The organism is Geobacillus uzenensis (genome assembly GCF_002217665.1).
Lineage (GTDB): Bacteria > Bacillota > Bacilli > Bacillales > Anoxybacillaceae > Geobacillus > Geobacillus subterraneus.
Genome location: NZ_NEWL01000010.1, coordinates 286,452 through 336,393, shown reverse-complemented (window position 1 = coordinate 336,393; position 49,942 = coordinate 286,452). Strand labels below are relative to the sequence as shown.

The 49,942-nt window shown below is 50.7% G+C and carries 36 protein-coding genes and 7 pseudogenes; 11 read left to right on the top strand and 32 right to left on the bottom strand.

Annotation, left to right across the window (positions count from 1 at the left end):
* On the top strand, positions 1–1,469 hold a 1,469-nt coding region (locus tag B9L21_RS17140; protein ID WP_143424866.1), incomplete at its 5' end, for a type I restriction enzyme endonuclease domain-containing protein.
* A gap of 882 nt (positions 1,470–2,351) precedes the next feature.
* On the opposite strand, the gene B9L21_RS17135 is transcribed toward B9L21_RS17140, so the two are convergent.
* A complete protein-coding gene (locus tag B9L21_RS17135) occupies positions 2,352–2,540 on the bottom strand; it encodes a hypothetical protein (RefSeq protein ID WP_047818379.1) in 189 nt (62 codons plus the stop codon).
* Between the two features lie 1,527 nt (positions 2,541–4,067).
* Here B9L21_RS17135 and B9L21_RS17130 point away from each other — a divergent pair.
* Positions 4,068–4,307 (top strand): annotated as a pseudogene (locus B9L21_RS17130) (IS701 family transposase); the annotation flags it as partial.
* Between the two features lie 207 nt (positions 4,308–4,514).
* Here the strand turns inward: B9L21_RS17130 and B9L21_RS17120 are convergent.
* From B9L21_RS17120 to B9L21_RS17110, 3 genes are all read right to left on the bottom strand, one after another.
* The gene (locus tag B9L21_RS17120) at positions 4,515–5,315 is read right to left on the bottom strand and encodes an ExeA family protein (protein WP_063165537.1); all 801 of its coding nucleotides are present in this window, start codon (positions 5,313–5,315) and stop codon (positions 4,515–4,517) included.
* Positions 5,308–6,558: an IS481 family transposase gene (locus tag B9L21_RS17115; protein ID WP_063165536.1), complete on the bottom strand. Its 1,251-nt coding sequence runs from the start codon at positions 6,556–6,558 to the stop codon at positions 5,308–5,310. The genes B9L21_RS17120 and B9L21_RS17115 overlap by 8 nt, the downstream gene beginning before the upstream one ends.
* Before the next feature lie 153 nt (positions 6,559–6,711).
* On the bottom strand, positions 6,712–7,263 hold the full coding sequence (locus B9L21_RS17110; protein WP_063165897.1) for a DUF6431 domain-containing protein: 552 nt from the start codon (positions 7,261–7,263) through the stop codon (positions 6,712–6,714).
* Positions 7,264–7,412: 149 nt separating this feature from the next.
* Here B9L21_RS17110 and B9L21_RS17105 point away from each other — a divergent pair.
* Positions 7,413–7,853 (top strand): annotated as a pseudogene (locus B9L21_RS17105) (IS701 family transposase); the annotation flags it as partial.
* 348 nt (positions 7,854–8,201) lie between these two features.
* On the opposite strand, the gene B9L21_RS18005 reads toward B9L21_RS17105, so the two are convergent.
* The 11 genes and pseudogenes from B9L21_RS18005 to B9L21_RS18170 all read right to left on the bottom strand — a co-directional run.
* Positions 8,202–8,318: a DUF3789 domain-containing protein gene (locus B9L21_RS18005; protein ID WP_011232702.1), complete on the bottom strand. Its 117-nt coding sequence runs from the start codon at positions 8,316–8,318 to the stop codon at positions 8,202–8,204.
* Positions 8,319–8,405: 87 nt separating this feature from the next.
* Positions 8,406–8,858: a VanZ family protein gene (locus B9L21_RS17100; protein ID WP_063164651.1), complete on the bottom strand. Its 453-nt coding sequence runs from the start codon at positions 8,856–8,858 to the stop codon at positions 8,406–8,408.
* Positions 8,859–9,491: 633 nt separating this feature from the next.
* On the bottom strand, positions 9,492–11,042 hold the full coding sequence (locus B9L21_RS17090) for an AbgT family transporter (protein ID WP_082816502.1): 1,551 nt from the start codon (positions 11,040–11,042) through the stop codon (positions 9,492–9,494).
* Between the two features lie 752 nt (positions 11,043–11,794).
* A complete protein-coding gene (locus B9L21_RS17085; RefSeq protein ID WP_063164649.1) occupies positions 11,795–12,973 on the bottom strand; it encodes a M20 family metallopeptidase in 1,179 nt (392 codons plus the stop codon).
* A gap of 33 nt (positions 12,974–13,006) precedes the next feature.
* Positions 13,007–14,236 (bottom strand): hydantoinase/carbamoylase family amidase, encoded by a 1,230-nt coding sequence (locus B9L21_RS17080; protein WP_063164648.1) that lies wholly within the window; start codon positions 14,234–14,236, stop codon positions 13,007–13,009.
* A 156-nt stretch (positions 14,237–14,392) separates the two neighbouring features.
* Positions 14,393–15,811, bottom strand: a complete 1,419-nt coding sequence (locus tag B9L21_RS17075; RefSeq protein WP_225995684.1) for an ArsR family transcriptional regulator — start codon at positions 15,809–15,811, stop codon at positions 14,393–14,395.
* Between the two features lie 170 nt (positions 15,812–15,981).
* A complete protein-coding gene (locus tag B9L21_RS17070; RefSeq protein ID WP_063164646.1) occupies positions 15,982–17,355 on the bottom strand; it encodes a UDP-glucose dehydrogenase family protein in 1,374 nt (457 codons plus the stop codon).
* Between the two features lie 240 nt (positions 17,356–17,595).
* Positions 17,596–18,906 carry a branched-chain amino acid transport system II carrier protein gene (brnQ, locus tag B9L21_RS17065; protein ID WP_063167254.1) on the bottom strand — a complete coding sequence of 437 codons (1,311 nt, stop codon included), beginning with the start codon at positions 18,904–18,906 and terminating at the stop codon, positions 17,596–17,598.
* Positions 18,907–19,331: 425 nt separating this feature from the next.
* Entirely contained in the window at positions 19,332–20,702 is a 1,371-nt protein-coding gene (locus tag B9L21_RS17060; protein ID WP_063167253.1) for an N-acetylmuramoyl-L-alanine amidase, read from the bottom strand.
* 412 nt (positions 20,703–21,114) lie between these two features.
* Positions 21,115–21,291, bottom strand: a complete 177-nt coding sequence (locus B9L21_RS18000) for a hypothetical protein (RefSeq protein WP_014195142.1) — start codon at positions 21,289–21,291, stop codon at positions 21,115–21,117.
* Positions 21,292–21,309: 18 nt separating this feature from the next.
* Positions 21,310–21,354 (bottom strand): annotated as a pseudogene (locus B9L21_RS18170) (SEC-C metal-binding domain-containing protein); the annotation flags it as partial.
* Positions 21,355–21,474: 120 nt separating this feature from the next.
* Between B9L21_RS18170 and B9L21_RS17050 the strand changes: the two are divergent.
* Entirely contained in the window at positions 21,475–22,185 is a 711-nt protein-coding gene (locus tag B9L21_RS17050; RefSeq protein ID WP_011232727.1) for a plasmid pRiA4b ORF-3 family protein, read from the top strand.
* A gap of 86 nt (positions 22,186–22,271) precedes the next feature.
* Here the strand turns inward: B9L21_RS17050 and B9L21_RS17045 are convergent, their stop codons facing one another.
* From B9L21_RS17045 to B9L21_RS17020, 4 genes are all read right to left on the bottom strand, one after another.
* Positions 22,272–23,606 (bottom strand): SEC-C domain-containing protein, encoded by a 1,335-nt coding sequence (locus tag B9L21_RS17045; RefSeq protein WP_015865238.1) that lies wholly within the window; start codon positions 23,604–23,606, stop codon positions 22,272–22,274.
* 903 nt (positions 23,607–24,509) lie between these two features.
* Positions 24,510–26,705: a YecA family protein gene (locus tag B9L21_RS17035; protein WP_063167252.1), complete on the bottom strand. Its 2,196-nt coding sequence runs from the start codon at positions 26,703–26,705 to the stop codon at positions 24,510–24,512.
* Between the two features lie 230 nt (positions 26,706–26,935).
* Positions 26,936–28,114: an RNA-guided endonuclease InsQ/TnpB family protein gene (locus B9L21_RS17030; protein WP_011231306.1), complete on the bottom strand. Its 1,179-nt coding sequence runs from the start codon at positions 28,112–28,114 to the stop codon at positions 26,936–26,938.
* A gap of 368 nt (positions 28,115–28,482) precedes the next feature.
* On the bottom strand, positions 28,483–29,799 hold the full coding sequence (locus tag B9L21_RS17020; protein ID WP_011232730.1) for an SEC-C domain-containing protein: 1,317 nt from the start codon (positions 29,797–29,799) through the stop codon (positions 28,483–28,485).
* Positions 29,800–30,015: 216 nt separating this feature from the next.
* On the opposite strand from B9L21_RS17020, the gene B9L21_RS17015 reads away from it, so the two are divergent.
* Positions 30,016–31,662, top strand: a complete 1,647-nt coding sequence (locus tag B9L21_RS17015; protein ID WP_063167446.1) for an SWIM zinc finger family protein — start codon at positions 30,016–30,018, stop codon at positions 31,660–31,662.
* Positions 31,659–34,430 (top strand): DEAD/DEAH box helicase, encoded by a 2,772-nt coding sequence (locus B9L21_RS17010; protein WP_063167251.1) that lies wholly within the window; start codon positions 31,659–31,661, stop codon positions 34,428–34,430. The genes B9L21_RS17015 and B9L21_RS17010 overlap by 4 nt, the downstream gene beginning before the upstream one ends.
* Positions 34,431–34,866: 436 nt before the next feature.
* Here the strand turns inward: B9L21_RS17010 and B9L21_RS18165 are convergent, their stop codons facing one another.
* The 8 genes from B9L21_RS18165 to B9L21_RS16970 all read right to left on the bottom strand — a co-directional run bounded on the left by B9L21_RS18165 (position 34,867) and on the right by B9L21_RS16970 (position 43,231).
* Positions 34,867–34,992, bottom strand: coding sequence for a hypothetical protein (locus B9L21_RS18165; protein ID WP_257722313.1), 126 nt, complete (start codon positions 34,990–34,992; stop codon positions 34,867–34,869).
* 126 nt (positions 34,993–35,118) lie between these two features.
* The gene (locus tag B9L21_RS17000; protein ID WP_063167249.1) at positions 35,119–36,090 is read right to left on the bottom strand and encodes an MTP-1 family protein; all 972 of its coding nucleotides are present in this window, start codon (positions 36,088–36,090) and stop codon (positions 35,119–35,121) included.
* A gap of 275 nt (positions 36,091–36,365) precedes the next feature.
* Positions 36,366–36,854 (bottom strand): macro domain-containing protein, encoded by a 489-nt coding sequence (locus B9L21_RS16995; protein ID WP_020755180.1) that lies wholly within the window; start codon positions 36,852–36,854, stop codon positions 36,366–36,368.
* Positions 36,855–36,876: 22 nt separating this feature from the next.
* The gene (locus B9L21_RS16990; protein WP_033009135.1) at positions 36,877–38,190 is read right to left on the bottom strand and encodes an AAA family ATPase; all 1,314 of its coding nucleotides are present in this window, start codon (positions 38,188–38,190) and stop codon (positions 36,877–36,879) included.
* Positions 38,191–38,729: 539 nt separating this feature from the next.
* Complete coding sequence (galU, locus tag B9L21_RS16985; RefSeq protein WP_063167248.1) at positions 38,730–39,605, bottom strand: UTP--glucose-1-phosphate uridylyltransferase GalU; 876 nt, start codon at positions 39,603–39,605, stop codon at positions 38,730–38,732.
* Between the two features lie 17 nt (positions 39,606–39,622).
* A complete protein-coding gene (locus B9L21_RS16980) occupies positions 39,623–40,975 on the bottom strand; it encodes a TrkH family potassium uptake protein (protein ID WP_063167445.1) in 1,353 nt (450 codons plus the stop codon).
* A 247-nt stretch (positions 40,976–41,222) separates the two neighbouring features.
* A complete protein-coding gene (locus tag B9L21_RS16975) occupies positions 41,223–42,281 on the bottom strand; it encodes a glycoside hydrolase family 130 protein (protein WP_063167247.1) in 1,059 nt (352 codons plus the stop codon).
* 2 nt (positions 42,282–42,283) lie between these two features.
* Positions 42,284–43,231 (bottom strand): MTP-1 family protein, encoded by a 948-nt coding sequence (locus B9L21_RS16970; protein ID WP_063167246.1) that lies wholly within the window; start codon positions 43,229–43,231, stop codon positions 42,284–42,286.
* 144 nt (positions 43,232–43,375) lie between these two features.
* On the opposite strand from B9L21_RS16970, the pseudogene B9L21_RS16965 reads away from it, so the two are divergent.
* The 3 genes and pseudogenes from B9L21_RS16965 to B9L21_RS16960 all read left to right on the top strand — a co-directional run bounded on the left by B9L21_RS16965 (position 43,376) and on the right by B9L21_RS16960 (position 45,434).
* A pseudogene (locus B9L21_RS16965) lies at positions 43,376–44,257 on the top strand (IS4 family transposase).
* A gap of 31 nt (positions 44,258–44,288) precedes the next feature.
* Positions 44,289–44,561, top strand: a complete 273-nt coding sequence (locus B9L21_RS17475; RefSeq protein WP_143424865.1) for a hypothetical protein — start codon at positions 44,289–44,291, stop codon at positions 44,559–44,561.
* 75 nt (positions 44,562–44,636) lie between these two features.
* A complete protein-coding gene (locus B9L21_RS16960) occupies positions 44,637–45,434 on the top strand; it encodes an aminoglycoside adenylyltransferase domain-containing protein (protein ID WP_023634271.1) in 798 nt (265 codons plus the stop codon).
* Between the two features lie 131 nt (positions 45,435–45,565).
* Here the strand turns inward: B9L21_RS16960 and B9L21_RS16955 are convergent.
* A pseudogene (locus B9L21_RS16955) lies at positions 45,566–45,877 on the bottom strand (carbohydrate ABC transporter permease); the annotation flags it as partial.
* A pseudogene (locus B9L21_RS16950) lies at positions 45,864–46,322 on the bottom strand (carbohydrate ABC transporter permease); the annotation flags it as partial. The pseudogenes B9L21_RS16950 and B9L21_RS16955, both read right to left, overlap by 14 nt.
* Here B9L21_RS16950 and B9L21_RS16945 point away from each other — a divergent pair.
* A pseudogene (locus tag B9L21_RS16945) lies at positions 46,311–46,862 on the top strand (substrate-binding domain-containing protein); the annotation flags it as partial. The pseudogenes B9L21_RS16950 and B9L21_RS16945 overlap by 12 nt on opposite strands.
* Positions 46,863–46,901: 39 nt before the next feature.
* Here B9L21_RS16945 and B9L21_RS16940 read toward each other — a convergent pair.
* Together B9L21_RS16940 and B9L21_RS16935 are read right to left on the bottom strand one after the other, a co-directional pair.
* Positions 46,902–47,795, bottom strand: a complete 894-nt coding sequence (locus B9L21_RS16940; protein WP_063167244.1) for an Rpn family recombination-promoting nuclease/putative transposase — start codon at positions 47,793–47,795, stop codon at positions 46,902–46,904.
* Between the two features lie 198 nt (positions 47,796–47,993).
* Complete coding sequence (locus tag B9L21_RS16935) at positions 47,994–48,929, bottom strand: DMT family transporter (protein ID WP_063167243.1); 936 nt, start codon at positions 48,927–48,929, stop codon at positions 47,994–47,996.
* A 268-nt stretch (positions 48,930–49,197) separates the two neighbouring features.
* Here B9L21_RS16935 and B9L21_RS16930 point away from each other — a divergent pair, with 268 nt between their 5' ends.
* Entirely contained in the window at positions 49,198–49,671 is a 474-nt protein-coding gene (locus tag B9L21_RS16930) for a hypothetical protein (protein ID WP_011232748.1), read from the top strand.
* A 43-nt stretch (positions 49,672–49,714) separates the two neighbouring features.
* Here the strand turns inward: B9L21_RS16930 and B9L21_RS16925 are convergent, their stop codons facing one another.
* A complete protein-coding gene (locus tag B9L21_RS16925) occupies positions 49,715–49,915 on the bottom strand; it encodes a hypothetical protein (protein ID WP_063167242.1) in 201 nt (66 codons plus the stop codon).
* Positions 49,916–49,942 lie beyond the last annotated feature (27 nt).

The window sequence follows — 49,942 nt, the reverse complement described above, 5'->3', positions numbered from 1 at the left end:
TTAACCAAGTCGCCAATCCGTTTCAAAAAGCAATGATTGTCTGCATGAGCCGGCGCATTGCGGTGGATTTGTATAATTATCTGAGAGAGATTCCAGAATGCCCTCCTGTTGAAGTGATTATGACAGGAGATGTATCAAAGGATCCTAAAGAGTGGCGAGAGGTTCAGCCGGGAAGCAAATATGCGCATATTAAATCGAAAAAAGAGCAAGAAGAAGTGAAAGCCAAACTTCGTGATCCAGAAGACCCTTTGAAATTTGTCATTGTCGTCGATATGTGGCTGACAGGAATGGACGCTAAACCGCTTTCCTATCTTTATGTCGATAAGCCAATGAGGGGTCACAATCTTATGCAAGCTATTGCCCGTGTAAACCGTGTGTTTCCGGGAAAAGAAGGCGGAGTAGTCGTTGATTATATTGGAATCGCCACTTCCCTGAAAGAAGCAACTCATAAATATACGCAAAGTGGCGGCACGGGAAGTCCTACTTATGATATTTCAGAGGCCGTTAATATCTTCATGGATTATCTGAAGGCAGTAAGAGGATTTATTCCAAGTGAGATTGATGTGCAAAACTGGCGCGCAAAACCAAAGATAGAGCGCGAAGACTTCATTGCAGATCTTGTTAACATTCTTTTAAACCGAGATCCCGAGGAATATATCCAAGCAGCTGCCAAACTGGAAAAATCGTATCAGCTGGTGAAACATCAGCCGGAAGTACTTGAACTTGCAGATGAGGTCATGCTTTATTTCATGATGAAAGCGCAGCTTCGCAAACATTTACGCCCGTCAACAGGGGGATCTAAGGAAAACAAAACGTTAGAAGAGCGACTATCAGAACTGATTGACAATAGTCTATTGGCCAAAGAAACTGTTGACATTTTCCAAATAGCAGGGATTGAACGCCCAGATATCAGCATATTGGATGATGCATTCTTAGCAGATTTAACGAAAAAAGAGCATGTAGACTTGCGCTTAAAGTTGCTGAAAAAACTTTTAGAGGACCAAATCAAAGTGACATTTAGCCAAGGAAGCCCACAGTCAAAGGCGTTAAGCGAACTTCTAGAGAAAACGTTAAGGGATTACCATAATCGTGTCATTCAGGCTGCCGATGTGGTCAGGGTTATGATTAACATGCGCAAAGAAATGGAAGAAGAAATACGCAAGCGACACGATTTGGGATTGTCAGAGGAAGAAATTGAATTTTACAAAGCGATTACTGCTATGGAGCAGGAAGCGTTCTCAAACGAGTTTCTTGCTAGTTTAATCCATAAGGTGGTCAAAGCCTTAAAGAAACAATTAGCTGTAGATTGGACAAGTCCACACCGTCGGGACGTCTATGCGAAGGTTAAATTGGCTGTCAAGCAAGTACTCATCAAAGAAAAAATTACCGGCCAACAATTGCAATTTTTAACAAACAAATTCATGGAACAAGCCGAGCAGCAATACAAAGACTGGCCGATGAATGCATGACAACGAGAATAGGATCGCGCTTTTTTTGTCACGTAAATGTTTGATAGGATGAGTGTCGGACATTGCCAGCATCCTTTTTATCACTCCACTGTTTTATTCTTCACAATCGTAACAGTGGCGGAGGGGATTTTAGGGGCTGGCAAGTCTTTTTTATATAATGAAAAGCTCTGCACTTTTCGGTTGCAGAACTCTGTACTTTCATTTTGCACTAAACAACCACTCACTTAATTAAAATGGAAAAAGTTCAGATGGATTTTTATTATTCACCGTGTACTACAAAGACCGTTTATCTAACGGATATGCTGCGCTGATGGAGTTGAGGTGTTGGAGGACACTTCAACTCCTTTCTTGTCCTCTTCATAAAAAACTTTTTTATTTAACGGACACCTCATCACACGTTTTTTATTTATATCAGAGGTAATATATATTGTTTCTATTTTTTTATTGTAAAATTTTGTAATATTGAGAACGGTGCTTGCCACCGTTCGAGTGTATGTTCAATTTGTTGAAGGATACTGCAGGCATGTGTGGACCGTAAAGAAAAAAAGCAGCGTTTTGTAAAAAGTGTAGAGAATGTCCGTTTGACATGAAGCCGCTGCGGGCGTAGTAAAGCGCCGTATCAAGGGCTGCTTTACCTAAGAAGCAATCACCCCAACACTTCCGCGTTCAAGTGATATAGGAAAATTCCTATCCGCTCTCTGTCCATTTATTTTGCCGTAAACAAAAAGCCAACGGTAAGTGGATGGAGCTAGCTGGTGCAGCCACGACCAAACGAAACGGTAGAGGGAATGGAAAATCGGAATCTACAACACGTTGTTTGAATCTGCTTTGCACTGGACCTCATACTGTCAGGATTGAAAGTAAAAAAAGAAAAAAGGGGATTCACTCCCGCTCCCATTCCTTTCCGCAATCCGGACATTGCCATTTGATGACACGATCTTCTTCCCGACTGTAAATACCGATTTTTCTGGATCCATGAGTAGCGCCGTAATGATGCTGGATTTCTTTCGGGATCGGTGGTCCTTGCAAATCAGCCCCGCAAAACGGACAATATTCTTTGCTATCATCCATGCTTTGGTTGCTCCTTTCGATTGGGGTTTGGATTTATTTTAGCCGCCTTGATGTTGCCTTTGTGATAAGGATACCATAACTCTTGGGGAATCGATAAGCGGTTTTCTGGAGAAAGCCAATCAAGCCCTGTATTGGGCGAAGAAAACAGAAAGAAATATGGCCTCTTTCATATCATAGGACATGGCATGTAAAACCGATATACAAAGCCTCCAAATCTCTTTTCAAGTGATGATGTTCAACTATATCCTGAAAAAGGAAGACGGTCATGACTGAGAGTGGATGAGGCTGGCCAATGGGCAAGCCTATGTTTATGGATATTTTATGTCAGACAAAAAATAAAAGTGAGAGGGAATAGGGATAAGTCCAAATCATCGATGACGGAGGGATGGAACGGGTGACGCGGCCGCTGTTTATTATAGGGGAAATCTTCACCATAACGGATAAAATCCGCTCAACAGATCAAAAAAGTGGAGTGGATTGGTTATTTTGCAGGAAGAAGTTCGAAGTGAAGGGTTAAAAAGGGGGCAATCGAGCTGACGCTTATCGTGATTCTGACAGACGTCATTTTTTATTTCTAATCATCGTGACGAGCAATAGGTACCTATACATGATCCATTTTCAACGAATTCCTTTGCGTCTATGAATGAAAGGAGTGGGAGTTTGATGATTGTTCTGATACAGAAATAGTGACCAGCCATTGAAACACTCCGTAAAAATTTCATCCATTTGTCGATGAGTATCTTCATAAGTTTACAATGGAAACACTCTTGATAAAACGTCGGGGGCATTCAAAAATCAGGAGCGGATTTGGAGATGTGAGATCCTAATTCTCTTCTTGGAAAGGGGGATTTTGTTTATAAAAAACCGTGATTTGACGCGGTTGTGGAAAGAAAAGGGGAATGAAGTTGTTCATAGGGTTAACTGGGTAAGTTATTGTATACCCAGTTAACCTTATGAAACGATAGGTTCCATCAACACCATTTTGTCTGAATCCGCAAATACATCCCCCTGCCCCTTTGTGACCTACGGATCCATTTTTCCGTAAGCCCGACCATTGGTAAACAAGGAATCGTATTTCATCCCACATATTCTTTTCTGCAGATCAGCAGGCCCTATTCTCCCTCTTGTGTTCAACATTTGGAAATACCTTATCATTATTCGGCACGATGATTCGTCTCTTTTGTTGGTCCCAATTAGGGACCAACAAGCAGCCATGGTGCTAAACCATTCTGTTCTGAAGTGATCGACGTGGTAACGCATATAGGAAACAAAAAGGAAAAATGAGTAAAAACACAGGAGGATCAGGACAAGGAAAACCGAATGGCTACGATGAATCGATACGCACTTTCGTTACCGTTTGTTTTTTACAAGAAAAAAGTATAGAACATTGCGGTATATAAATTCCATACTGTAGATGAGCAAATTTGCTAACATAAATTTACAAACTAAACAAAAAAGGAGACATGAACCCGATTCCTTGGTTAGAATAGATGTGCTACCAACTACCCACAAGGAGGTTCATGTCTCATGAATAGATTAGCACATCATCAAGGAATCCACAAGTTTTTCATGACGCTGGGATTGGCGCTTTATTTCTCGAAGCCGGTCATCAAGCATCTCGTTCATCTTGTCGACGCCTTGACGACCAAGGGATGTTCGGGGACATTGACGGATGTCCGGTACTGGAGTTTTCATCCGAATCATCGAACCACGCTCAGCCACTTTTTCACGAAAAGCCCTTGGAACGAGGAAAAACTGCTTGAGAAGTGTAAATTAGCACATTATTTCAGAATCCCTTTTTCAAATTATTTCAGGCGGATTCCGAAATAATGTGCAAAATTTTTGCGGATTGTTCCGGATTTTGCACATTCTTTCGGAACGTTTGCACGCTCTTTCAGATGAAGATTTCCAGCGCGCCTGGTGGACCGATGGAAAAGAGAAAGCACAAAAGAGGCCGATTCGGCCCCTTTCGTGCTAATACCCCATTTCCTCTGTGGCCATGCGTACCACTTCTTCGTCAATGACGTCCTTTTTCAGCTGATGCCCGTACAGCAGGCATGTCGTAGCCAACGTGTTGATCACCCGAGGCCATCCCCGCGACTGCAGGGCAATCGCCTCTAACGCCGATGGAGTGAAGATCGGATGCTTCGCCCCGGCCTGTTTCATCCGATGCTCGATGTAGCCCGCCACCTCCTCCTTCTCGAGCGGCCCCATCCGGCATCGCATGATGATCCGCTGATCGAGAGGGCGGTGCTGATTGAGCCGCAGCTTCCCCTGTAAATGGGGCAGCCCAGCTAACATCAAGACAAAGGGGTTGGTTGAATCCATCTCAAAGTTGAACAAGATGGCGATGTCCTGTAAAAAGGCATCCTTCGCTAAATGCATCTCGTCCAATATCAACACCGGTGTGATCCGCCGTTCATGATACAACCGCTCAATGGCCTGCTGGATTTGGCGGAAGAGATCCACCTTGCGGTATTTCGGTTCTTCCCCCAACCCAAGGGCCAGCCCGCGGTAAAAATCCATCACGCCTCCGGTCGATAACGGGAAGTAGACTACGTGATACAAAGAAGGGGACAACGATTCTTTCCACGCCCGAAGGGCGAATGTCTTGCCCGCCCCCGGTTCTCCGGTCAACAGCCCGATTCCCCGGGTTCGTTTCACGTACTCCAGCGCCCGCAGCGCTTCTTGAAACGCTGCCCCTTGATACGCCTCGGACGGGGCGGTTTCTTTCGCAAACGGCTCCCGCGAAAGAGAGTAGAACGATTTATACACCGTGTTCTCCCTCCTTCGCTGGAACTGCCGCAAACGGCGACCGGTGACGCTTCACATGGGCGTTATCCTCCAAACGCACCCGAATGGCTTCCGCTACTCGTTTGCCGTCTTCGTACACATAGACGCCTCGTTCGTCATAGCGGAGCTCAATCGATTGCCCAATGAACCGAGGCGGCACTTCGTATAGCTGTTTATTCAGGGTGATCGTGCCATCGGCTTTCACCTTGCGGTGCTCCCGTTTCAGAAAAATCGCATCCAGCCAGTCGATGTCTTCGATCCACACCACTCGTTCCACTTGGGACTGAAACACCTCATGCGGCGTTTTTCCGTCCAGTGAGGCGTGTGGTTTTCGGTGATACTCTTCTTCAAGCCACTTCCCAAACCGCTCGTTCAACTCGTCAAGCGACTTTGGCGGATTCAGCTCCAACAGCGGATAAAACCGCGTCTGTACGGTGCGGAAGAACCGTTCGATTTTCCCTTTGCTTTGCGGGTCATACGGCTGGGTGTGGATGAGCGTAATCCCCATCTCGGCGCACGCATACTGCAGCACCTCGGATCGATAAATTTTCCCGTTGTCCGAGTAAATGCGTTTCGGCTTCCCGCAACGAATCACCGCTTCCTTTGTGACGACCCGCAGCCCGTCAAACTTCTCCGAAGGGAAAAACTGCGCGTACGGCACCAACCGCGAGCAGTCATCGATATAAGCGATCAGAAACGTTTTCTGGGCTTTCCCATGGACGCGAATCGTGGGTCCATGGGATAAGTCTCCTTGCCATAGCTCATTGATCTGGTCATACGCAAAACGCTTTCTCTCCGGCATCGGCAAGATTTCTTTTCCCACTAGGTTGTGTTTTTTCAACAGTCGATATATAGTAAAATATGAGAGGGTGGTAGGAATGTCCCCCTGCTTGGTGAGTTGTTCATAGAAAACGGTAACGGGCATGGTGGGATGTTCCTTCCTCAATGCTAGAATATGATCCTCATCATCGGGCGACAGACGTCTGGAGCGGCCGCGGTCCGAACGGCGCTTCGGCTTCAAGGCGTCGAAGCCCCCTTTTTTGTATCGAGCACACCAATCCAGAATCGTCTTCGTCGCAATGAGTTTGTCCCCTTGATGAGGAATCGAGTGCACTCGCCCGCCCACCTCATTCAAATACGCTTTGGGTTCCACCTGCCCATTCACCAACGGAGCGATCAGCCCGTACCGAAACAGGGCGATATCGTGTCTCATCGATTCATCCATCCGGATCTCCTCCTTGCCTCTCTGTGATTTTGGACCGTCCCGGTCCCTCTGCCCCCTATCTTACGAAACGGCTCGAGATTCGTCGAGAGGAAGGGTTTGTGGAAACATCAACAGTCCCCTTTTTTGGTTTTTAATGTAAAATTGGGAAACGGTTTAATCTGCAAACAGATGCCATCTCTCGTTGGCCCACAGGTCTTGGATGATCGAGCCCACCCCCCGTCCCTCCAAGATCTGCATCCACCAGACCGCCCGTTCGGTTCTTGCGTTCCCCACAGGGCCGATGATCCCCCATCTCCTCGCCGCCACGTGATGCAAGCGGGGGAGATTCCGGAAAAATCGTCGGACATAAAACAAAATGACCCCCTTGGTGGGAAAACCAACCTGTTTGGTCTTCGCTCCTCGTCTTGGCGTTTCGAGCCATGCTTTGACCGCTTGCCAGATGACGGATGGGGTATATTGAACATACGGGAGGAGGAACGAAGGCAGCACACTCACGGTTTTGCGGCATTCTTGGCAGCGGTACCGCGCGATCCAAAGGCGATACTCCCCCTCTGCCGTCAACGCATAGCGTTGGTAATATCCGTGACGGTGCAAGGGGCGGCGGGATAGACAGTGGGGACATTGGTTTACATCAGGAAAATCGTTCTCTTTCCCACGATCCGTATACGTTTGAATGTCAATGCCAAAGTCGTGAAACTGGATCACACTTCCTCCCCCCCTTGAAACGAATGGCAATCTTCGTCCGAAACAATTCACAAAAAAATTAGCACATTCCTTCAGAAAAGGGGAGAGGGCTTTCTGAAGAAATGTGCAAAAAAATGCTTCTTTTATTCCAAAATAAAGTGATAATTTACAAGAAGCTTCAGGAGTGGGTTCTTCGCCAGATCGAACGCCTGGCCAAACGGACGAATCAACCCCTGTTCCTTTCGATTGATGATACCATTTGCCAAAAAACGAAGCCTTCGTCACGGGCAACGCACGCCATTCAAGGGTGTGACTGGCATTTCTCTCACAGCGATCATCAATTGGTCTGGGGGCATTCGCTTGTTTGGCTGATGGTGCACACCTTCACGCAAGCGTTTCCGTTCGCCTTTCGTCTGTATGACAAGACATCGGGAAGAAGCAAAATCGACCTGGCGATCGAGATGCTTTCCTCGCTCAAGGGGAAGCGGGCTCAGCCGGTGTATGTGCTCGTGGATTCATGGTATCCGTCCCAAGCGCTCATCGAAGCCTGTCTGAAACAAGGATTCCATGTCATCGCCATGCTCAAGACGAACCGGATTCTCTACCCACGAATCACGATACCCAACCGCTTCGGCAATCAGTTGAATCTCTTCATCCGAAACAAGTTTTTGCATCAAATTCGGGAGTGTGGTATGCTTGTTCATAGAGAGCACCTCCTGGGTTTGTTTGTGTCGCTACTCACATTCTACAGGAAAGGTGCTCTTTTTTCTATACCCTTTGGATTTTATTGGATAATCAACACGCCTGTAATTTTATCCCCTTCAACTTTTCGAATCCGTTGTACTTCGTCGGTCTTTCACGGCGGTCCTCAAACAATGTGCGGCCTTTTTTGCAAGCTGACGTAAACATGATCGCACAGCATTTTCACAAAAAATCCCTTGCCTGCCGCAAGGGACTTCTCACTTTTCCCTCCACCGTTCGCTTGCTTCATCCGCCCGTTTCGCCACCGCCATCATGCTCATGATAACAAGCATCACGAATGAACCGACAAACATTCCCGCGATAAACGCGACCATGGCCCTCTCTCCCTTCTCTCGCAAACTCGTTATTGGCCATTCTTTCCGTTTGCATTTAGGCCTATACGTTGAGAGAGCTCTGTTCTATTATACGCCGCGTTTGACCGCCCGATGCTTTGTCCTTAACCAATGGCGGCAAACAAAGACGATCAAAAGCGCGAGGAGCGCCCCACATGAATCAATCGCCACATCTTTTGGCGTCGCCGTCCGCCCCGGCTCAAACGACTGGTGCCACTCATCGGTTGCCGCATACACGGTCGCAAACAGCCAAGCGCCCGCATACGCAAACCGCTTGGGCGACAGCGCCCGCCATACAAGCGCGGCCAAAATGCCAAATTCGGTCAAATGCGCCGCTTTGCGGATCAAAAAATTCAAAAATGACGACCCCTCTTCATCCCCACTGCCAAACGGCAAGTACGATAAAATCACCTGCAGCACATGCGCCGTATTCGCCCCAGTAAACCAGGAAGACTCGCTGAAGCTGTAAATGACGAGGCACCAGAGAATGACGGGGACCCAGCGGGAAAGGAAATCTCTCATCGTTCCACCTGCCAACAACCTTTTTCCCAACAAAACAAGGTACCTACACAACAAACGAAAGTAGACACCTTGTTCGCTGAACTCTTTATCATCATAACAGGGATGGTGATATTTTTCCATTTTCTTTTTTGAAAGTTGCTTCATCATTGCTTGAAAATCGTTCGCTCACAGGCTGGAAAGAAGACTTCTTTTCTCCGTTCCCCTTTGTTTATCTTTTTCGTTATCCCCTCGGACCAGTTACCACACCACATGTGGAACACTCCCCCATCTGCGCCTGCGCTTTGAGATGGTGATATTTCTGGGAACACCCGCCCTACGGCAAGCTGTCCACCAGGCTATCCACGTGCGATCCAAAGTTCAAATCCCTTCCAAACAAAAACAGTTTGCACACTATATCGAGTCCAAAAACCCCCATTTCGTCACGGTGCATAAAAAATGCCAAACCCCTCCTAAAGAGGGCTATTTGGCAGCTAACTAAATCTTCTTTCTTTTTCATCGTGTACGGACACAACAGTTTTGACACAAAACTTTGACAAGCTGTGAAGGAAACACCTATTTTCTTGCTGCAGGTTTCTTTCATTCCATTCCTCTACATGCTCCCTGTTTACGAAGACGAACTCTTTTTCACAGCGCTTAAGACGGAAGGAAAATCGGCCCATTCGGCCCTAACGGCCAACCCAGGAAAAACCAAACCACCAAAATCGCAATCCAAGCCAGGGCAAAGAAAATCGTATATGGCAACAACGAAGCCATTAACGTCCCCATCCCTACTCTCGGATTATACATTTTGGCAAACGACAATAAAATTGCAAAGTAAGGAAGCATTGGAGTGATCGGATTTGTGATGGAATCACCGATTCGGTAGGCTATCTGCGTAAAAGCTGGGTCATATCCTAACACCATAAACATAGGTACAAAGACCGGTGCTAAAATCGCCCACTTAGCTGAAGAACTGGCCACTAACAAGTTAATCAAGGCAGCGATGATCACAAATCCCACCACTAGACCGATGCCTGTCAACCCGATCGACTGGAGAAACTCCGCCCCTTTAATAGCAATAATAGGACCTAAATTGCTCCAGTTGAAATATGCAATCATCTGAGCGGCGACAAACGCCAGAAGAATATAAGGACCCATTGTCGCTAGAGCATCCCCGATCATTTTTGCCACATCTTTATCCGAACGAACTGTTTTGGCCCCCATTCCATAAAACAAGGCTGGAATTAGGAACAAAAACATAATAATCGGAACGAGTCCATTCATCAAGGGAGAGCCGCTTACCAAAGATCCTGTTTCTGGATTTCGTAAAATCGCATCACTGGGGAGGGCGAGCACCAGCAAAATCGCAATGTAAACAAGAGCAGACCAACCTGCCCAACGCAATCCTTTCTTTTCATCATCCGTTAACGGATCCATCTTTTGAACATCGCCTTCGTATTTTCCTAAACGAGGAATTGTGATTTTGTTCGTGACAACAGTGGCTACAATGACAAGTACAACAAATGAAGCCGCAAGAAAGTACCAGTTCATTGCTGGATTCGCTTTATAACTAGGATCCATCACTTGAGCGCCTACTTCTGTAAAACCAGCGACTAAAACATCCAGCATGTTGACAATCAAGTTAGCCGCAAACCCGCCGGCTATTGAGGCATAAGCCATAATCAAACCCGCCAATGGGTTGAACCCTATCCCCATCAGTAATAAGGCCGCAATAGGAGGCAAAACGACAAAAGCGGCATCCCCTGCCATATTCCCTAACATGCCAATGAAAATGACCGTCGGAATCACGTATCTCGGAGGAGTACTGGCCAACGCCCGCCTCATCAGAGCTTGAATAAGCCCGGTCGCTTCAGCCAGCCCCACACCAATCATGACGACCAATACAAGTCCTAAAGGAGGAAATTGAGCAAAGTTCGTCACCATGCCTGTTAAAATTTTGACCAATCCCTCACTCGACAACAAGTTGACCGCCTGAATCGTTTCATTCGTTGATGGGTTGACAGCAGAAAGACCGGCTGCCGCCGCAATAGCAGAAGCAATAAGAATCGCGATCGACAAAACAACAAACAAAGTCACAGGATCCGGAAGTCGGTTTCCGTATTTTTCAATTATATTAAGCATCCGGCTAAAAAACCCGCGCGGCGGCGTTTCAGGAGTAGGAATATTCACATTCGGCGCAGCCATTTCACATTCTCCTTTCCATTCATATCAGCAATGATTGAAATCGGCAACGGACGATAAACGAAAAAATGAACCGCAAAATCGATCGTCCGTCATTCCCCTCTCTGTGCTTTTCTCGCCATAACAGCATAGAAGAAAGGCAATAAAAGGCGAGTACGAACGTCTATTGGTTGGTCGCCCATTTGTTCTGGTTATATTCACTGAATTATCAATCTATTTTATTGTCAGCCGTTCTCCAAAAGAGAGAAACCGATAGCGTTCGTTACGCTCCTTTCTCTCGTACAGAACCTTCCTTTCCGGTCATAATCATACCGTATGCTTGATAGACCGAGCACCCGATGGCGTCGAGTCGCTTTCGCATCATCTCGAACTTGTCGGTCGAGTGCTCGGTGCACATAGTTTTTTATCCCACCAGTTAGTTCATACCGGGCGTTCTATAGGACTGGTGATTTAGTGAAAAATTGCGGAAAACAGAGCCTCTTCTCAAATTGAGAAATCCTGTAAAATCAACTTTTCTCTTTCAGCCGAAAGCAACGGGCTCGGCGAAACCAGCTGTTTTTCACCGGCCTTCTATAGATATATTGGCAAACAAAACGCACGCCCCATTCAAACAAATGCACTCCGACGCGGTGCCGCTAGTAAATATGCACGCTCCATTCAAGCTCCACACTCATTCGATCTACTGTGCCTCATCTCCTTATACAACAAGCATGAAGACGAAAGCGCGCCCATACCAGCATTGCTCTTCTCCATGTTCAGCTTGCCAACAGTTTCAACGTCGCGGCGACAAACATTTGCACGCCGATCTCAAGCGCGTCTTCGTCAATCGTAAAGCGCGGGTGGTGGTGCGGGTACACGATGCCTTTTTCTACATTGCCCGCGCCCACGTAGAAAAAGCTGCCGGGCGCTTTTTGCAAAAAGGCGGAGAAATCTTCGCCGCCCATGTTCGGTTTCAAGCGGGCCACTGCCTCTTCGCCGAACAGCTCGCGCGCCGTTTCTTCGATGACGTGGGTCACTTCATCGTAGTTAATGACCGGGCGGTATCCGTAGTCAAATTGAAACTCATACGAGGCGCCGTGCGCTTCGGTGATCCCTTTGACAATGCGCTCCATCCATTGCGGGACCGTCTGGCGCAGCTCGGCGTCGAACGTGCGCACTGTCCCTTGAATTTCGACTTCCCCTGGCAGGACATTATGGGCCGTACCCGCCACAAATTGTGTCACGGACAGAACAAGCGGCTCGAGCGGGTCGACATAGCGCGAGACGATGTGCTGCAAGTTCGTCACCACTTGCGCCCCGATGGCGATGGCATCGATCGTTTGATGCGGCATCGCCCCATGGCCGCCTTTGCCGATGATGCGGATGAAAAAGCGGTCCGGTGCGGCCATCATCGGCCCATACACAATGCCGATTTTTCCGCGCTCAAGCGGCGACCAAAGGTGGGTGCCGATGACGACGTCCACCCCGTCCATGACGCCAGCTTGCACCATCTCTTCCGCTCCGCCGGGGAACAGTTCTTCCGCGTGTTGGAACAAAAAGCGAATCTCACCATGAATGTGATCACGAAGCTGGGCAAAAATTTTCGCCGTCCCCAACAGCATCGCCGTATGGCCGTCATGCCCGCACGCATGCATGACGCCTGGGTTTTTGGAAGCAAACTTAAATGTGTTTTCTTCTTGAATCGGCAACGCGTCCATATCGGCGCGAATGGCGACGACCCGGCCTGGCTTTGGGCCGACAAGGCGCGCCATCACGCTCGTTTTCGTCGGCCGCGAAAGCTCAAGGTGGCCGAACGATTGCAGCGTCTCGTACACAAACTGCGCCGTTTTCTCTTCCTGGAACGACAATTCGGGATGGGCGTGCAAGTGGCGGCGCCAGGCGATGACCTCCTGTTTCACTTCATCGACGAGCCGTTTGATTTCTTCCTTTGTCATCCATAGTCTCCCCCTGTTCGTTTGTCTTTTTCGTTATTCCCGTTGGGCCAGTTGCCACACCGTATGATAAAGCACCTCTGCACCAGCAGCGCAGTCTTCTTTAGTGCTCCATTCCGCCGGACTATGGCTCACCCCATCTTGGGAGCGGACAAAGATCATGCCGATCGGGCAAATCGAAGCCAACTGTACGCCGTCATGGCCTGCACCGCTCGGCAGCCAAAACGGCAAATAGCCAAGCTTTCGGCACGCCGCCTCCGCCGCGCGCTTCACCTCATCGGAACATAGCACCGGCGGCATCTCTTGCAGACGCTCGGTTGTGAGGCGAACGTTCCGCTCCTTGGCGATCGTCTCTGCCCGCGCGGCTATGGCATTCCATACTTGATCGCGCACATCAGCCTTCAAGTCACGCAAATCGAGCACAAATTCGACCCGTTCCGGAATGACATTAATACCGCCCGGATAGACATGCAACTGTCCTACAGTACCGACCGTTGTTCCTGTTCGTCTTGCTTCCTCTTCAATGATCGCAATAATTTGCGCGGCGGCGGCCATCGGGTCGCGCCGCAATGACATCGGCGTGGCGCCGGCATGTTCTGCCTTTCCTTCGATGGTAAATTTCACCCAAATCAGACCGGCGATGCCAGTGACGAGGCCAACTGGAAGACCAGCCTCCTCCAGCACCCGTCCTTGTTCGATGTGCAGTTCGACATAAGCTTTCACCGTTCCTGGCTTTCGCGCTGCCTGCGGCAAGCGGTCCGGGTCAAGCCCCGCCTGTTTCATCGCTTCAGCGAGGGAAATCCCTTCCGCGTCGCGGCGCTCGAGCGCTTCCTGCGGCAGCATCCCGGCCATCGCGCGGCTGCCGATCGTGCCGAAACGAAAGCGCGCTCCTTCTTCGTCCGTAAATGCCACGACTTCAATTGGATGGTGCGTCACAACCCCGTGCTCGTTCATCGCCTGAACGACTTCCACGCCGGCCAACACCCCGAGCGGTCCATCAAAGCAACCGCCGTTGTAAACCGAATCGAGATGAGATCCAACAAGGACGACCGGGGCATCCGGATTCGCTCCTTCTTTCCGTCCGATCAAGTTGCCAGCCGCATCTTCATATACAGAGAGCCCCGCTTCGCGCATGTAGGAAGCGACGAAATCTTTGGCCCTCCGCTCTTCAGCAGTGAACGAGAGGCGCGTGACGCCGCCGCTTGGTTTCTTGCCGACCTCCCCTAGTTCCATGAGCCGCTGCCAAAGACGTTCCCCTTGAATCAAGCTATCCTCCCCTCACCTTAATTACGGATAATTTTCGGATATGTCCTTAATTATAACGGAAACAGAGTTAATTTTCAAATAATACAAATAATAAAAACACCTTCAAGACAACAAAAAACTTCTGCCTGACGCTAAAGGCAGAAGCTGATCGAGCAATTATAAGAAAATGCGGTATACTTTGCGCGGACGCCCGCGCGGATACGGGTTGGTCTCCCCGGCCACTTCGGCAAGGCCCACAGTCTCCAATTGGTTTAAAATCCGGCGGGCGCTGCGCGGCACAATCCGCATGTAAGAAGCCAACTCATGCGCTTCGATCTCGTTGGTTCCGCGTTTTTGCAATATGGCTTTCAATTTGCAGAGCGTCGCGGCGCTTAATCCCGTCCGCTCCGCCAGCTGCCGCAGTTCTCCGCCGCCGAGCGAATAGCGGAGGTGCACACTTTTTCCTAACGGACCCGAGATCGTTCCGTCATCAAACACCACCATCCACGCACCCCGCCCGCTTTGTTTCGCATGCAAAAACGCCTTCCCAGCCTGAATTTCGGCCTCATACGCCGTTCGGCCGATGCCGATTCCGCACGCGATGACCTCGCCGTCAAGGAGCCCCGTCTCCTCCGCCGAGGGGACCGTTTTATAGCCTTCGGTGATCTCTTTTAATGCACCTCTTGTCGTAAAAATGACATAGCGGCCCGGTCCGGCGCTTTTGAGCGACCCTTGGACTTTTTTTGCATACCGTAGCAATTTTTCTGTTGTCTTCATCTCCAGACGATATATGTCATCGGTCGAAAATGTCTCTGGGGAGGCCGCCTGCATCGCATCGACTTCAATCATTTGCACGGCGATTTGCGCATCTTGCGCCTGCAGCATCTGTCCGGTGCGAATGATTGTTTGGATGACCGCTTCCACCGCCGAGCGGGCAGGCAATACCCGATACACCGGCATCCCGAGTTTCTCCAGTTCAAGATGGGCTGTCCGCAAACAGGTGACCGCTGCTTCCGTTTTCCCTTGTTTCCAAAGGGTGTAATGATAGTCGGACAGTTCCTGGGCCGAAATGCCTCCCTCGTAATGCTTGACGTATGGAATCGGCTCTTCGATACCCGCCTCTTCCAGCAGCCGTTCGATTTCGCGACGCTCGTACGTGTCAAAACTAAGTCGGCTGACCGGAATCTGCGCAGTATAGTGCGCCTGCAGCAGTGTGCGGTACAAGCTGGCACCAATATGTGGCACATAAAACAGCGGCGCATCGACCTCACCGGACTGCTTCACGATCGAATACGGCACTTGTCCGGAGAACAGCCACATATCAACTTCTGACGCGAGCGGGCGGATCAAATCGATCACTTCACTTTCATCCCAATACACAACGGGAACGCAAACAAGCTCTTTGTACTCTTGCGCCACCGCCTGAATCATGGACAGCGAATCGTCCGCACCAAACAGACCTAAGCGAATGCGGATGATACATCCCTCCTTTTGCCGCCTGCTCATAGCGGCGGGAAAAGACGGCTTCTTCAGCCGCTCTCTTCCCCGCCTGTCTCCGCTTTCAAAGTGGCGGACTGCGACCCCACGTTTTTCCATAAAGCCACCACTGGAAACCTAACCTTCTCTTTCTTTGAAACGACGATTGATGCCCCCGCGCCCGCCGGCATGTCTACTATCCCACTTCCATCGAACGGACAGGCCGCCTTATTCCCTTTTTTACAAAAAAGCCGTCGTGGCGATGCGAACGGGACAATTAAGCGGCATCCCTATTCGCATTGTTTGCGGAAAAAGGCAGCTGAGGCGCACTGGAGAACGTCAACAGCCCGATCCACTTTCAGCTGCCTATGCCCCACCGGCCGCCCAATCGACTCGTAGATTAAGCCGGCGGCTTCGGCCGCCTTCGGGTCGTAGCAATTCCGTCCATCCACCACAAGCGGTGTTTTCATCAGCGTCTTGTAGCAGTGAAGGTCAAATTGCAACACAGCCGGCCATTCGGTGAAAATGAAACAAACATCCGCGCCGCGAATGGCTTCCTCGATCGTCTCGCAACAAACAACCGCATCGCCAAAACGGCGCGAGACATGACCGAGGGCGGCCGGGTCCCAGACGCGCACGACTGCTCCTTCGGAAATGAGCCGCTCGATGTTCGCCAAGGCAGGAGACTCGCGCACATCATCGGTGCCCGGCTTGAATGCGGCGCCAAGCACGGCGACCGTCCGGTTGCGGAAATCCCCAATGTGCAGACGCGCTTTGTCAAGAAGTTTCCATTTTTGTTTCTCATTGACGTCGATCGCCGCCCATACCGTTTTGAGCGAATAGCCGTGGGAAGCCGCCAAGGAATAGAGGGCATTTGCATCTTTCGGCAGGCATGAGCCTCCATACCCGACGCCGGCGCGCAAAAAGCGGCGGCCGATGCGCGGATCCATGCCGATTCCTTCCGCCACCGCCTGAATATCAGCGCCTACCAACTCGCATACATTGGCGATCTCGTTGATGTACGAAATTTTCAACGCCAAAAACACATTGGCCGCATACTTGATCATCTCAGCGCTTCTCCGGTCCGTCACGACGTACGGGAGGGCAAACGGGGCGTACAGCTCCTTCATCACCCGTTCAGCCCGGTCCGAATCCACTCCCAATACAATGCGCGGCGCCTGCAGTGTATCGCGCACTGCCGTTCCTTGCGACAAAAACTCCGGGTTGGATACGACGTCGAATTTCACCTCCGGCCGTCCGTTTTCCGCCAAAAAACGGGCGGCTTCATCGCCAGTGCCGACGGGCACGGTCGACTTGATAACGACAAGGCAATCGCGTTCGGCCGCCCCGGCGATGCGTCGCAATGCGCCCCATACATCATCAAGCCGCACAGACCCGTCCGGCTGCGGCGGCGTGCCGACGGCGATCATGATCACTTCCGCCCGTTGATACGCTTCCACATCGTTGGTCGTAAAGCGAAGGCGAACGCCGTTTCGCTGAATAAGCGAGTCAAGCCCCGGCTCATAAATCGGGACGATCCCTTCATTTAATAGGCGAATTTTCTCTTCGTTCACATCGACGCATGTCACATCATGCCCTTTATCGGCCAGACAAGCCGCGGTCACAAGTCCAACATATCCCGTTCCCGCAATCGCTATCTTCACGATTCCTCACACCTTTTCATCCATTGCGGCGATCGTCGCTTGTCCTCATTATATCGAATCGCCTGCCGGTTTTCACGGGTTCCGCCCCGTTGCTCGAACAAAAAACTATTTTCCACACAAAAAAGAGAATGCCCCAAAAGCAACGAGGCATCCTCCCTTCTTCCATATATATACATCAGACGGATTTTATATTCATATTATTCCCCCGACCGGGCGTACATGACCTTTTGAGTCAGCCCTTTACGCCGCATGTTTCCGTTTCGTTGCGGACGGCCGATCGATCATCAAGCCAAGCGCAGCGCCAATCAGCGCAGGGACAACCCAGCCGAGCCCGACTGAAAACAGCGGCGCCCATGAGAGGAGCGGTTCTAACCATGCCGTCTCCAGCCCGATCGTTTTCAAACCGTCATACAGGCTGAACATGCCGGTAAAGAGCAACGCCATCCCGTACACTTTCGCCGAACCACGGTAAAAGCGGCGGAAAAACGACAGGGCGACGAGCACGATCGCCAATGGATACAGCATCGTCAACACTGGAACGGAAACAGCGATCAACGCATTTAAGCCGAGGTTTGACATCAAAAAGCTAAATAAGGTTAATACAATGACATACGTTCGGTACGAAACAGTCGGGGTGAGCTCTTGAAAGTATTGCGCACAAGCAGCGACTAGACCAACCGCCGTTGTTAAGCAGGCAAGCGCCACGATCACGCCCAACAGCAACTTCCCTCCGCTGCCAAACAGCAGCGATGACACGTATGACAATAGCTCGGCTCCGTTGGCAAAGGAACCGGCACCCGCCATTCTAGAGCCAATGATGGCAATGCCGCCATAAACGAGCGCGAGACCCAATCCGGCGATCAACCCGGCTTGCATCGTCGCTTTTGCCTGCAACGCCGGCCGGTCCACCCCGCGGTCACGAAGCGCATGAATGACGACGATGCCAAAGGCAAGGGCCGCGATCGTATCCATCGTTAAATACCCTTCGAGCATCCCTTTCACAAACGGCGCCGAGGCGTACTTCTCAGCCGGCATCGCCTGCGGGTCGTCAAGCCGGATTAAACCGGCAAGGCAAAGCACGGCAATCGAAAGCAGCAACACCGGCGTCAACAGCTGACCGATTCGATCCACAAGCTTCGACGGGTTTAAGCTGAGCCAGTACACAAGGGCGAAAAAGAGGCCGGTAAACAGCCACATCACCAAAGATCCGCTCTCAGGGAAAAACGGCTTCGCTCCGATTTCATAGGCGACGCTAGCCGCGCGCGGGATGCCGAAAAACGGGCCGATCGCCAAATACACCGCGAGTGAAAAGCAAAGGCTGAACAGCGGATGAACGGCGTTGCCGAGCGAACGGATGCCGTCTTTTGCGAACGCCACCGCCGCGACTGACAACAGCGGCAGCCCAACACCGGTGACGATAAATCCAAGAACCGCCGGCCATACGGCCGTTCCTGCTTCCATCCCTAAATACGGAGGGAAAATCAAGTTCCCCGCGCCAAAAAAGAGAGAAAATAGCATCAATCCTGTAAACAACACATCTCTCGTCTTCATTGTATCCCCCATTTCTATTCCATCAAAAATGAATTGAATATTCTGATATATAACAAAACAATAGTACTAATTAGAATAACAGGCGATTATTATTATCCTAATCCTTTATAAATATTATACTTTTTTAACTATTTTGTCAACCAACTTCCGCCCTTTCGCTCCCTGCAGCCCTCAGGCAAACGCCCTGAAAAGCGAATGATCCTCTGCCGTCAGCCAGCGGTTATCCAAACAAGACGAAACAACAAAAAGCGCCCCGAAAATCGGGGACGCTTTTTGTCATGCCGCAGCAAATCCGTTGTCCACTTTTTTAGAAGGCTGGTGAAAAACAGCGATCACCCCTAGCTGACGTCGGATGACGTGAAACGAGAAGCTGATGCCAACAGGTTCTCAATTTGAGAAACAAGGTGGTGAAGCAACCTGCTCCTTTAATCACCGGTCTTTTCCAAAAGGCCGTGCGATTGAACATAATGACGTACGGCATTCACGATGGCCGTCGTCACTGCTTCTTGATAACCGTTTGTCGCCACGACTGCAGCGTCCGACCGATTGCTTAAATAGCCGAGCTCAAGCAACACGGACGGCCGCTCGTTTTCCCGCAACACGTAATAGTCGCCAAAGGCGAGGCCGCGAAACGGCAAGATAGAGAGCTGTGAGAACGGCCCTTCGAATGATTGCGCCAAGCCGTAATCAGCAAACCGGTCGTAGTAGTAAACGGTGACACCGGAAGCGTCCCGGTCCGCCGCGCTGTCGTAGTGCAAGCTAATAAACGCATCGGCCTGGTACAAGCGGGCGGCGGCAACGCGCGCCGACAGCGGCACATAATCATCACCAGCGCGCGTCAATACAACACGCGCTCCATATGTTTCGAACTTTTCTTTCAGCCGCTTAGCCGTTTCCATCGTCAACGTTTTTTCTGTTACGCCATTGATGCTTTGCGCCCCGCCGTCTTTGCCGCCATGGCCGGCGTCAAGCACGATCGTTTTTCCGGCGAGCGCCTGAATGGGTCCGCGCGTCCAGCTGTCTACATAAAGGCGGGAGTCGCTAGGCGCGATGGCTGAAGGCAGCGAGCGGCCAGCCGACTGGGGCACTTCCGCTTCCTTTTCATTAGCTTGTCCACCCTTTACCTGCACATATGCGGATGACACCCACCCATCAAGCCCTGTTTGGGAGGCAATTTTGTACCATCCCGGTTTCTTTTCCACAATCTCGACCTCTTCGCCCCGGACAAGGCGGCCGACGCGCGCTGCCTTCAATGACGGCTCAGCCCGCACGTTGAGCGAACTGGCGTTGACGATTCCGGTTTGATGCGAAATCGATGACTCCCGAGCTGCAGTGAGGTATGCTGAAGACACCCAGCCGATCGCACCGTCTGCGATCACTTCCGTCCATTCCCCATCTTCCTTGATGATCCATACCGTTTCTCCCCGCGCCAAATGCCCGATAATTCGCCCATCTCTGCTCGGCTCTTGTCGAAGGCGGAGTCGGTTTTCTTGCACGATGGCCGTCTCTTTTGCCAACGTGACGTACCGCGCGGCGATCCACCCGGTTCGATTCGGTTTCCACTCGATGTTCACCCATCCATCCTTGACCTCGATCAGCCGATACGCCTCGCCACGGTGAACGTTCGCCAATGGACGGTACGGCACCCCCGGTCCTTGGCGGACGTTCACCTGATCCGCCGTCACCACCGCCAACTGAGCGGTTTTCCCACTCTCCCCTTTCGCCCCCACCGGCCAAGCAGCCGCAGCCAGCCATAGCAAACAAAACAACAGGGCGAGCCATATTCCTCGCCTCATGCGCATTCCCTCCCCCGTTGTCTCCAATTTGTCTACTATATCGTTCGCGCACAACGGGGAATTTCCTGTCTGTCACTTGGGAAAACCGCTCGACAAAACTAGCGGGGCGGCATCCATCAACCGACAATAGCTCTCCTTTTTCTGCATGATGCCTCTTCACACGACAACGGCAGCCACAACGCGCAACCCAGTCGAACCATCCAGCTACGGCCGACATACCACCATCGCTTCTCTAACCGATGTCCGAATGGATAAGCCGTCCCCATGAAGAAACACGCAGAAGCGCCAAAAGCGCTCCGTGCTCCAACGGGAGACGGTGTCCTTTGTCGCGCTGGAACCATTCAATGACGCGCATTCCATTGGGAAAACGGTGAATGAACAAGCACCAAAGTGTTTCAAAAAATCCAAAATATTATAAATACTTCATACCCTCTATTTTTTGGTAAAACGTCCGTCTCGCCACTGCTTGTTCGTTGTAAGACAGCGATTCATCCAAAAATCGCTGCACCATTTGCGACAGCTCATATTTTTGGCCAAAAAAGCGGCGCTGGCGCACCCGTTTGATTTCATGATTCTGCTGTTTGTTCATGCAGCACTTCTTATACTTTTTCCTACTTCCACACGGGCATGGGTCATTCCAGCCGATCGACATGCGTCATCCTCCTCTCCCATCTTTCTTTTTTCAATATTTCCATCAATAATGTTTAAATTCTACTATGGACAGGATAAACTACTATTATACAAAACGTTTATCCGAAAGGAGACGAGGGCTATGAACCCCGACAATCTTGCTAAACTGATCGACGAATTGTCTGCCATGTTCCATCCGACAGAGCGGGACCGTCCACACGGCAGATGGGTTGAGGCGCCAAAGAGCGCACCCCCCTCCAAACGGCGGCGGTCCAAAACAGCCTACCAGCTGAAAATCACATTAAACGGCATCCGCCCGCCGATTTGGCGGCGCGTCCTTGTTCCCGGACATGCGACATTTCACGAGCTTCATCTCATCATCCAAGAAGCGATGGGATGGGAACAAGCCCATTTATACGAATTCGATTTCGGAAGCGTTCTCATCGGCATCCCTGACGGCTGGGATTCGTTTCAGCTGGAAAAAGAACTGATGGACGCCCGCCGCATCCCATTACAGCAATGGCTGACGGAAGAAAAACAAAAGTTTCTATATATTTACGATTTTGGCGACTACTGGCGCCATACCGTCACTGTTGAAAAGATTGAAACACTCCCAAAACCGTTGGAACGCGCCGCTTGCCTGAAAGGAAAACGGGCGTGCCCTCCCGAGGATTGCGGCGGCGTCTATGGCTACCTGGAGCTGCTGGAAGCGGCGGCGCAAAAAGACTCTCTTGCCGATCCCGAATTGCGCGAGCTGGTAGACTGGATGTACGACATGAAAGGCGAAGATTTTGACCCTGATGCCTTTGACGTCGAGGAAGCGAACGAGCGGCTGGCCTATATCCGATTGTAACGCATGCGAAAGAAGGTATCCGTCATCTCTCAAGGGCACCTTCTTTCGCACCCATCTGTCCTTTGTTGCCTGCTTTGTCCATCGCCTTACAAAAATCCCCGTTCGGCAAACGTCTCCCAGACGAGCTCCTCGAGCTCCTTGCGCAACTCAGCTGCATCGACTCCTTCAAGCAACCCGTCCTTTTTCCATGTTCGGATCGCTTTGTCGATCAAGCGATGGACTTGATCAACGTCCCAGCCCTCGCAATCAAACAACTCCTCAACTTGGTCAAGCCATTCCTCAATCGCACGGTCCAGCTCATCGCCATCCTCCATCCCACCGTCGTCGAACCAGATCTCATCACCGTCATCCCCATCGTCAAAGAGCCACTCATCATCATTCTCGCCCTCATCATCTCCATCATCGAGCAACTCTGTGCGAAATAAAAACAATTCCATCACAGCGGCTTCCACTTCCTCTACAGGAACGCCGTAGTGTTCCGCAACCTTTTCCATATTGACAAATTCTCTTCCAGCCATTTCACTCGCCAAATAACGGAGTGCAGCCGCATACACAGCAGGATTCTTGATGACCGGTTCATCCATTTCGCAATATGCGCGCCAAAGGAACGCAGCCTCGCTGAGCACTAGGGAGGAGGTTGTTTCTTCCTTTTTCTTTAATTCGCGAAAAACATCATCTTGATCTCGATCCCCCCAGTCCTTTTCGCTCAGCAGCTGCCACAACAGCTCATGGACCGCTATTTCAAGCAATTCCGGAAACGACTCGCGCAAAAACACTTCACACGTTTTCATATCCGGATTCCATTCCGCTTGAAGCGCCCGCGCAAGCCGATCCTTCCCGCTCTTTGGAATCGGCAGCACCTTCATGAAGTACGCCCACTCGTCCCCATGCGGAACGAGGCATCCTACTAACACGTCCCCCTCCCTAGCAGACGGAAGCTCCTCCGGCGTCAAAAAACGGACGTACTTTTCTTTTCTGGTCAACAGATCGCGTACAAGGAAACGCCGCTCATCCTCGATATGAATGATCTCGTCAAACGACGGAACCGCCTCGTCCCATCGCTTCAAATGAGTTTGCACTGCTGGACGCCACCGCGTGCGGCGCCGGCTTCTCATATAGGCTGAAAAAATTGTCATCCCTTTGTCATCAACGTGTCTGTGAAAAATCGCCCAGTTCGTCAGCAATAAATTGGCGCTGGTCTCCAGCTCGTTAGGAAGCCCTTGAAATGGAGAACCAGACATCATGAAAGCAAGCTCTTCCTCATATCGCTCTAACGCAAACGAAAACACATCTTGCATACATTTGGCCACTTCACGGTCAATTAGAGATTCTATCGATACTGCTTCTTTCTTCCCACAACAATGCTTGTACGTTTTCCCACTGCCGCATGGACAAAGATTGTTTCGCGATGCCTTCACCATATAGCTACCTACTTTCTTTGTATCATAGTCATTGAACGTTCTCCCCCTCTACGCTAACGCTCGGGCCAGCTAAACACTTTGGGGAGACATTCACGATCAACGTGTGATGGAACTGCTTTCAGCAACACATATCGCAAGCACTTTGGGACTTCCGTCGCTCATGTCGAGAACATCGATTCGCATTCCATTTTTTATCAAAAGGTGCCCTTGGCTTTTTCAAAACATGCCATATTTCCTTCTCCAAGGAGAAATCAGCCAATCCATGATTTTCATGCCGGTTGACACTCCGCACTCCTAAAGGTGTAGGATTCTTGGATCATTCGCGTCCTCATCCGTTTCTCGGTAAAACGAGAAAAACCCTGCTTCTCAAGCACACGTTATGGTGATGGACCAAAATCCTAAGAATGTCAACTACCCCCACTTAGCTAACGCTTGAAGTGGGGGCTTGCAACTCCCCAGAAGTGCAAACGGACTTCGTCCTCCTTCCTTGACTTGGGGTTGCATCAGGGGGCAGGTTGACGACTACCCAACGACGCAGGTCATGCCTGCATCGTTACCGATTCTCTCGGTGTGTCTGTTGGCAGTACTTGGCTTCCACACACAACAGACGGACCTACGCTCGATGTTTTACGGTTACAACGTTTCCTGTAACCAACTCCATACATCGAGTAGCCGTGATTGGAGTGCCTTTATTGAACGGTTTTCTCCACGCCTTTATTATATCATACACAAAAGAAAGGGGGGAACGCGCATTCCTCTCCCACTTACTCCCTTTGGTCGTTGAAGTGGGAGTCTCCTGCGCGAAATAGGATGAATGACTCTTACCATTGGGCTTGCCTGCATAATGGAGAATCATAGAGGCCGAGCCGAGAGAAACAAGCGCCCCGTCATTCATCGGGACGCCTACGGCCGGCGAAGCAAACGGGACAACGAGGCAAGCAGGCGCTCTTGAAACGCAGCCCGTTCTTTCTCCACCTTGTCTGGCCACTCTTGCAGCGCCTGAAGCCACGGCTCTACGTACGGAGAGAAAGACGGCGGATATACGCGGGCAAGATCGTCCAGCTTGCCGTTGCGATCGGTCGCGGCGACGATATACATGCCCGGCAACAGATGCGGCTCTGCCCGCTTCGGAATGTCCCATGTCACCGTTCGGTTATGGGCAAGCCAATCCAGCACCGCCTTCCCCTGTTCCACACGCTTGACGCGGAAAAACGAGAAACCGACGGAAAGGGAAATAGGCAAACCAAACAAACGAGCAAGCTGCCAAGCCATCAGTTCCTCATCCCCCTTTCCGTTCTCGCCCCTCCATTCATCCAGCAAAGCAAAGCAATGTTCCAATTCGCTTCTGACCTCTTCCAGCACGGCACCAATAACAGTTCGATGATTCGTTCCATAACGGCGGTCCAGCCAATCGGCCCACTCAAGCAACATATCGAGCGCTCGGCTCACCACTTCCCATGAAAACGAACTCCATCTTGACGGGATTTGATCGACGATGCATTGTTTCCAGTCTTCTTCTCCTACGTCCTCCCACGATGAAAACGTCCGCCCGGTCATATATTCACACACGAGCAAAACCACGGCCCAACACGCCTCTTTGGCTTCTTTTTCTCCGCTCACGATGACTTCGTTATAAAACGCCAATGCGTCATCGGTAAAATACATCCCTTCCCATTCCGCGCGGATCAACAATGTCTCGGTTCTTTCCGGCCCCATCCATTTCATTTTCCATAAGTCCGAAAGACGATGTGATGAGCTAAACGGAGATGGGGGCAATCCATAACGGGAGCGAATGGAATTCACTCCGATGAGCACCGGCAAATTGGCTCGTTCTTGCATGTTAAACAAATGGAATTCATACTCTTTCAGCCACTCATCCACTTCCTGCACACGCCCCTCGCGCGCCATTTCGTGAGGGGTTTTTCCATTCCATTTCTCAAGCGGGATGTGAAGGGCTTTTTCCATTTGAACATCCAATCCGGCCATCGTTGCCACCCAAGGGGGAGAGTCTGGGTCTGAATCAATATGAAGCGAAACGTTTTCGATCCCTTTTCGGCGCAAAACGGCTTCTGTCCCCCGTTTTCGTTCTTTTGGGGAATACCCAAACGCCTGCAGCAGCGACACGAGCTGTTCGGCCGTCCCTTCCTCCTCGGTAGACAACACGAGACGCGACCGATGAGCGGATAATGACCCGCCTAATTCAAATACACGAATCAGCTTGGGGGAAATCACTCCGACATAATGGTACACATTGGTGCACCATGAACCTTCCACTTTCTCCCCATCGTCATGATCAATGTGAGCGCGTCCGATCGAAGCAAGCTTCCTCATCGCCTCAGCGGCTTCCTGGCATTCGTATTCATACGTCCATCGCGTGCGCTCCTCTTGCACATCGTCCGCCCTCGGAGGATAGCCTGCATCAACGATATCGAGAAAATGTTCAACGGCTACCTTTTCATACGGCCAATCAGTTTGCGTCAACAAGACGCGAATGTTCTCTTCCGCCCGTTCCACGCCCTTCGGATCCACAATCGATGATACACCGCAAACGTAATAGCCGCCGTCAAAGGGCTCCAAAAAGGCAAACATGCCGCCCCAAGGGCGCACAACCTCCAATGTCTCGCAATACGGCATGAGAAGTTTCTCGCCCGTCAACCGGTCGACCGCCACTCCTCCTTCATCATGCAAATCGACAAATTGCACAAGGCGCGGCACAAGTCGAACCCAGCGGTCCAACATTTCCTTGAGCTCCGGAGACAGACGACGCCCTTTTTCCTGTTGAAACCATTCAACGCCGCGCAATCCATTCGGATAACGATGGAGGAAAAAACGCCAAAGCGTCTCAAACACCTTCAACTCTTCACGATGATCCTTTTGTTCGATCATTCGGCGAAATGTACGGTTGACCGCTTCGCGTTCATCATAAGACAGCGATTCATCCAAAAACCGCTGCACCATTTGCGACAGCTCATATTTTTGGTCAAAAAAGCGGCGCTGCCGCACCCGCTTGATTTCACGCTCCTGCTGTTTGTTCATGCAGCACTTCTTATACTTTTTCCCGCTTCCGCACGGGCACGGGTCATTTCGGCCGATTGCCATGCAAAATCCTCCCTTCTAATCATTCCTTTCCAAAACGGCGACCAAGATAATGAACCTCCCCCACTTATCGAAGTGGGGGTTTCCTGTTTCCCCTTCGGAGGTGGATGCATGATAGGCTGGTTGGCAGCCTATCTGCAGGCAACACCTGGCACCCGTCCCGTTGGGAGCCACAGGCAACATGAGTATCCATGATACTCAAGGGCGGGAACTCGCCATCTACGACTTCATACCTAAGCAATCCGTCGATACGTAAACGGTTTGACCGTAAATTCCAATGGGCGGATTTCACCATAATATACTTTGGCAAATAAATTCATTGCCCCATGGATATCACGGTGTCGTTTGTACCCGCATTGACATGTATAATTTCTAGAAGAAGATTTATTTTTCTTCCCGCAAACAGGGCATGTTTGCGAGGTATAACTTTCATCTTTTTTCTCGATTTGAATTCCTTCGGCATTCAATTTGTATTTGAGATAATCAAATAATTTTCCAAACGACCAATTGGATAATTTCTGATTGGTCTTTTTGTTTCGTTTCTTTTTCGTATTCCGTTGGATTCCTTCGATATCTCCAATGACGACTTCTTTCACTTGGTTTTCCAAACACCAACGAACAAATTGTCTCGTGGTTTTGTGCAGTGCATCCTTTAGTTGTGCCTCTGATTTCGAAAGTACATATTGTTTCGCCCGATTGTACTTTTTCCATTGTTTGGAGCCTTTTTTGCATCTGCTCATGAGTTTTTGCAGTTCTTTTAATTTCTTGTTTCTCAACCGATGAATGCTTCTTATTTTTCTTCCCGTGATAATGAGGCTTTCCCCATTTTCACAAATGGCTGCGATGGTGTGAATTTCCCCTGGGTCAATAGCAACACGGTTTTTACATGGATTTTCTTTTGGTTTTTTCCCATCTTCATACGATAAACAAAGCCACAAACCACGGTCATAGACCAACTCGATTTCTTTGACTTTTCCGTTTGGAAGTTTCTCTTTGTCGATTTTCACCACCAAAGGAGATTGTCGTTTTCGATTCCAAATTCCTAGCGACAGTTCCAACGTTCCGTCTTCATGCAAAACAAACCCATCTTTTGCCCATTTCGTGTTGAAATGTTTTTTCTTTTTGTATGGATATTTGATTTTTTCTCCTTTTTTCCGTGCTTCTTTTGCCCCATCACGGGCAAAGATATATTTATGCACAACCGCCTGGATGCTTTGGCTGTGGATAGAAAAACGACCTTTTGTTGCTTTTTGCAGTTCCGTTTTGGTTATCCATTTTCCTGTTTCCAAATGATGTTCTTTTGCCAAACGAAGGCATTCGTTCCAAACTTCTGCGGAGATACGATTGCATTCAAATAGTTTTTGGATAACTTCTTTCTTTGCCCGAAAACGGGTTTTCAGCGTTCGATACATGGTTTCACCTCCTATGTTTATTGTATTCTATTGCCATCCAAAGAAGAAAGAGAAAAACAGAAAAACCGAACGCCATTCATCCCCCACCTGTAGAGGTGGGGGACTTCTGGCTGATTTATGTTAAAAACGGTCGGAATCGCGCACAAAGCCATTTTTCCCAATCCATTATGGATTCGGTCAAAACCGATCGTTCCCCGCCGCTTTTTTTGGAGTTTCACGAATGGAACGCATTCCATTCCCTGTTTCTACTTATAGAGGGCTTGGGTTGAGCTCCATGATGGTTGAATGAGAGAGCCCTTGTGGAACCGGCTTTCCTTTCTGACGAAATGCCGCTGACTTGCGCGCAGCGCCCGTTTTTCTGCCAGCTTCTAGATGAATCCCCGATCGGTGAAGATCTCCCACGCTACATCGCGGAGTTCTTTACGCAATTCTTTTTCATTCACTTCCTCAAGCAGGCCTTCATTCCGCCACGAACGGATGGCGCGGTCAATATGACGGTTGACTCGCTTCTCGTCCCATCCTTCACGCATCAACATCAGATCGATGTCATCGATCCATTCATTGATGCGCGCATCAAGCTCATCCCCTTCCTCTTCGAACCAGTCTTCCTCCCAGTCATCGAGCCATTCCTCGTCGTCTTCATCATCAACAGCCATCAGGAAAAAATCCAACGCCGCCGATCGCACATCTTCTGGCATCACGTCATACCGATCGGCGATGTCTTCCACCTCCGATCCTTCCGCCTTCATCAAATGCCCAGCCACATAGCGGAGCGCCGCCGCGTAGACGGGGACCGAATAAGGGAGGCGGGATGTTTTTCCGCAATAGATCGCCCATATGGCGAACGCTTGATTGAGCAGCGCCGCTGGCGCCTCCGGCTCGTTTTCATCGAGCTCGCGAATGACGGCCGCTTGTTTCGGATCATCCCATTTGAACTGTTTGGCGAACTGCCAAAGCCACTCCAAGAGCACATCGGAAAGCACAGCGACGAACCGATCGCGCATCCATAAAGCCGATGGCTGACCGCTCCACTCCCCTTCTTGTTGAATCGCCCGAAGCAATCGATCTTTCCCTGACGCCGGGAGCGGAAACACCGCTGTGAAACACGTGAACACGTCTTGGTACGGCACAAGGAAGCCGAACACCACATCTCCTGTTTCGATCACGCTCGGCCATTGATGGGAAGCCAATAAATGAACGATCTTTTCCCCTCCCGTCAACAAATCCCGGACAACGGGGCGATTGTCGTCCTCATAGCCGATGAACTCGCCAAGCGACGGAACGGCTCCTTCCCACCTCTCGATGTGAGCCTGAACGGACGGGCGCCACCGCTCCCAATGACGGCTTTTCCGGTAAGCAGAAAAGATCGTTTGTCCTGTTTCATCAAGCGGCCAACAAAACAACATCCAGTTCACCGCCATGATCTGCACGCCAAGCTCGAGTTCCTCCGGCATCTCATCAAGCGGGAACTGGTCTAAAAGCTCTTCCGCCTCCCTCTCATACCGCTGTAAAACAAACTGACGCATATCATTCATGCATTCGATCAACTCGCGGTCAATCAATGACGAAATCGAAACCGCCTCTTTTTTTCCGCAACAATGCTTGTACTTTTTCCCGCTTCCGCACGGGCATAACGCGTTCCGCGGCGTTTCCGCCATATTCGATGCACCTGCTTTCTTTTCCATTTGGACTTTTTCTATTCCTATTATACCATCATCGATAGACGGTCAACCATCATCGGCTTTCTTTCTATCAAGACGCGCGCACGTCCAAAAGCTCGCGATGTCCTTTCATGCCCGCTCGAGAACAGACGCGTTTTATCACATAGCCCCTCTTTTTTCGACACGCTGTCACATGCTATAATTAGATGATAAGGAATGGAACGGAAAGGACGGACCGACATGTTGCAAACAACCGTTTCCAAGCCGCTTTTGAAGCAGGCGGCTGGGGAATTGCTGAAAGAATTGCCGTTTCCTATTTTCCACAATCTCATTCAAAAAGGGCGCGACTTGTCAAGAAACGGGTTGGTCTATAACGTCATGGTGATCAACAGCCACGAAGTGGAAGGGGTCGTTTCCGACATCACCCCCCATGATGTCATGCTTGATTTGGCCAACATCACCCGCCGCCATCGCTGCCCATGCGGGACGGACGGGCTATGTCCGCATATTTTGGCGCTGTTTTTTTACGTATACGGCAATGTGTTCGACAGCGGTGAGCTGTTTCGCCTTTGGAAAAAAGGGCAAATCGAAGCGTTGTGGAAAGAGACAACCGCTCCCCATGAACGGGAGCCGCTCGCTCAAAAAAGGGTGGGGAAACCGACCGCCCTTTCCATCACTCAAAATGAAACCGTCGAAGATTGGCGGGACCAATTTGAGAAACAGTATCAAGACTTTTTCTCCCGCCATCAAAACGGCCAAAACTGGCCGTACCGTTTAGCCGTCCAGCTGCTCCCGAAACTTGGCAAAAACGAAAGGAAGCAAGCTGGCGCCCGTCCGTTGCGGGAGCTTCATGCCGCCCTCTTTTTGTTGGAAAAGCTTCGGCAGTACGGGGAGGCGCAAGGGTGGAACGACGTCGTATTCGCCTCTTACGGACAGTTTTCCTGGCAGCAGGACGTCAACTATGTCGCCGACCGTGCCTTTGACGCCTTGGAAAAATTGTCTACTCAATCGCTGCCGCGGTCGCTCAACGCGTTGATTGAACAGACGATTCCGTATGTTCGTGATGTACTGTTTTTGGACGGAGGGCTGTCATCATTCGGCTATGACTTTTACACAACCGCGTGGGAGTTGTTGTTCACCAAGCCAGCATGGCGGCAGGAAGAACGAATGGAATTGCTTCGGCTCGCCAATGAATACGGCAAGTCCCGCGCCGCCATGGCGGCGGCCCATCTTTCCTTTTTGCTTGGCGAAGATGACGAAGCCATGGCTCTGTACCGCGCGTTTCCCCATCAGGCAGGCTTGTTTTTGATTGAATGGATCGGGCGATTCATCACCAACGGCCTCGTCAAGCGGTTTGAATCCGTTTGGGAAAAAGCCAAGGACGATTGGCCGCTTTATCTTTCCCACATGTCCGACCTCGCCCGGGGAAGTTTTTTGGACGAAGCGGTTCATTTGTTTAAAATGTATGCCCGCCAACGAAACCGACCGGATGCATGGGAAGATTTTTTGCAGCGCAGTCTTCCATACAGCGTCAACTATTATACCAACTTTTTGTATCGGCAAGGGCGATACCGAGAAGTCGTTGACCTGTTTTTATGGGCGAACATCACCGCCGATGAATTGCATCCACAGCTGCTTAAAACATTGCAAGCGCGCAATCCAGAACTCGTGATGCCGTTATATCATCGGGCCGTGATGAGGCGGCTGGAAGAAAAAAACCGGGCGAGCTACCAAAGGGCGGTCCGCCATTTGAAAACGCTGCGGACCCACTACCGTTCGATGAAGCGGCTCGACCAATGGGAAGCCTATCTCGAGCAACTGCTCGCCAAAACGGCGCGCATGCGCGCGTTTCATGAAGAATTGAAGAAAGGAAAATTGCTCTCATGAACGTGTTGCAGACGATTCGGCTTTCGTGCAAGTGGGACGAAGAAGATCAATGCTTCGAACTCTCAAGCTCCACGCCTGTCTCGTCATGGGCGTCGACTTTGTTCGCTTGGCACGAAGAGACGTTTTACGGCACCTTGCTCGATATCGACCATGACGGTGAAAACGGGATCGTGCGGCTGTCGCCGTGGCAGGCGCTCACCCTGTTCGCTTTGCGTCCGCACTCACGCTTTTCCGCCATTGAATGGGCAGACGAGTTCACCGCCCGATTGGAAGAGTGGGCGAAGCATATTTGGAACGGTTTGCGCGAACGCCGCTTCCTTCCAGATGCTTCCTTGTGGAAAAGCACAGGCGGCGCATGGAGCGAAGCAGGACGCACCCGCTGGCGCGGCGCGGATGACGATCCCGATCCGTTCGTCGCCACATGGCGGTCGCTTGCGGTCGCCGACTGGCTCTCACGCGACCCGGAACTTCGCGGCATTTGGGGCGAAATCGTTCGCACTTATCCATTGATCGCCTCCCCCAGCGGCCAATGGACCGGAACGGAAGACGACTGGCTCGAACAAATCGGATGGCTCGGCGACCGGCCGCCGTTTGTCGTCGGACTGCGCCTTGTCGAGCCGTCCGAGGAAGGCGACGTATGGACGCTTGAAGCGGTGCTAATCGCCGTCGACGACAGCGTCATCGCACCCGCAAGCGACATTCCGCGCGCTTGGCGCCCATATGAATCATCGATCCAGCGCGCCATTCGCCGCATTTGCGCGATCGTGCCGTGGCTTGACGCCGGGGAGGGTCTGCGGACGGAACTGTCTAATGAAGAAGCGTGGCGCTTTTTGTCCGAAGACAGCTTAAAGCTGACGGAAGCGGGCGTGCGCCTGCTGCTTCCCGACTGGTGGCACGATATCCGCCAGGCGCAGCTGTCGATCAAAGCGAAACTGTCGCCTTCCGTCAACGCCGAATCACTGTTCGGCCTTGAGCGGCTCGCTGATTTCGATTGGCGCGTCGCGACCAACGGGATTGAGCTGACAGAAGAGGAGTTTGCCGCTTTGGCGGAACAAAAGCGGCGCCTCATCCGCCTGCGCGGCCAATGGCTCATTCTCGATCCCGCCCTTGTCCGCCGCGCACAGGCGCTCATGGAAAAGGCGAAAAAAGAAGGCGTGCCGATCCACGACATCGTGGCGCAAACGCTGCTTTCGGAAGCAGAGGAGCGCGAAGAGGCAGCGGACGAATCGATCCCGATCCACATTGACGTCCACGACCAATTCCGGGCGTTTATCCGCCAGCTCCAGCAGCTGGATGGATTGCCGAAAGCGAATGTGCCGCCGTCTTTTCACGGCACGCTCCGCCCGTATCAGCAGCGCGGCGTCGACTGGCTCGTCTTTTTGCGCCGATTCGGCTTTGGCGCCTGCTTGGCCGATGACATGGGGCTTGGCAAAACGGTGCAGCTGCTTGCTTATTTGGCGCACGTCAAAGAAATCGAACGCCCGGACACGCCGGCCTTGCTCATCTGCCCGACCAGCGTGATCGGCAACTGGCAAAAGGAATGCGCCCGCTTCACCCCAGACTTGCGCGTCTACGTGCACCATGGACCGAACCGGGCGAAACACGATGCGTTCGTGCAAACGGCAGGCGAGGCCGATCTCGTCATTACGTCTTACAACCTTGCTCATTTGGACCAAGACGATTTAAAACAGATTCATTGGCATGCGATTTGCCTTGATGAAGCGCAAAACATCAAAAATGCGCAAACAAAACAAGCGCGCGCCATCCGCCGCTTGAGCGGAAAACATAAAATTGCCTTATCCGGCACGCCGGTTGAAAACCGTCTCGGCGAACTTTGGAGCATCTTCCACTTCCTCAACCCCGGCTATCTCGGCAGCCGTGCGGAGTTTGAGCGGCGCTTTGCCGGGCCGATTGAAAAAGAAGGAGATGCCCATAAAAAAGCGGCGCTGCAGACGCTCATCCGCCCATTTCTCTTGCGGCGGACGAAAACGGATGAAGCGGTTGCGCTCAACTTGCCGGATAAGCTTGAACAAAAAGAATATTGCCCGCTCACGGCCGAACAGGCTGCCTTGTACGAGCAGCTCGTCAACGACACACTCGAACGGGCAAAGGAAGCCAGTCCGTTTGCGCGGCGCGGCTTGATTTTGCAAATGCTAAACGGTGTGAAGCAAATTTGCGACCATCCGGCGCTGTATTTGAAAGAACGCCGACCCCGCCAGCTCGTCGAACGGTCGCACAAACTCGAAAAGCTCATCGAACTGATCGAGCAAATTCGCGCCAACGACGAATCGTGCCTCATCTTCACGCAATATGTGCGAATGGGCGAGATGATCCAAGAACTGCTTTCCGACTTGTTTGATGAGCGGGTGTTGTTTTTGCACGGAGGCGTCCCAAAACAAACGCGCGACCGGATGGTGGATGAGTTCCAAGCGAAAAAAGCGCCGATTTTCCTTTTGTCGCTCAAAGCAGGCGGCACCGGGCTCAACTTAACAGCGGCCAACCACGTCATCCATTTCGACCGTTGGTGGAACCCGGCGGTGGAAAACCAGGCGACCGACCGCGCCTACCGCATCGGACAGACGAAATTCGTCCACGTCCATAAATTGATCACCGTCGGGACAATCGAAGAAAAAATCGACGAGATGCTCGAACAAAAACAAGCGCTCGCCGACATCATCACCGAAGGCGAGGCATGGATCACCGAACTGTCCGATGACGAACTGCGCGACTTGCTCGCCTTATCGGCCGCCGCGAAAGGAGGCGCTTGAGCATGGCGGAAGAAAAACGAAAGCGCAAGAAAAAAACGGCGGAAAACCCGTGGGAAAAGCTGCTGAAGCGGATGGAAGAGAAAATGAAGGAGCGGGAAAAGCGGCAAAAACAACCGTAAAGGACATCACGCAGGCGATGAACATCCTGTTGGACACAGAAAAAACTTCATCAACAAGTGTTGTTCTTTGTCCAGCCATGAAAAGGATCATCCAGGCACGTGTGTTCATCGAAACATCTCATGGGCAACGTTTTGCCCTTCACCCGGGCATGAACATGAATCATCAAGGCACGCGCATTTTCACGGAAAGGTCCATGGGCAGCACGCTTTGCCCTCCACCCGGGGATGAAAATCACGCGCCAGTCCTGCATTTTCACGAAAACAGCGTGGGATTGATCCCACGCTGTTCGCTTTCAAGCCATCCTCTCAGCACCTTGTCAACGAAACAATTCGGGCATGTCGATTGCAAGCCCCGGAAAATACACGGAGCGAACCGTTCCCGTTTTCACTTGAACATCCGCCTGCTCATACAGCCGTTCCTCATTGAGCACATACACCGTCACCGAACAAGTCACGTTTATGTCAAACCGAAGTCCTTCGCACAAGGCAAGAAACCGGCCAAATGCAAAAAAGGACCGGCCGCCAACCTTCCCCATTCATAGAGAAGGTCTGTCGCACCGATCCTTTCGCTAAACGGAAGCATACATCCGATCGAGCTCTTGCGCCTCGTATTTCGCAAACGGGTCGATGAGCGAAATTTTTTGCGCCTCGGCGTCGCTCACGCCGGCGTACAGCTCAGCCGTGCCGTCGCCTTTGCGGATGAGTCCGCCGCTAAAGACAACGTTCGCCAAATCCGGCCGTTTCGCCGGACCATCCAAAAAGTGGGAGCGAAGCGCAAGCAATTCCAGCTCTGAACGCTCCATCGTCTCCGGGTTCAACACGAACACCATCGGGTAGTAATGGCGGTTGCCGTGCTCGTCAAAGCAAGCGATATGGCCAAGCGCCCCCACAAGCCCGTTCGCCAGCAAATGCGCCTCATTCACGCCGCCCCATTCTTCATCCGTAAATTGGGCGTCCAAAATCGGCGCGGCCTCAATCACGTCCGGCGTCAACTCATCGAGCGAGAAAATGCGGGTGAACCCGATTTTCCCGCGTCCGCCTTTTTCCCCTTGCGGCCGGGTGAACACGCCGATCGAGCCATCTTTCAGCTCGACAAGGCGAATGTCTTTCATCCCATCCGGCCCTTCGGCAAACTTTTCTAAGCGGCGAATGTTCGGTCCGCGGTAAAAGACCGTCCGCCAGCTCAGCTCGCCGTCAAACACCGGATGCGGAAACGTCTCCACGCCGCCGAACACCAACTGGCCGTGAATGCGCGCCACAAACGGATCCTGCAAGGCGAACACCGGCGCCCCGTCACGAGGAACCCAGACGCCGTCGCGCTCGACGAAAAAGTACACTTCCGATTGCTCGCTGTCGCGCGCCTCGACGCGCCCAGCGATCACCCATTCTCCTTCATCCACAAACGGTGCGGAAATATTATAAACGTCTCGGTCCCCGACACCCGCAAAGCGAAGCTTTTCCGGCTCAAACGGCTGTGGGGCCGAACGAAATTCGTCTACTAACACTTGACATGTCTTTAATGTTGGCAATGAGAATAACATGATTCATCCCTCCGGATGGCGCCCAAAACGCCCACATTGGCATTTTTGGCTGTTTTTCCTGATCGCGGTTCGAACAGGAAACCCCACTCCCTTTCACACCGGCTTCGTCATTCGGACATCAACGATGATGCCACCTCCTGTCGGCCGGATGAGAAAGTCAATGAAACTCATTCATTCGTGTGTTCTTATTATAATATGATATGAGAAAGAAGGAAACACGTTATTCATTGCCAAAAAAGCAGGGCCAAGACGAAGTCAAGGCCCTTTTTCTCCCTTTATTGGCGCTGTTGGACAAAACGGATGAATGCTTGATCAATATCCACCACCACAAACTCTACATCCTCGACCGGACCCAACACCTCGACAAACAACTGCGCCACGTTTTCTTTGTCAAGCCTTCCGACGCCTGTCCCTAGCGCTGGCAACGCCACCTTCTTGATTCCGTTCTCCCGACAGTGCGCGACGAGCCGCTCGAGACACGCCCGAACGATGTCATACGACGTCGCCCCTGCAGGCTGCTTCATCGTCACTAAGTGAAGGACCCCGCGAAACGGCAGCGAGCCTGCTCCTGTCACGTACAAATCGCCGGGCTTAGGGTCTTGCGCTTGACAGACGCGGATCGCTTCCTCCTCGATCACACGTCCCCCCGCCCGACGGATCGCCGCTGCCACGCCGCCGCCCATCGGCCCGATGCCGTTGGCGGCATTGCAAATGTACTCGACTCCTTCCACTTTGGTCAGATCGCCGACCATGGCGCGAATCATCCGAACCCCTCCTTAGCCATGTTTATTCCCCCTCTTCCTCCGCCTCCATAAGCTCATCCAGAACACGGTTGATGGCAGACGATGCTTCATCGATCGCTTCGGCCTGGATTAACCGTAATTCATCATCGATAATGCTTCGGTAGCGGAATCTCCCTCCCTCGCTCTCTAGCATGTAGGCCTTTAACCGCTCCGGAGAAAGGCGCAGCTTTCGGTCCACAATCGGCTCGGCGCGTCGATCTAGCTTTTCTCCAATCTTAGCCGCGTACAAATAAATATTGAAAGCGGATAAAATATATGGGCTATGAGTCGTAATCACTAGCGTATTATCCGTCGCATTTAGCAATAATGCAAACAAGGCGACCATTTCTTTTTGCGCGCTCGGGTACAAGTGAGCCTCAGGCTCCTCAATCACCATAAACACTCGTCGCCGTTCCAAAATAACCGTGAATATAAGCAACAAAATCCACACTACTTCTTGTTGCCCTGAGGATGAAAATTTTAGCTTTGTATACTCTCTTTCATTAAAAAAGATTTTTTCTCCCTGGTCAGAGAACATGTACTTTCCTTTCATCACCCGCTCAATAATATCAATGGCAAACCGAATCGCCTCAAAGTCAATTTTCTCTGTCGAAAATTTTTTCCGATCCTCGACAATTTCCTCAAACGATTGCGAAAACGCCTTCTTTAGCAAGTTAATTCGTTCGATAAACTGTTCTGTCAAGACATCGAGTTGCCGTGGGTTAATATCTTGCAGCTGATCGGACAACGTCGCGACTAAACTTCTGCCTGCCGGAATGAAGATCGATGTTTTCGAATCGCCAAATACTTCATCAATAGACGTTTTAATTGTTTCTACAACACTTTGTTGCCGCGCTTTCCAAGATGAGACATTCCAAAAATCAGTCAACAGCCGCTCTTGATATTGCGTCTCTTTTTTCAACTGAATAACGTGCTTGAACGTCTCTAAAATCCCCTTTTTCAAGGAATCGCTAAAGTGGATTTGCACATAACCATCTTTTAAGTCAAGACGCACAAATTTTCCGTCACTATATTCATAACGAATGTGAAACGGTCTCATATGTTTTGTCGTTCCAAAGTAGCCGACAAATTTTCTCCTAAGATATTTATTGAACTCAAAAAACGGGCTGTGCTCATCCGTTTGTCGGGACGAAAGCAAATAATTTACCCATTCATCCGGAATAGAGCGGAAGAAAAAAATCAGTTTGCTAATCGTACTTTTTCCGCTCGCTTGAGGACCAATCAAAATCGTTACATCGGTAATCTCCTCATCAAACAGCCCCACTGGCCCAAAATGCTCAATGCGAATGCGAGCCATACCTACCCTCCTCTTGCGGCCATTTTCAGTCTATATGATCACCCCGCGTGTTAATGATCTTGAGAAAAAATACACCCAGAACTTGAAATCGTCGTTTTCCAAACATTGTTTTTCCCACTAAACAAATTGATGCTCTTTAGCTCGTCCAATTGAATGCACCAAATGTTTTCGAAATGTTCAACCTCAAACGCTTGAATCATACCGAGTTCACCTGCCCTCCCCTTTTATATGGAAACGAATCCAACAAAGAACATTTGTTCTAATTTCATTGTAACCGTCCCATTTTCACGGAACAACACGAACATTTCGACAAAAATTTCACAAAACGAACACATGCCGGGCAATCGTTTTTTCCGTGCTGCTCCGACTTGTAAGGCCGCCATGCGTCAGAGCACACGGTTCACCGTACAAGCAGATGTTGCAATCCAGCCTAGATGATCACCAACATCCCGCCACCAAACGGTTCGCCATTCATGCAGATCGCGCGCCTATTTTTGGCCAACCGCGTTTGGCATGCACCCCCATTTCGCCGCTTGTCCTCACCGCTTCTCCTTCGCCACAATCTGCTCCAAAAACGAAAGCAAGTCATCCCGCAGCTCCTCGTTTTGCAAGGCAAACTCAATCGTCGTTTCGATAAAGCCGAGCTTCTCCCCGACATCGTACCGTTTTCCTTCAAACTCGTAGGCAAAGACACGCTGAATTTCATTCAACCGCCCGATCGCATCGGTGAGCTGAATCTCCCCGCCTGCGCCGACCTCCTGCTTCTCCAAAAACAAGAAAATTTCCGGCGTCAACACGTACCGCCCGACGATCGCGAGGTTCGACGGCGCTGTGCCCGGAGCGGGTTTTTCGACAAAGCGGCGCACTTGGTAGCGCCGGCCTTGCTGCTCGAGCGGGTCGATGATCCCGTAGCGATGCGTTTCTTCCTCCGGCACGCGCTTGACGCCGATCACCGAGCTGAACGTTTGTTCATACTGCTCAATGAGCTGTTTTAAACAAGGTTTTTCCGCTTGGACGATATCATCGCCCAACAACACCGCAAACGGCTCGTCCCCGATGAAATTGCGCGCGCACCAAACGGCATGCCCCAGCCCTTTTGGCTCTTTTTGGCGAATGTAGTGGATGTCCACTTTGGATGGCTCTTTTACTTTCTCAAGCAAGTCCAATTTTCCTTTTTGCTTCAGCAGCTGCTCGAGCTCAAACGCGTAGTCAAAATGGTCTTCAATCGCCCGCTTCCCTTTCCCGGTGACGATGATAATGTCCTCAATGCCGGATGCCATCGCCTCTTCCACAATATATTGAATCGTCGGCTTATCGACAATCGGAAGCATCTCCTTTGGCATCGCCTTTGTCGCCGGCAAAAACCGCGTCCCAAGGCCCGCTGCCGGAATGATCGCTTTGCGCACTTTTTTCATGATTCCTTCCTCCTCTTCTAACCGATAATGACTCGTTCTTTCGGGTAATGGTAACTATCTTTCACCGCCCGGCCGCGGATGAGCCATAAAAACGAAATGATGCCGACCCGGCCGATGAACATAACGACCACCAACACCATCTTGCCAAACGGGCTGAGCTCAGAGGTAATGCCGAGCGACAGCCCGGTCGTCCCAAACGCTGAACATACTTCAAACAAAAGCATGACGACAGGAAGGGACGATTCCGAGACGGAAAGCGCAAGAACCGCCGCAAAACAAAGGAACAGCGCGCCGATAAAGACGACAAACGATTTTAAAATATCTTCCTCATGAATTTCACGCCCGAACACTTTGACCGCTGAGCGCCCTTTCGCATAATGCCAAACCGTTAACAAAATCACCGCCAACGTCGTCGTCCGGATGCCCCCGCCAACGCTGCTCGGGGAAGCACCGATAAACATCATCGCGCTCAAAAGCAATAACGTCGGTTCGGAAAACTCGTTCATATCCATCGTCGCCAGACCGCCGCTGCGCGATGACACCGACTGAAACAAGGCGTAAAAGAGCGACCGGTGCCACGGCTTTCCAGCGAAAAAATGGCTCCATTCAAGCGCATAAATCGCCACCGTGCCAAAGAAGACGAGGGCAAAAAACGTCACCGTCGTCAACTTCGTAAACAGCGAAAACCGGTAGCGCCCTCGGTCGCGCGCAAACAAAAACTCCTTCACCTCAATGAGCACAGGAAAGCCAATCGCGCCTAGAATGATCAGAATGATATGGATGACTTGCACGAAATAATCACCGGCGAACGGAATCAGCGACTGGCCGGTAATATCAAATCCAGCGTTCGTCGTGGCACTGACCGACGCAAACACCGCCTGCAAAAGCGCCTCCGGCCACGTCGGAAAATAACGCAAAAAATACACGCCCAAAATCAGCGCACCGACCGCTTCAATGGCCAGAATCAAGAAAAAGATGTCCCGCGTGAGCTTCACGAGCCCTGAGAGCGCAAGACGGTTTTGATCGGTCATGATCAGCTGCCGCTCACGAAACCCGATTTTTTTGCCAACTAACAGCCAAATGAACGTACTAAGCATCATTAACCCTACGCCGCCCACCTGCATCATCACAATCAACAAAACAATCCCAAACGTATTAAACGTCTCCGGAATCGACACAACCGTCAACCCGGTCACACTAATGGCGCTCGCCGCCGTAAACAGCGCATCAATCCAGTGAAGCTCCACTCCCGGCTGATGTACAATCGGCAGCCATAACAGCACCGTCGACACCGCGACCGCCACTAAATAAAACAGAATGATCAACTGAATCGTTGACAGCTTCAACCATAATGAACGTTTTATTGCCATGCCGTCACCACCATTGCCCCGACCAGCGCGCGCGGCTTCCGCACGCCAAGCCTGCATCAGTATGGATACGTACGATACATCGACGTTGTTTTCCATTATATCAAATCTTCCTAGCCAAGAAGAAATGTATCCCGATCCTTGTCGGCGAAAAAAACGTTCAACCCGCTATATGATAACGACAAAAAAAAAGAAACGCCTGATCTGTTTAGGCGTTTCCGTCCATGCCCTAATGCGCAGGCGCTCTTTTTCATCCCTTGCCGAGCGAAGCGAAAATATCGCTAAGCCGCAGTTCCACACACGCCATCGACGTATCGGCGGCACCGTAATACATTTTCACGACATCGCCGTCAACGAGCGCCCCACATGAAAAAACAACGCGGCCGAAAAAGCCGTTCACTTCGTAATCCGCTTCCGGCTCGACAAGCGGCTGCTCCGAGCGGGCGAGAACTTTGGATGGGTCGTTCAAATCGAGCAGCACCGCCCCCATGCAATAGCGGTGGTCATCCGATGCGCCGTGGTACAACTCAAGCCAGCCGCGCTCCGTTTTGATCGGCACCGCTCCGCCGCCGATGCGGGCGCTGTCCCATTTCCCTTCCCGCAAGCCGAACAAAAAGCGGTGGTTCCCCCAGTAGCGCAAATTGTCCGACTCCGCGATCCACACCTCAGGTCGGCCGTTGCTTCTTGGCACCGGGCGGTGAAGGGCGTAATATTTGCCGTTGATCTTCTCCGGAAAAATGAGCACATCTTTGTTTTCCGGCGCAAAAATCATCCCGTGATGCACAACCGTCCGAAAATCGGTCGTCGACACCATCGCCTCGCCGACCCCTTTGGGCGACACGGCGCTAAAATAAATGTAGTACGTCCCGTCAATGCACGTAATGCGCGGATCTTCCACCCCGAATGTCTCTAATTCATTCGAAGGATAAATAAACGGCCGCTCGTCAATCGTAAACCGCCGCCCGTCTTGACTGCGGGCGAGGCGCAAATAGGAGAGCGATGTCAAATACAAAAACCGCTCCGTCCCTGCCTCTTTAATGACTCTCGGGTCGGAAAAGTCATAGCGCGGGTCGTCTTTGCGGAACGCGTACACATCGACCTTCCCCGTCCGCGGATTCCACACCGGCGCCTTCACCACGTTCGGGTCATCCGAAACCGGCCGCTCCGCCACCCGCAGCAGCAGCAACACCTCCCCTTGGAACATCGCCACCCCGGCGTTAAACGCCCCGATCACTTCAAATCCGTCATGATACGGCGGCACATCGTTCGGTGTAATCAGCGGGTTTTCTTCATAACGGTAAAGATGCATGATCATCCCTGCCTTTCGTATTTCGAAAATGGATCAACAATCGTTAGTTTTTGCGCTTCCGCATCACTGGTTCCAGCATAAAAATCGGCCGTGCCATCCTCTTTGCGAATCAGTCCACCGCTAAACACCACATCCGCCAAATCAGGGCGTTTCGCCGGCCCATCAAGGAAATGCGACCTTGCGGCGATCAACTCCATTTCCGACGCTTCCCCAGTATCTGGATTGAACGAAAACACCATCGGGTAATAATGGCGGTTCCGTTCCTGATCGAAACAAGCGATATGGCCCAAGACGCCGACGAACCCATTGCCAAGCAAATGCACTTCGTTGGCGCCTCCCCATTCTTCATCGGCAAATTGGCCGTCAATCAATGGGGCATTCTCAATCGCCTCCACCGTCAACTCATCGAGCGAGCCGACGCGGGTGAACCCAATTTTTCCGCGACCGCCTTTTTTCCCTTGCGGACGGGTGAAAACCCCGACCGATCCATCCCGCAATTCAACAAGCCGAATATCCTTCATTCCATCAGGCCCAGTAAGAAAATGCATCAATTGATTAATCGTTTCCCCGCGGTAAAACACGGTCCGCCAATATAACTTCCCGTGAAGCACAGGATGAGGAAACGTCTCCACGCCGCCAAACACGAGATGCCCGTGCACACGCGAAATAAACGGATCTTGCAGCGCAAACACCGGCGCTCCTTCCCGCGGCACCCATGTTCCCTCTCGTTCGACAAAAAAGTAGACTTCCGATTGCTCGCTGTCCCTCTCTTCCACCCGTCCGGCGATCACCCACTCGCCATCGTCTTCAAACGGCGCGGAAATGTTGTACACATCCCGCTCACCGACACCGGCAAACACGAGCTTCTCAGCCTTGAGCGGCTGCGGTGCACGCTGAAATTCCTCAAGCAGTGTCTGGCATGTTTTCATCGTCGGCGTCCTTGTCTGCATCACGTCTCTCCCTGCTCCCTCTTCCGATTATGATGTTTTTACAGGCGTGTTGATTATCCAATAAAATCCAAAGGGTATAGAAAAAAGAGCACCTTTCCTGTAGAATGTGAGTAACGACACAAACAAACCCAGGAGGTGCTCTCTATGAACAAGCATACCACACTCCCGAATTTGATGCAAAAACTTGTTTCGGATGAAGAGATTCAACGGATTGCCGAAGCGGTTGGGGATCGTGATTCGTATTCGACGACCGTCACGGTCGGGAAAAACCGCCTGCCATGGGCGCCGTATCACGGCGAACGCGCCGGAGTGAAGCTGCACGTCGCGTATTCGCCGGAATCCTCGCTGCCGGCAGACGTGGTGGAAACCATCGGACTGCGTCATGATGGCCCGGTGGGAGAACAGTTGACGAACGCTCAACAAGTGCTGGTGGAAGACCGGGCGTATTTCAAAATCGAACGCCTCGATCGATTTGTGGAGCAGCATCAGCTCTTTGTCATTCGGATGAAGGACAACATCGAACTTCATCAGAAAAAAAGCTTGAAACGCCTTTCCAGCACATCCTCATCGGTTCAAGCCGACTTCACGTGCCAGTTGGGGACGAAACAATGCCGCTCCACCAAGCGTCACCGGGTGGTGATCTTTCGAGATGCGAATGGCCGCGACATTCGGGTCGTGACGAACCTCTTCCATGCGTCTGCGGAAACCATTGCCGACATGTACCAACAACGTTGAACTGTTGAGGTCTTTTTCCGTTGGGTGAAGCAATATCTGAATGTCCCGACCTTGTTTGGCACGACGGAAAATGCGGTATACAACCAACTGTTTGCGGCGTTCATCGCGTATGTGTTGCTGCGATGGCTGTATGATCAAACCAAAAAACAGACGAATGTCTCTCTTTCCTTCATTTCGTTCGTTCGCCGTTTTTTCTCTGGGCAGCTTCCTCTCGATTGGAAATCCGGGATGGCCGCTGCTTTGTTTGAGTATGCCCAAATTTATGGAAGGCGTATGTCTAATTTTGGATAATCAACACTCGTGATTTGCTGCATATGAAATATTGGGGACTGATGAAATTGTCAGTGAAGTATATCTTTGGGCGTTAATTCAAGAATATTATAATAAAGGAGAAGTAATAGAAAAAGGAAGTGGGATGTCCGATCCAATCGTATTACATGTAGAAAAAAATAAAGGTTCATTGAAAGTTTTAGGTCATACGTTACTTCGTGATGGTAGTTATTACCTCAAAGATATTAAAGAATTGTTTCCTACTAACATACAGGATAAAATTTTGAATTATCCATCAAATTACATTAGCCAACTAATAGAATAAGTGGAAAACAAAGTAAAATAAAAATATTAAACTATCGGGTGCGGTTAATTAAAGCAGGTATGGAGGTATTCAATAATGGCTTATAATTGGGTAACGTGCCCATCTGATATAAGAAATTTTGTTTTTCGTATTTTAAGTGAGACTAAAGAAATAGTAAAGCAAGATTTTATTGGTTTTTACATTCACGGTTCTTTAGCAATGGGAGGCTTTAATCCGAATAGTAGTGATATTGATATTTTGGTTATTACGAGTAAATCAATGACAATAGAAAACAAAAGGAAATTAGCAAAATTATTTCTATCTTGTTCAAATAATCCATTTCCAGTTGAAATAAGTTTTCTGAACGAAGAACAATTAAAGAATTGGAGACATCCTTGCCCGTTTGATTTTCATTACAGTGAATTTTGGAGGGAACGTTATGAGGATGATTTGGTAACAGGGTCATATCAATATTTAAACGGAGATATTAAGACTGATGCTGACTTAGCTGCACATTTGACCATAACAACTAATCGAGGAGTTTGTGTAGAAGGAAAACCTATAGAGGAGGTTTTCCCTTCGATTCCACGTTCGCATTATATATCTTCAATTATGGGGGATTTCCAAGATTGTTTGGAAAATATCGAAGAGGACCCTATTTATTGTACGTTAAATTTAATTAGAGTTTTTTGGTATCTAAAAGAAGGAATTATTTCTTCAAAGCTAGAAGCAGGTAACTGGGCACTATTAACATTTCCAAGAGAAATAAAAAATACCATAAAAAAAGTGGTTAATAGTTATGCGAATGAACATGATACTTATGATTTTGAGAGAGATGAACTTTTGATATTAAAAAATTATATTTCGAGTAATGTCCAAGAGTTATTAAGCTAACGGGTGGCTTAAGTTTAATAGAATGAGAAGCCCATTAAGCTAATAAATGGCACTGGCGGAGAAGAAGACATAAAACAAACTGTAAAAGACTTATATGAAATTTATTCAAGACTTCCAGAAAGTAAAGAATTAAATTTCACTTTCGACAACGCATATCCAACCATCACGGCCGTCACAAGCATGAGCAGCGTTGATGCCGATGTGACGAGCACACTGTTGAAAAACGCGCGAAGCCACGGTCGCGGTACGACATCTTCACCGCCTTGAAACAGCCATTCATACGAGCGGAGCGTCAATGACGACGGGATCAGCTTTCGGTCGACCTCATTCCATGGGGCAAGAGAGCCTAACACCATATACAAATACGGAAACACCATGACGAGCAAAACGGCAACCGCCACTACATAAAGCAACCCAACCTTCCACGTTTTACTCCCAACCATGTTTGCCCCCCCATTTTTCCAACAGCTTGCGAAAGACAAAAATCGACGCAAAGGTGACGATCGAATTGATGATCGCGACCGCCGTACCATAACCTGCGTTTAATTTTTCAAAGGCCTGGTTGTAAATCTCCAGCTGCCACGTATGGGTCGCATACTCCGGCCCGCCGCCCGTCAACACATACGGCTCGGTGAAAATGCCAAACATCAGGCCGACTGCTAAAATCGTCACTGTATAAAACGAAGGGTACAGCATCGGAATGGTTACGTGCCAAACCCGCTTCCAGCCGACCGCGCCGTCGATTTCAGCCGCCTCATACACTTCTTTCGGAATGCTTTCTAAGCCAGACAAAAACAATAACGCATAGTAACCGACAAACTTCCACGCCATCATGAGCGCAATGACGAGCGGGGCTAAGATGGGCGAGCCGAGCCAGTCAATACCGATGCGGTGCTGACAAACAATCGGTTCGGGGCGTATGTGGCCGTCCAGCATTTGTTGGAGCTCAACCATACTGACATCGCGTTTGTCGGCGACGTCCACTATTCGCCGAGCTATCAAGAGCGGTATGAAGGGTACTTATTGGCGCTGAAAGACTATGGAGTGAAACCGAACGAGGAGTGGATGTTCTGCCAGGCGCAAGAGGACGAAACGGTCATCGCAGGCTACATCCGTGAGCTGAAGCGGCAGCCGACCGCCTGGTTTTGCGTCAATGACGGGCTTGGCTTTTTCGTCAGCACCGGCCTGCAGCAGTACGGGCTAAAAGTGCCCGATGACGTTTCCGTCTGCAGCTTTGACAACGGGCAGCTGTCGCAAATCGCGACGCCGAAAATCACGACCGTCGACATCGACCTGAAGCGCTACGGCAAACGAGCGGTGGAATTGTTGCGATGGCGGTGGGACAACCCGAACGAACCTTTTCAGGAAGTGCTATTGTCTACGAACCTGATCAAACGGGAATCCACAGCAGCAAAACCAACGCGCTAGGGCGGGGCTGGCCTTTTGCCCCGCCTGTTTGATTTCCATTCACTTGAAGCCGCTTTGTTTCATTTCCTCAATCTCCGTCACAGGCAATCCGGTCAGTTCGTGAATCGTCTGCGCATCAAACCCTTTCATCAACATCCGTTTCGCAATGTGCCGTTTTTCTTGTTCCGCTCCCTCTTTGCGCCCTTCCTCCCGTCCTTCCTTTCGGCCTTGAATTTTTCCCTTTTGCTCGTACGAAATGATCAATTCCAGCACGCGTTCTTTTTCTTTCGTCTCCATTTGTTCCACCTCGCTTCGAAGCTGTTGTTCTTCTTCATCGGACAGCTTCACATACGTTTCAAAAAAGCCCGTCAACAAACGCTGTCTTGCCTCGTCTAGCTCAAGACGCACCAACATGCGCAAAAATTGCTTTTTCAGTTCCACTCGTTCACTTTCAGTATACCCCATTTTGCTAAGCAGCGCAGCCGCCACCGGGTTGTCGGTGCGGATGAATTGGCGCCAGTTTTGCTTGCGCAACTCCACATGGAAAAAGCGAAAGTCAAGCACATCGCCAAACGGAAAGGAGAGCGTGAACGAAGAGGGTTCATCTCGGATGGCATCATAGCTGAAGACGGCAATCGGAATGATCGGAGTGCGGTATTTTTCAAACAAGCGGCTGAAGTAAAGAAACATTCTTTCTGGAAATGACGATTGAACGTACGCTTGGTTTTCTACGTGAACAATGATCAATCCGTCTTTTCCTTTGAACTTCGTCTCGACGAGCAGGTCAACGTGGTACTTCTCCCCAGCCGTTACGTCCGTAAACAGCTCTTCGGACAAAAACGACAAATGGTTGAAATCAATATGCTCGTGCATATCCGGAAAGAAGAGAAGCACAAATTCCTCAAAAAACGTCTGCAACAACTCCTTGAACAACCGGTCGTGATCGATCGCCATACATTCACCTCACACGAATACGTTTCGTATTCTCTTTTTCGACATCATCAAGCAAAATCCTGCCGATGGCACAAAAATGGCTGTCCCTTTTCGAGAAGAGACAGCCAAGACGCCGACCGCAATGTGAAGCCCCCTCCATTCCTGGATATGAATGTTTCGCCACTTGCACGCAAGGCCTAGAAGTGGGGGATTCCAAGGCTACCACATCCCCACCTTCCTTCCCCCAGCCGCAACTTTCGCCCGGCGGAAACGGGCGATGACGTCATCCATCCCCCCGCTGCCGAACATCACGCCCGCGACGATGAAGAGAAAACCAGCCAGCTGCATCCATGAAATCGGCTCACCAAGCAACCAATGCGCCCCAAGAAGCGAAAAAAACGGATTGAGGTTGATGAACACCGCCGACTCAGCGGGGCCAAGATGTTGAACAGCCTGGTTATAAAACATATGGCCAAGCGCCGTCGCCACGACAGCCGAAGCAAGGAAAATGAGCCAAAGCGGCAACGTACCCTCTTTCAAACTCGATAGGCCGCTCGGCTCGAGCACGAGGCTTAAGACAAACAGCCAAAGCGACCCGAAGACGAGCATCCACCCTGTCATCACCCGCGCCTCGACCGTCGCCTTTTTGATCATAATGAAGCTGATCCCTTGCGCCAAAACAGCCAAAAAGACGTACACATCCCCAATGGACAAATGGCCAAGGCCCCCGTCGCCGCTCGCCACAACAAACACGACGCCAAAAAACCCAAGCGCGATGCCAAGCAAACGAAACAACGTCGGCCGCTGGCCTAAAAACACGATCGCCAACAGCGCCGTCACAAGCGGCACAAGCCCTAGCACAAGACCCGCATTCACCGCTGTCGTCCTCGCAATTCCCAACGCTAAAAAGAAGTGATGGGCCACCACGCTGAACAATGCAGCCAAACCAATCTGTTTCGCCTCATTCCAACTGACTCGTTCCAGCTTGCCGATCCCCCATAAAAACAAAAGCACGACCAACCCGGCCGTTAGAATGCGCAGCGCCGTCAACGCGACGGGCGAAAAATGCTCCACCAAAACTTTCAACGCCGTCACATTCAGCCCCCAGGCGACCATGATCCCGACAAGCAACACATAAATGAATGATCTCTTCATCCCTCTCTCCCTCTCCTGCACATTCGGTTTTTCTCAACATGGAAAAGGAAAAACGGAGCCGATGGACGCTCCGCTTTCCCACCCGTTTCCACATAGAACGAATGAATTCACTTCCGCTGCAATGGCTTCTGCCCTCTATTTTACTACACCACAGCGGATTTTTTGACTCAAAAGCACCGTCATCTCAAGCCCGCGGCATGTTCTTCCTTTCTCCGCCCATATCGGCCGTCCATCGTGCATATGGTATAATAGAGAGGAGAGGAGACCCATGTTCCCACGCTACCGCCAAAAGACGATCCGAGCCAGGACTGGGGTGGCGGTTCTCACTGCCGTCGCCGTGTTGGTGGCGATCTTGTCTCTGTTTCTTTCGAACGAACGGAACGAGGCAAAGGAAATCGTTGACACGTTTTACCGCTACGAGCAGGCAGGGGATTTTGGCAGCTCTTGGGAGCTGTTTCACCCGCTTATGAAAAAGAAATTCCCAAAAGACGTCTACATCCAGCGCCGCGCCCACGTCTTTATGCAAGACTTCGGCGTCGAGACGTTCGACTACCGCATCGATGAGGTGGAAAAACTGTCGTCATGGTCGATGTCTGATGAGAACAAACCGCTTCACGACGTGTATCGCGTCCGCGTCATTCAGACGTTCCATAGCGCTTTTGGCGTGTTCGAAATCCATCAAGACGTCTTCGTCGCCAAAGAAAAAGGGGAAAAGAACATTTTGTTCCCTTACCGCCCGTAACCCCCAACATCGATGCGGCCCCGATATCGACCGGGCGCCGCTTTCACCGCTCCTTCCATTCCTCGATGATCTCAAGCGTCCGATTCATGCCGACATTGTATATCAACAGCTTAAGCAAGTTTTCCCGCTCCTCTTTCGTAAAAAAGAGATCGCCGTCAATGATCTCAAGCGGGACAGGGGAGAGCTCGGCATACAGCTCATAATCAACCTTCTGTCCTTCCGGTTTTAGGACAAACGTTCTCATTCGCGCCATCCTCCTTTTTCACCTACA

Excerpts from the sequence above, each read along its gene's own strand:
- B9L21_RS17135 (WP_047818379.1), bottom strand. The coding sequence starts at position 2,540 with ATGGATGATAGCAAAGAATATTGTCCGTTTTGCGGGGCTGATTTGCAA.
- B9L21_RS17115 (WP_063165536.1), bottom strand. The coding sequence starts at position 6,558 with ATGGATGAATCGATGAGACACGATATCGCCCTGTTTCGGTACGGGCTG.
- B9L21_RS18005 (WP_011232702.1), bottom strand. The coding sequence starts at position 8,318 with ATGGTCGCGTTTATCGCGGGAATGTTTGTCGGTTCATTCGTGATGCTT.
- B9L21_RS17100 (WP_063164651.1), bottom strand. The coding sequence starts at position 8,858 with ATGAGAGATTTCCTTTCCCGCTGGGTCCCCGTCATTCTCTGGTGCCTC.
- B9L21_RS17090 (WP_082816502.1), bottom strand. The coding sequence starts at position 11,042 with ATGGCTGCGCCGAATGTGAATATTCCTACTCCTGAAACGCCGCCGCGC.
- B9L21_RS17085 (WP_063164649.1), bottom strand. The coding sequence starts at position 12,973 with ATGACAAAGGAAGAAATCAAACGGCTCGTCGATGAAGTGAAACAGGAG.
- B9L21_RS17075 (WP_225995684.1), bottom strand. The coding sequence starts at position 15,811 with ATGGAAAAACGTGGGGTCGCAGTCCGCCACTTTGAAAGCGGAGACAGG.
- brnQ (WP_063167254.1), bottom strand. The coding sequence starts at position 18,906 with ATGAAGACGAGAGATGTGTTGTTTACAGGATTGATGCTATTTTCTCTC.
- B9L21_RS17060 (WP_063167253.1), bottom strand. The coding sequence starts at position 20,702 with ATGAGGCGAGGAATATGGCTCGCCCTGTTGTTTTGTTTGCTATGGCTG.
- B9L21_RS18000 (WP_014195142.1), bottom strand. The coding sequence starts at position 21,291 with ATGAACAAACAGCAGAATCATGAAATCAAACGGGTGCGCCAGCGCCGC.
- B9L21_RS17050 (WP_011232727.1), top strand. The coding sequence starts at position 21,475 with ATGAACCCCGACAATCTTGCTAAACTGATCGACGAATTGTCTGCCATG.
- B9L21_RS17045 (WP_015865238.1), bottom strand. The coding sequence starts at position 23,606 with ATGGTGAAGGCATCGCGAAACAATCTTTGTCCATGCGGCAGTGGGAAA.
- B9L21_RS17035 (WP_063167252.1), bottom strand. The coding sequence starts at position 26,705 with ATGGCAATCGGCCGAAATGACCCGTGCCCGTGCGGAAGCGGGAAAAAG.
- B9L21_RS17030 (WP_011231306.1), bottom strand. The coding sequence starts at position 28,114 with ATGTATCGAACGCTGAAAACCCGTTTTCGGGCAAAGAAAGAAGTTATC.
- B9L21_RS17020 (WP_011232730.1), bottom strand. The coding sequence starts at position 29,799 with ATGGAAAAGAAAGCAGGTGCATCGAATATGGCGGAAACGCCGCGGAAC.
- B9L21_RS17015 (WP_063167446.1), top strand. The coding sequence starts at position 30,016 with ATGTTGCAAACAACCGTTTCCAAGCCGCTTTTGAAGCAGGCGGCTGGG.
- B9L21_RS17010 (WP_063167251.1), top strand. The coding sequence starts at position 31,659 with ATGAACGTGTTGCAGACGATTCGGCTTTCGTGCAAGTGGGACGAAGAA.
- B9L21_RS17000 (WP_063167249.1), bottom strand. The coding sequence starts at position 36,090 with ATGTTATTCTCATTGCCAACATTAAAGACATGTCAAGTGTTAGTAGAC.
- B9L21_RS16995 (WP_020755180.1), bottom strand. The coding sequence starts at position 36,854 with ATGATTCGCGCCATGGTCGGCGATCTGACCAAAGTGGAAGGAGTCGAG.
- B9L21_RS16990 (WP_033009135.1), bottom strand. The coding sequence starts at position 38,190 with ATGGCTCGCATTCGCATTGAGCATTTTGGGCCAGTGGGGCTGTTTGAT.
- galU (WP_063167248.1), bottom strand. The coding sequence starts at position 39,605 with ATGAAAAAAGTGCGCAAAGCGATCATTCCGGCAGCGGGCCTTGGGACG.
- B9L21_RS16980 (WP_063167445.1), bottom strand. The coding sequence starts at position 40,975 with ATGGCAATAAAACGTTCATTATGGTTGAAGCTGTCAACGATTCAGTTG.
- B9L21_RS16975 (WP_063167247.1), bottom strand. The coding sequence starts at position 42,281 with ATGCATCTTTACCGTTATGAAGAAAACCCGCTGATTACACCGAACGAT.
- B9L21_RS16970 (WP_063167246.1), bottom strand. The coding sequence starts at position 43,231 with ATGCAGACAAGGACGCCGACGATGAAAACATGCCAGACACTGCTTGAG.
- B9L21_RS16960 (WP_023634271.1), top strand. The coding sequence starts at position 44,637 with ATGGCTTATAATTGGGTAACGTGCCCATCTGATATAAGAAATTTTGTT.
- B9L21_RS16940 (WP_063167244.1), bottom strand. The coding sequence starts at position 47,795 with ATGGCGATCGATCACGACCGGTTGTTCAAGGAGTTGTTGCAGACGTTT.
- B9L21_RS16935 (WP_063167243.1), bottom strand. The coding sequence starts at position 48,929 with ATGAAGAGATCATTCATTTATGTGTTGCTTGTCGGGATCATGGTCGCC.
- B9L21_RS16930 (WP_011232748.1), top strand. The coding sequence starts at position 49,198 with ATGTTCCCACGCTACCGCCAAAAGACGATCCGAGCCAGGACTGGGGTG.
- B9L21_RS16925 (WP_063167242.1), bottom strand. The coding sequence starts at position 49,915 with ATGAGAACGTTTGTCCTAAAACCGGAAGGACAGAAGGTTGATTATGAG.